Raw genomic sequence first — 56,497 nt, 5'->3', positions numbered from 1 at the left:
CTCGCCGACGCCACCGACGCCGACCTGTTCGCGGTCGCCGAGGACGAGCTCGAAGCGGCCGTGCAGATCTTCCACGTACGCGGCGGCCGGGTCCGCGGCCAGCGCGGCTGGGTCACCGACAAGGTGGAGGCCGTGGACACGGCCGGGCTCGTCGAGCACGCCCTGCAGCAGCTGTACGGCGAGGAGAAGGGCGAGTCCGTCCCCAAGGAGGTGCTGGTCCCGGCGCTCCCCGAGGACACCCCGGCGCTCTCCGAGTGGCTGGCCGAGCGGCGCGGCGCCCAGGTCAGCCTGCGCATCCCGCAGCGCGGGGACAAGAAAGCGCTGATGGAGACCGTCCACCGCAACGCCCAGCAGTCCCTGGCCCTGCACAAGACCAAGCGCGCCGCCGACTTCACCACCCGCTCGCGGGCCCTGGAGGAGCTCGCCGAGGCCCTGGAGCTGGACGGGGCGCCGCTGCGCATCGAGTGCTTCGACATCTCGCACCTGCAGGGCGACGACGTGGTGGCCTCGATGGTCGTCTTCGAGGACGGGCTGGCGCGCAAGAGCGAGTACCGCAGGTTCCAGATCAAATCGTTCGAGGGGCAGGACGACGTCCGCTCCATGCACGAGGTGGTCTCCCGGCGCTTCCGCCGCTACCTCCAGGAGAAGCTGAAGACGGGGGAGTGGTCCCCCGGGGACGGCCCGGAAGGCGGGGACGCCGACGGGGCCGACGGGTTCGAGGTGGACGCGGCCGCGGACGACGGCCGGCCCAAGCGCTTCGCGTACCCGCCCCAGCTCGTCGTGGTCGACGGCGGGCAGCCGCAGGTGGCCGCCGCCCAGCGGGCCCTGGAGGAGCTCGGGATCGACGACGTCGCCGTGTGCGGCCTGGCCAAGCGGCTGGAGGAGGTCTGGCTGCCCGGCGAGGACGACCCGGTGGTGCTGCCCCGGACCAGCGAGGGCCTCTACCTGCTCCAGCGGGTCCGTGACGAAGCCCACCGGTTCGCCATCCAGTACCAGCGCAACAAGCGCGCCAAGCGGCTGAAGTCCGGCCCCCTGGACGAGGTCCCCGGACTGGGCGAGAGTCGCAAACTGGCCCTGGTGAAGCATTTCGGTTCGGTGAAAAAGCTCCGGCAGGCGACAATCGACCAGATCTGCGAGGTCCCGGGCATAGGCCGCAAGACGGCCGAGACCGTGGCCGCGGCCCTCGCCCAGGCGGTTCCCGCTGGTCCCGCGGTTAACACGGCGACCGGCGAGATCATCGAGGATGAGACCTCCGCGACCGCGGGAGCCACATCCGAACGGGGGACCGAGCAATGACCGAGCACGAAACCCACAACGAAACCCACAACGAAACCCAGCACGAGACCGACCGAGACCGAGACGGAGCACAGGTGAGTACGGGCACGACAGTGGAGCCCGGAGATACCGCCGAGGCGGCCATCCCCGAGCTGGTGATCATCTCCGGAATGTCCGGGGCCGGCCGCAGTACGGCGGCCAAGTGCCTGGAGGACCTCGGCTGGTTCGTGGTCGACAACCTCCCGCCGGCGCTGATCCCCACCATGGTGGAACTCGGCGCCCGCTCGCAGGGCAACGTGGCACGCATCGCCGTCGTCGTCGACGTCCGCGGCCGGCAGTTCTTCGACGCCCTGCGCGAGTCCCTCGCCGACCTGGAGGCCCGCGGGGTCACCCGGCGGATCGTGTTCCTGGAGTCCTCGGACGACGCCCTCGTACGCCGCTTCGAGTCGGTCCGCCGCCCGCACCCGCTCCAGGGCGACGGCCGCATCGTCGACGGCATCGCCGCCGAGCGCGATCTGCTGCGCGAGCTGCGCGGCGACGCCGACCTGGTCATCGACACCTCCAGCCTGAACGTGCACGAACTGCGCGCCAAGATGGACGCCCAGTTCGCGGGCGACGAGGAGCCCGAGCTGCGGGCCACCGTCATGTCCTTCGGCTTCAAGTACGGCCTGCCCGTCGACGCCGACCTGGTCGTCGACTGCCGCTTCATCCCGAACCCGCACTGGGTTCCGGAGCTGCGCCCCTTCACCGGGCTCAACGAGGAGGTGTCGGCGTACGTCTTCAGCCAGCCCGGCGCCAAGGAGTTCCTCGACCGCTACACCGAGCTGCTCCAGCTCATCGCCACCGGCTACCGCCGCGAGGGCAAGCGCTACGTGACCATCGCCGTCGGCTGTACCGGCGGCAAGCACCGCAGCGTCGCCATGTCGGAGAAGCTCGCCGCCCGCCTCGCCTCCGAAGGAGTCGAGACCGTCGTCGTCCACAGGGACATGGGGCGCGAGTGACCGGACGTACCCTGCGGCTGCGCCGCCTTCGCCGGCTTGCCTCCGGCAAGGGCGAGGTCGGCGCGGCCCGCACCGGGCTTCGCCGCGGCGAAGCCCCCGAGGCGGTCTCTCCCAAGGTCGTGGCCCTCGGCGGCGGCATGGGCCTCTCGGCCTCGCTGACCGCCCTGCGCCGGATCACGGGCGAGCTGACCGCCGTGGTCACCGTCGCCGACGACGGAGGCTCCAGCGGCCGCCTGCGCGAGGAGCTCGGCGTCCTGCCGCCCGGCGACCTGCGCAAGGCGCTGGCCGCGCTGTGCGGGGACGACGACTGGGGCCAGACCTGGTCGCGGGTCATCCAGCACCGCTTCCAGTCCAAGGGCGACCTGCACGAGCACGCGGTCGGCAACCTGCTGATCGTCGCCCTGTGGGAACAGCTCGGCGATCCCGTCCAGGCCCTGGACCTCGTCGGCAAGCTGCTCGGTGCCCAGGGCCGGGTGCTGCCGATGTCGGCGGTCCCGCTGGAGCTCCAGGCCCTGGTCAAGGGCCACGATCCGGCGCGCCCCGAGGACGTGGACACCGTACGGGGGCAGGCCACCGTGGCCCTGACCCCCGGCGAGGTGCTCTCCGTGCAGGTCGTGCCGGCCGACCCGCCGGCCGTGCCGGAAGCGGTCGCCGCGGTGCTCGACGCCGACTGGGTCGTACTCGGTCCGGGGTCCTGGTTCTCCTCCGTGATCCCGCACCTGCTGGTGCCCGAACTGCTCGACGCGCTGGTCGAGACGAAGGCCCGGCGGGTCCTCTCGCTGAACCTCGCACCGCAACCCGGCGAAACAGAGGGCTTCTCTCCGCAGCGTCATTTGGAGGTTTTGGCCCGACACGCCCCTAAACTCGCCCTGGACGTGGTGCTGGCCGATCAGGCTGCCGTGCCCGATCGCGAGTCCCTCGCCGATGCCGCAAAACGGTTCGGTGCCGCGGTCGAGCTGGCGCCGGTTGCCCGGCTGGACGGCTCTCCGAAGCATGATCCGGAGCTGCTGGCCGCCGCGTACGACCGTATTTTTCGGATGCATGGAAGGATCGGCCCATGGCGATGACGCCCGCGGTGAAGGATGAGATCGCCCGCCTGCCCGTCACCCGCACCTGCTGCAGGAAGGCGGAGGTCTCGGCGATCCTTCGGTTCGCGGGCGGGTTGCACCTGGTGAGCGGCCGGATCGTCATCGAGGCGGAACTGGACGCGGGGATCGCGGCCCGCCGCCTGCGCAAGGACATTCTGGAGATCTTCGGGCACTCCTCGGACCTGGTGATCATGGCTCCGGGCGGTCTGCGCCGCGGAAACCGGTACGTGGTCCGCGTGGTCGCCGGCGGCGACCAGCTGGCACGCCAGACCGGGCTCGTGGACGGCCGCGGACGCCCCATCCGGGGTCTTCCCCCGCAGGTGGTCTCCGGGGCCACCTGTGACGCCGAGGCGGCCTGGCGCGGGGCCTTCCTCGCCCACGGCTCGCTCACCGAGCCGGGACGCTCCTCCTCCCTGGAGGTCACCTGCCCCGGCCCGGAGGCCGCCCTGGCGCTGGTCGGCGCGGCCCGCCGGCTCTCCATCGCCGCCAAGGCCCGCGAGGTCCGCGGGGTGGACCGGGTCGTCGTACGGGACGGGGACGCCATCGGCGCCCTGCTGACCCGGCTCGGCGCCCACGATTCGGTGCTGGCCTGGGAGGAGCGGCGGATGCGGCGCGAGGTGCGCGCCACCGCCAACCGCCTCGCCAACTTCGACGACGCCAACCTGCGCCGCTCGGCGCGGGCCGCGGTGGCCGCCGGAGCCCGGGTGCAGCGCGCCCTGGAGATCCTCGCCGAGGAGGTCCCCGAGCACCTCGCCGCGGCCGGCCGGCTGCGCATGGAGCACAAGCAGGCCTCCCTGGAGGAGCTGGGCGCCCTCGCCGACCCGCCGCTGACCAAGGACGCGGTCGCGGGCCGGATCCGCCGCCTGCTGGCCATGGCCGACAAGCGGGCCCAGGACCTGGGGATCCCGGGCACCGAATCCAACCTCGACCTCAGCGACAGCGAGGAGCTGGCCGACAACATGGCCGGCTGAGGCACCCGTACCGGACTGCGTGACTCCACAAGGGGTCCGCACGACTCCGTAAGAGGTCCGCGCGATCACTCGTGCGGACCTCTTTCGGTATGCCCCATTGACATGAGCATGGGCTGATCGTGAGCCTGTCGTCCGAAGCTTTCGTGGCAGACGACGCCCAGGGGGGCACATGAGGCACCGCGCGAGATCGATCCTCGCCGCAAGCGCACTCGTCTTGGGAACCACACTGGCCGCACTACCCGCGGCGGCCAGCGCCCAGGCCCGGGCCGACGCCCAGGCAGCGGCGGACGAGGTACGGGTCTACGACGCCGACATCACGAAGGAACAGGTCCCGCTCGTCCAGGCCGCCGGCCAGGACGCGCAGGAGTTCTCCGGACGCCTCCCGGAGTCCGGGACCGCCAAGGTCGAGCTCTACCTCACCGGCGGCCAGGCCAAGGGGCTGGCCGCCCAAGGCGTCAAGCTCGCCGAACGCAAGGTCGCCTCCAAGGCCGCCGCGCGCTCCCTCACGGCCGCCGGCGACGGCGTGTTCCGTCCGTACAGCGGCAAGGGCGGGCTCCAGGAGGAGATCCTGCGCACCGCGCAGGAGAACCCCGGCCTGACCAAGGTCGTCTCCATCGGCAAGACCGTCCAGGGCAAGGACATCCTCGCCCTGAAGGTCACGAAGAACGCCAAGAAGTCCAAGGACGGCGACAAGCCGGCCGTGCTGTACATGTCCAACCAGCACGCCCGCGAGTGGATCACCCCCGAGATGACCCGGCGGCTGATGCACCAGACCATCGACAGCTACGGCAAGGACCCGCGGATCACCAAGCTGGTGGACTCCACGGAGATGTGGTTCCTGCTCTCCGCCAACCCGGACGGGTACGACTACACCTTCACGTCCGACAGCGCGCGCCTGTGGCGCAAGAACATGCGGGACAACAACGGCGACGGCAAGATCACCGCCGGCGACGGCGTCGACCCCAACCGCAACTTCGCCTACCGGTGGGGCTACGACAACGAGGGCTCCTCGCCCAACCCGTCGAGCGAGACCTACCGCGGCCCCAAGGCCTCCTCCGAGCCCGAGACCCAGGCCCTCGACTCGTTCGAGAAGCGCATCGGCTTCAAGTACGCCATCAACTACCACTCGGCCGCCGAGCTGCTGCTCTACGGCGTGGGCTGGCAGGTGGCCACCCCCACCCCCGACGACATCGCCTACAAGGCGCTCGCCGGAACCCCGGAGAACTCGGCCGTACCCGGCTACTACCCCCAGGTGTCCTCGGAGCTCTACACCACCAACGGCGAGGCCGACAGCCAGGCCGCCAACGCCAACGGCGTCATGATGTTCACGCCGGAGATGAGCACCTGCCAGACGGCCTCCGCCGTCGACCCGAACGACCGCTGGAAGCCCGAGGACTGCGCCTCCGTCTTCAACTTCCCGGACGACGAGAAGCTCATCCAGGCGGAGTTCGCCAAGAACGTCCCCTTCGCCCTCTCCGTGGCCGAGAGCGTCCAGCACCCGGACCAGCCGAAGTCCTCCGTGGGCCTGAGCGCCGCGGACTTCACCCTGGACCCCTTCACCACCTCCTACGTGGCCCGCGGCGAGGACCAGACGGTCGCCGTCACGGCCCGCAAGGCGCTGAAGGACAAGGAGGTCAACTTCAAGATCAACGGGGGCCGCACCCACGACGAGGACCTCAAGGCCTGGCAGGGCGGTGACGTCTACGGCGGCGACGACAACAACTACTTCGACGAGTACCGGGCCAAGGTCGACGGCGCCAAGCCCGGCGACAAGGTCGAGGTCTGGTTCACCGGCCGCGACCACGGCGGCAAGCAGGTCTCCAGCGAGCACTTCACGTACACGGTGGCCGAGCGGCCGCGCGCCGACGTCCTCGTGATCGCGGAGGAGGGCGCTCCGGCGCAGCACGCCCAGGAGTACGTGGACGCCCTGCGCGCCAACGGCAAGAGCGCGGCGGTCTGGGACGTGGCCACCCAGGGGGCCCCGCACCACCTCGGCGTGCTGTCCCACTTCCGCACGGCCGTCCACTACACGGGGGCCAAGTCCCCGGGCGGTCCCACCCAGCTGGCGGTGCGCGACTTCCTCAACGAGGGCGGCAAGCTGATCGAGGCCGGTGAGCTGGCGGGCGGCAACGCCCAGGTCGGCCGCGCCGTGACCGACGACTTCAGCCAGTACTACCTCGGTGCCTACGGGCGCGCGACCGTCAGCGGCCCGAGCGGCTTCAGCGGCGCGGGCTCCCTCTCCGGGGCCAAGGGCGGCCTCGGCAACGCCGCGGGCAACCCGCTCGACCGCCCCGGCTCCTACACGGTCACTTCCGACAGCCTGCCCGCGGCCCAGTTCCCGCAGTTCAAGAGCGCGCAGGCGGGCCAGTACGACGGGGTCGTCAACCCGTACGCCCCGTACGCCGGCACCGGGATGGCCTCGGCCACCCACACCGACGACGACTGGAAGCGGCTCACCCGCACCATCGACCTCACCGGGGTCACCGCGGCAGACCAGCCGAAGCTCAAGATGGCGCTCAACTGGAACACCGAGGAGGGCTACGACCACGCGGTCCTGGAGTCCCACACCGTCGGCGGCGACGACTGGACCACGCTGCCCGAGGCGAGCGGCCTGAGCAGCACCACGGTTCCCGCGGAGTGCGAGGCCGGGTTCTTCGTCAACGACCACCCGTTCCTGCGCCGCTACCTCACGCTGGACTCCGCCGGCTGCGCCCCGCAGGGCACCAGCGGCCAGTGGAACAGCTTCACCGGAGCCTCCAACGGGTGGAAGCAGGTCTCCTTCGACCTGAGCGCGTACGCGGGCAAGACCGTCGAGGTCTCGCTCTCCTACATCACCGACCCGGGCTCGGGCGGCCGCGGGGTCTTCGCCGACGAGGCGCGGGTCTCGGTCGGCGGCACGGACCAGGCGGTCGAAGGATTCGAGACCTCGCTCGGGTCCTGGACCGCTCAAGGCGCGCCTGCCGGAAGTCCCGATGTTGCGGGCGATTGGTCCCGGTCCGGCGAGCTGTTCAAGTCATATGCCGCGGTCACTACGCGTAACACGGTGCTGCTGGGCTTCGGCCTGGAGCACGTGCCGGCGGCGGCCGACCGTGCCGTACTCGTCGGTAAGGCGCTCCGCTCGCTGAACCGCTGATCGGATGCCCCCGTTGCCCTCACTTTGAGTGACGGGGCACAAGGTCCCCGGGGTCCCGTACTCGTCCTGGAGTGCGGGGCCCCGGGGCGTGTCACACGATGGTCGATGTCACCTGGAAGCTCACGGAGAGGTAGGGTCGTAAGCGGTCGGGGACATCCCATACAGCTCGCCGGCGGACAGGCCGGCGCACCAACGAGGAGATCGGTTCGTGACGATCCGCGTAGGCATCAACGGTTTTGGCCGAATTGGCCGCAACTACTTCCGTGCGCTCCTGGAGCAGGGAGCGGACATCGAGATCGTCGGTGTCAACGACCTGACTGACAATGCCACCCTGGTGCACCTTCTCAAGTACGACACCATCCTGGGCCGCCTCAAGGCCGAGGTCAGCCACACCGACGACACGATCACCGTCGGCGGCAACACCTTCAAGACCTTCGCCGAGCGCGACCCCGCGAACCTGCCTTGGGGCGAGCTGGGCGCCGACATCGTCATCGAGTCGACCGGCATCTTCACGAAGAAGGCCGACGCCGCCAAGCACATCGCGGCCGGCGCGAAGAAGGTCCTCATCTCGGCTCCGGCCAAGGACGAGGACATCACGATCGTGATGGGCGTCAACCAGGAGAAGTACGACGCGGCCAACCACCACGTCATCTCCAACGCCTCCTGCACCACCAACTGCGTGGCGCCGATGGCCAAGGTTCTCCTCGAGAACTTCGGCATCGTCAAGGGCATGATGACGACGGTCCACGCGTACACGAACGACCAGCGCATCCTGGACTTCCCGCACTCGGACCTGCGTCGCGCCCGCGCCGCCGCCGAGAACATCATCCCGACCACCACGGGTGCCGCCAAGGCCACCGCGCTGGTCATCCCGGAGCTGGCGGGCAAGCTCGACGGCATCGCGATGCGCGTCCCGGTCCCCACCGGTTCCGTGACCGACCTCGTCATCGAGCTCGAGCGCGAAGTCACCAAGGACGAGGTCAACTCGGCCTTCCAGAAGGCTTCTCAGGGCCAGCTCAAGGGCATCCTGGACTACACCGAGGACGCGATCGTCTCTTCCGACATCGTGAACTGGCCGTACTCCTGCACCTTCGACTCCTCCCTGACCATGGTCCAGGGCAAGAGCGTCAAGGTCATCGGCTGGTACGACAACGAGTGGGGCTACTCCAACCGCCTCGTCGACCTGACCGTGTTCGTCGGCGGCCAGCTCTAAGCACCAAGGCAGCAGGCACCACAATGTGAGCACCGGGGCTCGGGCAGCGCGACGAAGCGCTGTGCGGGCCCTGTTGCTTGCCTTGTACCTCTCACCTCGCACGGACACAGGATCCGGCCGGGGAAAAGGAGTAGTAACAGCAATGAAGACGATCGACGAACTTCTCGCCGAGGGCGTTTCCGGTAAGCGGGTCTTCGTCCGCGCCGACCTCAACGTGCCGCTGGCCAATGGCGAGATCACCGACGACGGCCGCATCCGCGCCGTGCAGCCGACCATCGCGAAGCTCGCCGAGGCCGGCGCCCGCGTGGTCGTGGCCTCGCACCTGGGCCGCCCCAAGGGCGCCCCGGACCCGGCCTTCTCGCTGGCCCCCGCCGCGATCCGCCTCGGTGAGCTGCTCGGTACGGACGTCGCGTTCGCCACCGACACCGTCGGCGCCTCCGCCAAGGAGACCGTCGCCGCCCTCGCCGACGGCCAGGTCGCCGTCATCGAGAACCTCCGCTTCAACGCCGGTGAGACCGCGAAGGACGACGCCGAGCGCGGCGCCTTCGCGGACCAGCTGGCCGAGCTGGCCGACATCTACGTCGGTGACGGCTTCGGCGCTGTCCACCGCAAGCACGCTTCGGTCTTCGACCTCCCCGCGCGCCTCCCGCACGCGGCCGGCTACCTCATCGCCACCGAGGTCGGCGTCCTGAAGAAGCTGACCGCCGAGGTCAAGCGCCCGTACGTGGTCATCCTCGGCGGCGCCAAGGTCTCCGACAAGCTCGCCGTCATCGACCAGCTGCTCGGCAAGGCCGACCGGATCCTCATCGGCGGCGGCATGGCGTACACCTTCCTGTACGCCAAGGGCTACGAGGTCGGCATCTCCCTGCTCCAGAAGGACCAGGTGGAGGTCGTCAAGGAGTACATGGCGCGCGCCGAGGCCAACGGCGTCGAGCTGGTCCTCCCGGTCGACATCCTGGCCTCCAAGGACTTCCCGGACCTGAAGACCAAGGCCCCGGCCGAGTTCATCACGGTCGACGCGGACAAGATCCCCGCCGACCAGGAGGGTCTGGACATCGGTCCCAGGACCCGCGAGCTGTACGCCTCGAAGATCGCCGACGCCGAGACCGTGTTCTGGAACGGTCCCGTGGGCGTCTTCGAGCACCCCGACTATGCGAACGGCACCAAGGCCATCGCGCAGGCGCTCCTCGACAGCAGCGCCTTCACGGTCGTCGGCGGTGGCGACAGCGCCGCCGCGGTCCGCATCCTCGGCTTCGACGAGAACGCTTTCGGCCACATTTCGACCGGTGGCGGCGCCTCCCTCGAGTACCTCGAGGGCAAGACGCTCCCCGGCCTCGCCGCACTGGAGGTCTGAACCGCATGACCACGCGTACCCCGCTGATGGCGGGCAACTGGAAGATGAACCTCAACCACCTCGAGGCCATCGCGCACGTCCAGAAGCTCGCCTTCGCCCTGGCCGACAAGGACTACGACGCCGTCGAGGTCGCGGTACTGCCGCCCTTCGTCGACCTCCGCTCGGTCCAGACCCTGGTCGACGGCGACAAGCTGAAGATCAAGTACGGCGCCCAGGACATCTCGGCGCACGACTCCGGTGCCTACACCGGCGAGATCTCCGGCCCGATGCTCTCGAAGCTGAAGTGCTCCTTCGTGGCCGTCGGCCACAGCGAGCGCCGCCAGTACCACGCCGAGAGCGACGAGATCTGCAACGCCAAGGTCAAGGCCGCCTACAAGCACGGGATCACCCCGATCCTGTGCGTCGGCGAGGGCCTGGACATCCGCAAGGCCGGCCAGCAGGTCCCGTACACGCTGAGCCAGCTCGACGGCGGCCTCAAGGACGTCCCGGCCGAGCAGGTCGAGTCCATCGTGATCGCGTACGAACCCGTCTGGGCGATCGGAACCGGCGAGGTCGCCACCCCCGAGGACGCCCAGGAGGTCTGCGGAGCGATCCGCGCGCGCCTCGCGGAGCTGTACTCGCAGGAGCTGGCCGACAAGGTCCGCATCCAGTACGGCGGCTCGGTCAAGTCCGGCAACATCGCCGCGATCATGGCCCAGCCCGATGTCGACGGCGCCCTGATCGGCGGCGCGGCGCTGGACGCGGACGAGTTCGTCAAGATCGTCCGGTTCCGCGACCAGTGAGTATGCGGTAGGGCGGATCCGTCGTACCCTTGCGGGGGCCAGCAGGCTGAAATCATCAGCCACTGGCCCCCGCGCACGTAATCGGCAATGCGGGAACGCCGGAATGCCAGTAAGCCAGAAGGTAGGAATCAGCCGTGATTATGGGGTTCTCGATCGCCCTGGTCGTCTTCAGCGCCCTGCTGATGCTGCTCGTGCTGATGCACAAGGGCAAGGGCGGCGGCCTTTCCGACATGTTCGGCGGCGGCATGCAGTCGTCGGTCGGCGGCTCCTCGGTCGCGGAGCGCAACCTGGACCGCATCACCGTGGTGATCGGCCTGCTGTGGTTCGCGTGCATCGTCGCGCTCGGCCTGCTCATGAAGTCCGGCAGCTGACCCGTTCTGGCCGTTCCGGCAGTCCGGTCGGCTCTCCCCGGCCTATCATGAGGTCCGGCGTTCACGTCTGGAATGGGTAACTCCAGTCACTGGACGCGCGTTGGGCCTTACGTAGACTTGGGCGCCCGCGGACGGAATCCACTCACGCTTCGCGGCACCATCACGCAGGGAGTTACGACCGTGGCAAGTGGCAACGCGATCCGTGGTAGTCGGGTCGGAGCGGGGCCGATGGGCGAGGCCGAGCGCGGCGAGTCCGCGCCCCGCCTGCGCATCTCCTTCTGGTGCTCGAACGGGCATGAGACGCAGCCGAGCTTCGCCAGCGACGCGCAGGTGCCGGACACCTGGGACTGCCCGCGCTGCGGGTTCCCGGCCGGTCAGGACCGGGACAACCCTCCGGCGCCGCCGCGCACCGAACCGTACAAGACGCACCTGGCATACGTACGGGAACGGCGTACGGACGCCGACGGCGAGGCGATCCTCGCCGAGGCGCTCGCCAAGCTGCGCGGCGAGATCTGACGCTTCCCCGGCAAAAGAACTGATGTGACATCGGGCCCGGCCCGCAGGAGTCTTCCTCTCCCGCGGGCCGGGCCGCTTTGTGTCGGTTGTGCCCCTTCCCATCCCTTAGGTTGGAGAACGGCGGGGCACGACAGGACGGAAGAAGTGGTGATGTCCGAGATGAACGCAGACAGTCGTACGAAGCTCAACCGGATGCCCGAGTGGCTGGCGCTCACCAAGCACCGGGAAGAGCTGGGGCAGACGCATCTGCGGGAGCTGTTCGAGGCGGATCCGGGCCGGGGCGCCGGATACACCCTGCGGGCCGGGGACCTGCACATCGACTACTCGAAGCACCTCGTCACCGACGAGACGCTGACGCTGCTGCGCGAACTGGCGAAGGCCACGGGCGTGGCGGAACTCCGCGAGGCGATGTTCCGCGGAGAGAAGATCAACACGACCGAGGACCGGGCGGTCCTGCACACCGCGCTGCGCGCCCCGAGGGACGCGGTCGTCGAGGTGGACGGGGAGGACGTCGTACCCGGCGTGCACGCCGTCCTCGACAAGATGGCGGCCTTCGCCGACCAGGTCCGCTCGGGCGCGTGGACCGGCTTCACCGGCAAGCGCATCAAGAACGTCGTCAACATCGGCATCGGCGGCTCCGACCTGGGCCCGGCGATGGCGTACGAGGCGCTGCGCGCCTTCTCCGACCGGGGACTGACCCTGCGCTTCGTGTCCAACGTGGACGGCGCGGACCTGCACGAGGCCGTGCGGGACCTGGACCCGGAGCAGACGCTCTTCATCATCGCCTCGAAGACCTTCACGACCATCGAGACCATCACCAACGCCACCTCGGCGCGCGAATGGCTCCTCGCGGGCGTCGGCGGTGACCAGGCGGCCGTGGCGCGGCACTTCGTGGCACTGTCGACCAACGCCGAGAAGGTGACCGCGTTCGGCATCGATCCGGCCAACATGTTCGAATTCTGGGACTGGGTCGGCGGGCGCTACTCCTTCGACTCCGCGATCGGCCTCTCGCTGATGGTCGCGATCGGCCCGGACGCCTTCCGTGAACTGCTGGGCGGGTTCCGGGAGATGGACGAGCACTTCCGCACGGCGCCGCCGGAGGAGAACGCGCCGCTGCTGATGGGCCTGCTGGGGGTCTGGTACGGGGCGTTCTTCGACGCCCAGTCGCACGCGGTACTGCCCTACAGTCACTACCTGTCCCGCTTCACCGCGTACTTGCAGCAGCTGGACATGGAGTCCAACGGCAAGTCCGTGGACCGCGAGGGCAATCCGGTGGAATGGCAGACCGGACCGGTGGTGTGGGGCACGCCCGGCACCAACGGCCAGCACGCGTACTACCAGTTGATCCACCAGGGCACGCGGGTGATCCCCGCGGACTTCATCGGCTTCGCCCGGCCGGTGGCCGAGCTGCGGCCCTCGCTGGCGGCCCAGCACGACCTGCTGATGGCGAACTTCTTCGCGCAGACGCAGGCGCTGGCCTTCGGCAAGACGGCGGACGAGGTCCGATCGGAAGGGGCCCGGGAGCCGCTGGTCCCGCACAAGACCTTCGCGGGCAACCACCCGACGACGACGATCCTGGCGGCCGACCTGACTCCGGCGGTGCTGGGCCAGCTGATCGCCCTGTACGAGCACAAGGTGTTCGTCCAGGGAGCGGTGTGGAACATCGACTCCTTCGACCAGTGGGGCGTGGAGCTCGGCAAGGTCCTGGCGAAGCGCATCGAGCCGGCGCTGGTGGAGGGCGCCGAGGTGGCCGGCCTCGACCCGTCGACCCGGGCGCTGGTGGCGACGTACCGGTCCCTGCGGGGCCGCTGACCCGGGGACGCACGAGGAAGGGCCCGCTCTCCCTGGGGAGGGCGGGCCCTTGCGCGTCCTACGCGGTCAGGAGGAGGCCGGGGGGTACAGGCCCGTCGGGAGCTTCGCGGCCGCAGCGCGGTCGAGGAGCCACAGGGTCCGGGAGCGGCCGTACGCCGCCGCGGCCGGGGCCTGGACCTCGCCGGCCCCGCCCAGCGCGATCGCCACCGCGCCGGCCTTGTCCTCGCCCGCGGCCAGCAGCCACACCTCGCGCGCGGCCCGGATCGCCGGGAGGGTCAGCGAGATCCGGGTGGGCGGCGGCTTCGGGGCCCCGTGGACGCCGACCACCGTGCGCTCGGTCTCCCGCGAGGCCGGGTGCTCCGGGAACAGCGAGGCCACGTGCGTGTCCGGGCCGACGCCCAGCATCAGGACGTCGAAGCGGGGGACCGGCCCGTGGTCCTCGGGGCCGGAGGCCTTGGCCAGCTCCGCCGCGTAGGAGGCGGCCGCCGCGTCCACGTCGACCCCGTAGGGGCCGTCGGAGGCGGGCATGACGTGGACCCGCGCGGGGTCCACCGGGACGGCGTCCAGCAGGGCCTCGCGGGCCTGGACGTGGTTGCGCTCGGGGTCGTCGGCGGGCAGGTACCGCTCGTCGCCCCACCACAGGTCCAGCCGGGCCCAGTCGATGGCGTCCCGGGCCGGGGCCGCGGCCATCGCGGCCAGCAGGCCGTTGCCGTTGCGGCCGCCGGTGAGGACCACCGACGCGCTGCCGCGGGCCGCCTGCGCGTCCACGATCTTCGTGATCAGCCGGGCCGCCGCGGCCTGGGCCATCAGCTCCTTGTCCCGGTGGACGACGACCTGGGGAGTCGTCATACCCATGTGCTGCCGCCTTGTCGGTAGTTCGGAGTGCGGGTGCGTATATGCCGCTGCGCGGGGCTCCCCCGGGGTGGGAGAGCCCCGCGCAGCGGTCGCGTTACTTGGCCGCGGCCTTCTTGGCCGGCTTCGCCGGAGCCGGCTTCGTGGCCGGAGCCTCGGCTTCGGGCTTCGGCTCCGCCGGAGCCTTGGCCGGGGCCGGAGCCTCGGAGTGGGCCGCCAGCTTCGCCACGCCGAACTTCAGCGAGGCCTCGTACGTGTTGTCCGGGTCCAGCCGGCGCAGTTCCTCCGCCAGCAGCTCGGCCGTGTCGCGGCGCTTGAGCGCCACCGCACGGTCGGGCTGTCCCGGCATGCAGAGCGTGGCCAGCGCGCCGTCCGCCCGGTCCAGGACGATCTCGCCGCCCTTGGTCTCCAGGCGGACCGCGGTGAGCCCGGGGCCCGCCGAGGAGGTGCGCTTGACGGGGACCTGGAGCCGGTCCGAGAGCCACATGGCCAGCAGCTCGCAGCTCGGGTTCTCGGTCTCGCCCTCGACGGTCGCGGAGGACACCGAGTGGGTCTGCTGGTCCAGCGCGGCCGCCAGCATGGAACGCCACGGGGTGATCCGGGTCCAGGACAGGTCCGTGTCCCCGGGGGCGTACGCGACCGCCCGCGTACCGAGGGCCTTGATGGGGTCCTCGGTGGCGTAGGTGTCCGTGATCCGGCGCTGGGCGAGCGAACCCAGCGGGTCGCCCGCCAGGTCCTGCGGAGCGCCGTCGGGCCACCAGACGACGACGGGCGCGTCCGGGAGGAGCAGCGGGAGAACCACCGACTGGGCATGGTCGACCAGTTCGCCGTGCAGGCGGAGCACAACCGTTTCCCCGGTACCGGAGTCCGTCCCGACGCGGACTTCCGCGTCGAGGCGGGCACCCTGGCGGCTGCGGGGCGAGCGGCTGGCCCGCTTGATGACGACGATGATCCGCGAGGGGTGTTCGCGGGACGCGTCGTTCGCCGATTTGAGCGCGTCGTACGCGTTCTCCTCGTCGGTCACGATCACCAGCGTGAGCACCATGCCGATGGCGGGCGTGCCGATGTCCCGGCGCGCCTGCACCAGCGCGGCGTTGATCTTGCTGGAGTTGGTCTCCGTGAGGTCGATCTTCATGGCCGGCGCCAGCTCCGTCCGTCTCGTGCGAGCATCTCGTCCGCCTCGACCGGTCCCCAGGTACCCGCCGGGTACTGCGCGGGCTTGCCGTGCTTGTCCCAGTACTGCTCGATCGGGTCGAGGATGTTCCAGGAGAGCTCGACCTCCTGGTGGCGCGGGAAGAGGTTCGCGTCACCCAGCAGGACGTCGAGGATGAGGCGCTCGTAGGCCTCGGGGCTCGACTCCGTGAAGGACTCGCCGTAGGCGAAGTCCATCGTGACGTCCCGGACCTCCATGGAGGTGCCCGGAACCTTGGAGCCGAAGCGCACCGTGACGCCCTCGTCCGGCTGGACCCGGATGACCAGGGCGTTCTGCCCCAGTTCCTCGGTCGCGCCCGATTCGAACGGCAGGTACGGGGCCCGCTTGAAGACGACCGCGATCTCGGTCACCCGGCGGCCCAGGCGCTTGCCGGTCCGCAGGTAGAACGGGACGCCCGCCCAGCGGCGGTTGTTGATCTCCAGGCGGATGGCCGCGTAGGTGTCGGTCTTCGACTTGGGGTCGATGCCGTCCTCTTCGAGGTACCCGACGACCTTCTCGCCGCCCTGCCAGGCCGCCGAGTACTGGCCGCGCACGGTGTGCTTGCCCAGGTCCTCGGGCAGCTCGACCGCGGTCAGCACCTTGAGCTTCTCGGCCACCAGCGCCTTGGGGTGGAAGGAGCCGGGCTCCTCCATCGCCGTGAGCGCGAGCAGCTGGAGCAGGTGGTTCTGGATGACGTCGCGGGCCGCGCCGATGCCGTCGTAGTAGCCGGCCCGGCCGCCGATCCCGATGTCCTCGGCCATGGTGATCTGCACGTGGTCCACGTAGGACCGGTTCCAGATCGGCTCGAACATCGTGTTGGCGAAGCGGAGCGCCAGGATGTTCTGGACGGTCTCCTTGCCCAGGTAGTGGTCGATCCGGAAGACCTCGTTGGGCGGGAAGACGTCGTGCACGAGCTGGTTGAGCTCCTGTGCACTGGTCAGGTCGTGCCCGAAGGGCTTCTCGATGACCGCGCGCCGCCAGGAGCCCTCCTTCTGGTCCGCCAACCCGTGCTTCTTGAGCTGGGCGACGACCTTGGGGAAGAACTTCGGCGGGACGGACAGGTAGAAGGCGAAGTTGCCGCCGGTGCCCTGAGCCTTGTCCAGCTCCTCGATCGTCGACTTCAGCGTCTCGAACGCCTGGTCGTCGTCGAAGTCGCCCTGGACGAAGCGGCAGCCCTGGACGAGCTGCTGCCAGACCTCCTCGCGGAAGGGCGTGCGGGAGTGCTGCTTGACCGCGTCGTGGACCTCCTGCGCGAAGTCCTCGTCCTGCCACTCGCGACGGGCGAACCCGATCAGGGAGAAGCCCGGGGGAAGGAGGCCGCGGTTGGCGAGGTCGTAGACGGCAGGCATCAGCTTCTTGCGTGACAGGTCACCCGTAACGCCGAAAATGACCAGGCCGGACGGCCCCGCGATGCGCGGGAGCCGCCGGTCCTGTGCGTCACGAAGCGGGTTCGCTCCGTTTACAGACAAAGTGTTCAGGCCTCCGTGGGGGCGAGGCGCTCGAGCTCCGCCTCGGTGGACTTCAGCAGGTCGTTCCAGGACACCGCGAACTTCTCGACGCCCTCGTCTTCGAGCAGCTGCACCACATCGTCGTACGAAATGCCCAGCTTCGCGACCGCTTCGAGCTCTTCGCGCGACTGGTCGTAGGTGCCGCGGATGGTGTCACCGGAGACCACGCCGTGGTCGGCGGTGGCTTCCAGGGTGCCTTCCGGCATGGTGTTGACCGTGCCGGGGGCGACCAGGTCCACCACGTACAGGGTGTCCTTGTACGCCGGGTCCTTGACGCCGGTCGAGGCCCACAGAGGACGCTGCTTGTTGGCGTGCGCCTTGTCGAGGGCGGCCCAGCGCTCGGTGGAGAACACCTCTTCGTACGCCTCGTAGGCCAGACGGGCGTTGGCGAGCGCCGCCTTGCCCTTGAGGGCCTTGGCCTCGTCGGTGCCGATGGCGTCGAGGCGCTTGTCGATCTCGGAGTCCACGCGGGACACGAAGAAGGAGGCGACGGAGTGGATCTTGGAGAGGTCCAGGCCCGCGGCCTTCGCCTTCTCCAGGCCCGCCACGTACGCGTCCATGACCTCGCGGTAGCGCTCCAGCGAGAAGATCAGCGTGACGTTGACGCTGATGCCCTTGCCGATGACCTCGGTGATCGCCGGCAGGCCGGCCTTGGTCGCCGGGATCTTGATCAGCGTGTTCGGGCGGTCCACCAGCCAGGCGAGCTGCTTGGCCTCGGCCACGGTCGCCGTGGTGTTGTGGGCCAGCCGGGGGTCGACCTCGATCGAGACCCGGCCGTCCTGGCCCTCGGTCGAGTCGTAGACCGGGCGCAGGATGTCGGCGGCGTCGCGGACGTCCGCCGTGGTGATCATGCGGATCGCCTCTTCGACGGTGACCTTGCGGGCCGCCAGGTCGGCGAGCTGCTGGCCGTACCCCTCGCCGCCGCTGATCGCCTTCTGGAAGATCGCCGGGTTGGTGGTGACACCGACCACGTGCTGCTGGTCGATGAGCTCGGCCAGGTTTCCGGACGTGATCCGCTTGCGGGACAGGTCGTCCAGCCAGATCGCGACGCCCTCGTCGGAAAGGCGCTTCAGTGCGTCTGTCATGGGAATTGCATCTCCTACTGGTCTGGGTACGGTCGTCAGCGCGCGGCGGCGGCGAGCGACTCGCGGGCGGCGGCGGTCACGGCCTCGGCGGTCAGGCCGAACTCGCGGTACAGCACGGCACCGTCGGCCGAGGCACCGAAGTGCTCCAGCGAGACGATCCGGCCGGCGTCGCCGACGTAGCGGTGCCAGGTCAGGCCGATGCCGGCCTCGACGGCGACACGCGCCTTGACCGAGGGCGGCAGGACGCTGTCCTTGTACTCCTGGGACTGCTCCTCGAACCACTCGACGGACGGCATCGAGACCACGCGGGCCGGGACGCCCTCGGCCTGCAGCGCCTCGCGCGCGGCGACGGCGAGCTGGACCTCGGAGCCGGTGCCGATGAGGACGACCTGTGCGTCGCCACCCTCGGCCTCGAAGAGCACGTACCCGCCCTTGGCGGCGTCCTCGTTGCGCTCGTAGGTCGGCACGCCCTGGCGGGTCAGCGCCAGACCGTGCGGGGCGCCCTTGCCGAACACCTTGGTGTGGCGGCGCAGGATCTCGCGCCAGGCGATGGCGGTCTCGTTCGCGTCGGCCGGACGGACCACGTTCAGGCCCGGGATGGCGCGCAGCGAGGCGACGTGCTCGACCGGCTGGTGGGTCGGGCCGTCCTCGCCGAGGCCGATGGAGTCGTGCGTCCACACGTAGGTGACCGGCACGTGCATCAGGGCGGAGAGGCGCACGGCGTTGCGCATGTAGTCGGAGAACACCAGGAAGGTGCCGCCGTAGATGCGGGTGTGGCCGTGCAGCGCGATGCCGTTCATGGCCGCGGCCATGGCGTGCTCGCGGATGCCGAAGTGGATGGTGCGGCCGTACGGGTCGGCCTCCGGCAGCGGGTTGCCCACCGGCAGGAACGAGGAGTTCTTGTCGATGGTGGTGTTGTTGGAGCCGGCCAGGTCGGCCGAGCCGCCCCACAGCTCCGGGATGATCGCGCCGAGCGCTTCGAGGACCTTGCCGGAGGCGGCGCGGGTGGCGACGCCCTTGCCGGTCTCGAAGACGGGGAGCTCGTCCTCCCAGCCGGCGGGCAGCTCGTTGGCGTTGATGCGGTCGAACTCGGCCGCGCGCTGCGGGTTGGCGGTGCGCCAGGCGGAGAACTCCTTCTCCCAGGCGGCCTTGGCCTCGCGGCCCCGGTCCAGCGCCTTGCGGGTGTGCGCGATGACCGCGTCGGAGACCTCGAAGGTCTGCTCCGGGTCGAAGCCGAGCACGCGCTTGGTGGCGGCGACCTCGTCGTTGCCGAGGGCCGAGCCGTGGGAGGCCTCGGTGCCCTGGGCGTGCGGGGCCGGCCAGGCGATGATCGAGCGCGCGGCGATGAAGGAGGGGCGCTCCGTCTCGGCCTTGGCGGCCTGGAAGGCCTCGAACAGGCCCTTCGGGTCGAGGTCGCCGTTGGCCTGCGGGGCCACGCGCTGGACGTGCCAGCCGTACGCCTCGTAGCGCTTGAGAGTGTCCTCGGAGACGGCCGTCTCCGTGTCGCCCTCGATGGAGATGTGGTTGTCGTCCCACAGGAGCACCAGGTTGCCGAGCTTCTGGTGGCCCGCCAGGGCGGACGCCTCGTGGGAGATGCCCTCCTGGAGGCAGCCGTCGCCCGCGATCGCGTAGATCATGTGGTCGAACGGGGAGGCGCCCTGGGCGGCCTCCGGGTCGAACAGGCCGCGCTCGTAGCGGGCGGCCATGGCCATGCCCACCGCGTTGGCGATGCCCTGGCCGAGGGGGCCCGTGGTGGTCTCCACGCCCGCGGTGTGGCCGTACTCCGGGTGGCCGGGGGTCTTGGAACCCCAGGTGCGGAAGGCCTTCAGGTCATCCAGCTCAAGGCCGAAACCGGCCAGGTACAGCTGGGTGTAGAGAGTCAGGGACGAGTGCCCCGCGGAGAGCACGAAACGGTCGCGACCGACCCACTCCGGGTCCGCCGGGTCGTGTCGCATCACCTTCTGGAAGAGGGTGTATGCGACGGGGGCCAGGCTCATCGCCGTACCCGGGTGGCCGTTACCGACCTTCTGGACCGCGTCGGCGGCCAGGATCCGGGCGGTGTCGACAGCACGCTGGTCCAGATCGGTCCAGTCGAGCTCTGTGGTCGTCGGCTTGGTGCTCACCGTTGGTCAGGGCTCCTCTCCACATGTCTAAGTCCCGGTGACGAACGGCGCACCGGCTCGATTCCGAGCCTACCCCCGCCACGGCGTGCAGCTATTCGAGTACCCACTGTCCGGTCATTGCATCTGAGCGCCGATCGGACCAACACGAGGTGACCCCCGCGCAGGGCGAGGTAAGAGCAACGTCTAGAGTGGCTTGGTACGCGCAAGCCTTTACCGGACCTTCATGTTTGAAGGGACCGAGTCGGATGCTTGCTGGATTCTCTGTCAGGGGTGTGCGTGACGGCCGTCGAATCCCGTCCAGCGGGGGTGCTCGGGACGAGCCCCGGTCACCGGCCGTTCGGGGCCCGGGTCATGGCTTTCGTGGCGCTGACCAAGCCGCGGATCATCGAGCTTCTGCTCATCACGACCGTGCCGGTGATGTTCCTTGCCGAGCAGGGCGTTCCTCAGCTGTGGCTGGTTCTCGCAACCTGCTTCGGCGGCTACCTGTCCGCGGGCGGCGCCAACGCGCTCAACATGTACATCGACCGCGACATCGACGCGTTGATGGACCGGACCGCCGGCCGCCCGCTGGTGACCGGCATGGTCAGCCCCCGCGAATGCCTGGCCTTCGGCATCGGCCTCGGCGTGGTCTCCACGCTCTTCTTCGGCCTGCTGATCAACTGGCTGTCGGCCGCGCTCTCGCTCGGCGCGCTCCTCTTCTACGTCGTCGTCTACACGATGCTGCTGAAGCGGCGCACCTCCCAGAACATCGTCTGGGGCGGGATCGCCGGTTGCATGCCGGTTCTCATCGGATGGTCGGCGGTCAAGAACGAGGTCTCCTGGGCCGCGGTCATCCTCTTCCTCGTCATCTTCTTCTGGACGCCGCCGCACTACTGGCCGCTGTCGATGAAGGTGAAGGACGACTACGCGCGGGTCGGCGTGCCGATGCTGCCGGTCGTGGCGGGCAACAAGGCCGTGGCGAAGCAGATCGTCCTCTACAGCTGGGTGATGGTGGCGGTCTCGCTGCTGCTGACCCCGCTCGGCTACACCGGCTGGTTCTACACCTCGGTGGCGCTGCTGGCCGGCGGCTGGTGGCTGTGGGAGGCGCACGCGCTCAACGCGCGGGCCAAGGCCGGGCTGGCGGGCGCGAAGCTCAAGGAGATGCGGCTCTTCCACTGGTCGATCACCTACGTGTCGCTGCTCTTCGTCGCCGTCGCCGTGGATCCCTTCCTCCGCTGACGCTTCCGCTGTTCGTGCTTCCTCTCTTCATTACCTGCCGGTAGCATGCTTTCCGTGGCAGACACCGAGGAGACCGCGAACACGGCGGACAAGAAGCAGGACCGCAGGGCCGCGAAGCTGGCCAAGCAGATCGGCGCGTTCGCCAAGCAGCACGGCGGCGCCGAAGGCCAGCTCGCGCACATCGGCCAGGCGGGCACCCGGATCGTCCTCGTCGGCACGGACGGCGGCTGGGGCGACCTGGTGGCCCCGGAGTACGACACCGCGAAGCTCGCGGCCGAAAAGGCCGGGCTGACCCTCCACGAGGAGTTCGACGGCGAGTTCGCCGCGCGCGTGAAGACCGGTCCGTACGAGTGGTCCCGCATGGCGGGCATGCAGCTGGGCGGAACGCCGAACCCGGTGTCCTAGGCCGTCTCAAACCTGACGGTTTGTAGGGAATGGCCTATTCCGCCAGGAATTTTGGCTTGAAGATCGCGGTCGCGGCCGACTCCGGCCGCGTCACCCTCTCGGTCAACAGCGCGAGCAACACCTCACACCCCGCTCACCCGTTAGGACGTGTGGAAGCCCCTTCCTCACGTCCGCAACGGGATGCCCGGATGATCGAAACGCCGCCCCTGGTGGACCAGTACTGCCAGGGAGTGCTCCGCACGGAGCTCGGCCTCGCCACCTTCGAGGCCCAGCTGATCCCCTCGGCCGGCCCGCCCGCCGCCGGCACCACCTTCTTCGACACCCAGACCGGCTTCGCCCTGCGCCGCTGGTGCCCGCCGCTGCTCGGGCTGGAACCGCACTGCACCCCGGCCCGCTACCTCGCCCGGCGGCGCGAACTGGGCGCCGCCGAGTCGGCCCGCAGACTGCTGCGAGGCTCCGGGGTCGGCGCCCGGCTGGTCGACACCGGGGTGCCCGGGGACCTCACCGGCCCCAAGGAGCTGGCCCTGGCCGGCGAGGCCGAGACCTTCGAACTGGTCCGGCTGGAACTGCTGGCCGAACAGGCCGCCGACACCTCCGGGACCGCCGGAGCCTTCCTGGTCAACCTCGCCGAGGCCGTCCACCACGCCGCAGCCGTGGCCGTGGCCTTCACCTGCGGACCCGGGGCCGGATACCCGGCCGCCCTCGCGGGCTCGCCCGAGCCGCCCGGTCCGGGCGAGGTGCGCGGGGCAGCCGGGCGGTGGCTGGCCGGACGGGCCAGGGGCGGCGCGGTACGGGACCCCGTACTCCTGCGGCACCTGCTGTGGAGCGCGGTGGCCTCCGGGCTGCCGCTCCAACTGCACGTGGGCGGGGGAGCGGGGGAACCGGAGCCGCTGACGGAGTTCGTACGGGCGACCGCGGGGCTGGGGACGCGGCTGGTCCTGCTCGGGGGATACCCGTACCACCGGCAGGCCGCGCGGCTGGCGGCGGCCTTCCCGCACGTCCACGCCGAACTGGGAACGGCCCTGGGACAATCGGGGGCGCGTGCGGCCGCAGTGCTCGCCGAGTCCCTGGAGAGCGCCCCCTTCGGCAAGCTGATGTACGCCGGAGGCGGGGGGCAGCTGGCCGAACTGCACGCGGTGGGCGCGCTGGTCTTCCGGGAGGCGCTGGGTCGGGTCCTGGGCGGCTGGGTCGCCGAGGGGTCCTGGTCCTGGCGGGACGCGGAGCGCGTGGCGGCGATGGTCGCGGCGGGCAATGCCCGCCGCGTCTACCGGCTGGACGAACGGAACTGACGGATCGGACCGCGGCCAGGGGCCCGGCCGCGGTGAGGCGGACCGGACCCGGTGGGCGGATCAGACCGGACCGGTCGGGCGGATCAGACCGTGGCGAGGCGGGCGTCGCCCTGGGCCGGGATCCCGGCCTGCTCGGACGGGCGCTCGCGCAGGCTCAGCGCGACCCGGAGCACCGAGATCCACACCAGGCAGGAGCCGAACATGTGGGCGGCGACCAGGGCCTCGGGGACCTTGGTGAAGTACTGGACGTAGCCGATGCCGCCCTGGGCGAGCAGCACGATCAGCAGGTCCCGGGCGCGCGCCCGGGTGTCGGTGGGGGCGTCGACCACGCGCAGCACCAGCCACATCGCGACGGCGAGCGCACACACCAGCCAGGCGGAGACCGCGTGGACGTGGGCGGTGGCCGACCAGTCGAACGGCATCCGCTTGATCTCGCTGCTGTCGCCGGCGTGCGGTCCGGACCCGGTGACCACGGTGCCCGCCGCGACCAGGACGACGGTGGCCGCGACCAGGGCCCACGACAGCTTGCGCACGGGGGAGGGGACGCGCGGCCGGGCGGGGCCGTCGCCCTCGCGGGTGCGCTGCCAGGTGATCGTCGTCACGGTGATCAGCGAGGTGGCGAGCATGAAGTGCCCGGCCACGCTGTAGGGGTTGAGCCCCGTCAGGACGGTGATGCCGCCGAGTACCGCGTTGCCCATCACGATGGCGAACTGGAGCCAGCCCAGCCGGGTCAGCGAGCGGCGCCACGGCTTGGCGCAGCGGGCCGCGGTGATCGCCCAGCCAACGGCCGCGCAGAGCACGTAGGTCAGCATGCGGTTGCCGAATTCGATGGCTCCGTGGAAGCCCTGCGCCTGGGTGACGATCAGGCTGTCGCTCGTGCACTTGGGCCAGGTGTCGCAGCCGAGACCGGATCCGGTCAGCCGTACCGCGCCGCCCGTGACGACGATGACGATGCTCATGAGCACCGCCGCGAAGGCGGCCCGCTGGATGGTTTGGGGTGACGGGGTCCAGCGGCGGGCGAGGTATGCGAGTGGGGTCAACACGGCCCTTATCGTACGCGGACCCTTGTGCAAAGTTTCACGAGGGGGTGGCGGCTGGTGCGTCGGGGCCGAACACCCGCCGGAACCGGGCGCCGGCGGGGTCGCCCTCCGCGTGCCACCACACGCGGATCCGCCAATGCGCCCCGTCGCCCGGGTAGTCGGACGAGGCCACGAAGCGACGTACCAATTCGTCCGCTACGTCCTCTGCTGTCCTGTTTCTTACTTCTGCCCCGCTGCGCCAGGGATGTGACATGACGTTCCACAGTCCGTCGGAACCGCGGACCTCGATGCGCCACACCGCGACCCAGGGGGTCACCTCCAGCATCGTGCGGACCTGATCGACCTCCAGGCCCAGCCGGACGGCGATCTCCGGCTCCTCGATCCCCTGGATCCGGGCGGCCACCACGGCCCGGGGCAGCAGCCGTTCGGGCAGCAGGCCCCGCGTGCGCAGATTCACCAGGGAGGCGAACGTCAGGAACCGCAGCCGCAGTTCGAGCTGGCGGCCGATGTGGTCCAGGGCCTCCTCGGCCTCCTGGGACTCCTCCGGCCCGGGATCGGCGAGCAGCAGCCGCCGGAAGGAACCTTCCGCGTCCACCGCCCAGGCCACCGAATCCTCCGCCATGCCCAGCTCCGAGAGCCGGTCGCCGAGGAAGACCTTCGCCTGGGCCAGGCCCCGCTGATTGACCGGATCCTCCTGGTCCAGCCCCGCCCACACCTCCACGGCGCCGCGCGTCAGGTCCCGGGCCCGCTCGCCGGCGGCGCGCTCCATGGCGCTCGGCCCGCTCTCGGCCCCCGGCCCCAGGGGATGCAGCGGCAGCCGCTCCCCGTCGCTGAGCGGCCAGGACAGCCAGACCCCCTGGTTGATCAGGCCCCGGGCGTACCAGCGGGCGTACTCCGGGGCGTGCCCGGCGGCCTGCTGCGAGAACCGCAGGCCCTCCTCGATGGCGGCCAGCGCTCCGCCCCGGTCCCCGCCGGCGAAGCGGCGGGCCGCCAGATCGCTCAGGCGCAGACCCAGCCGGGCCGCGCACTCGGCGTCCCCGCGGGCCGGCTCGCGCAGCGCGCCGATCAGCTCGGCCAGCAGGGCATCCGCCTCCGCGGGCTCCGCCTGCGCGGCCCCCGACCTGATCCGTGCCCACTGTTCGTCCAGCCGCAGAACGGCCTCCCGCTGCGCCATGCCCGCCCCCCGGCGTCTGTGGTGCGTGTCGTGTGGAGGCGCTCATCCTCCTGCCCCGACAACGCTCAGGGGAAGGGATTCACTCCCAGCGGAACCATCGCGCCGCGGCGCCCAGGCCGAGTACGGCCCATGCGGCCAGGATCGCCGCGTCGCCCCAGGGCAGCGCGGCCCCGTGCTGGAGCACCTCGCGCAGTCCGTCGGAGAGCGCGGAGATCGGCAGCAGCCCGAGAGCCGACTGGACGGCGCCGGGGAACTTCTCCAGCGGCACGATCACCCCGCCGCCGACCAGCAGCAGCAGGAAGACCAGGTTGGCCGCGGCCAGGGTGGCCTCCGCCTTGAGCGTGCCCGCCATCAGCAGGCCCAGCCCCGAGAACGCGGCGGTGCCCAGCAGGATCAGCAGGGCCACGGAGAGCGGGTTCCCGTGCGGGGACCAGCCCAGCGCGAAGGCGATCACGGTCAGCAGCGCGATCTGGAGCACCTCGGTGACCAGCACGGACAGCGTCTTGGCGGCCATCAGCGCCCAGCGCGGCAGCGGGGAGGCCCCCAGCCGCTTGAGGACCCCGTAGCGGCGGTCGAAGCCGGTGGCGATGGCCTGGCCGGTGAAGGCGGTGGACATCACGGCCAGCGCCAGGATGCCGGGGGCCAGGAAGTCCACCGACTTGCCCGGGCCCACGTCGATGATGTCGACCGCCGAGAACAGCACCAGCAGCAGCGACGGGATGATCACCGTCAGCAGCAGCTGCTCGCCGTTGCGCAGCAGCATCCGCGTCTCCAGCGCGGTCTGCGCGAGGATCATGCGGGACACGGGCGCGGCCCCCGGGTTCGGGGTGAACGTACCGGCGCTCATGCGCGCAGCTCCTTACCGGTCAGCTCCAGAAAAACGTCTTCGAGGGTGTGGCGCTCCACCGAGAGGCTGTCCGGCATCACCCCGTGCTGCGCGCACCAGGAGGCGACGGTGGCGAGCAGCTGGGGGTGGACCTCGCCGGTGACCCGGTAGACGCCGGGGGTGAGCTCGGCGGCCTGGGTGCCGTCCGGCAGCGCCTTCAGCAGCGAGGCCAGGTCGAGGGCGGGGCGGCCGGTGAAGCGCAGGGTGTTCTCGGCGCCGCCGCGGCACAGCTGCTCGGGGCTGCCGTGGGCGATGACCTTGCCGGCGTCGACGACGGCCACCTCGTCAGCGAGCTGCTCGGCCTCGTCCATGTGGTGGGTGGTGAGCACCACGGACACGCCGTCGGCGCGCAGCTCCCGTACGAGGTCCCAGGTCGCGCGGCGGGCCTGCGGGTCGAGGCCCGCGGTCGGCTCGTCCAGGAAGACCAGCTCGGGGCGGCCGACGACGGCCATGGCCAGGGCCAGGCGCTGCTGCTGGCCGCCGGAGAGCCGGCGGTAGGCGGTGCGGCCGCAGCCGCCGAGGCCGAGGCGTTCCACCAGGGCGTCCACGTCCAGGGGGTCGGCGTAGAGCTTGGCCATGTGGCCGAGCATCTCGACGGCGCGGGCGCCGGAGTAGACGCCGCCGGACTGGAGCATCACGCCGATGCGGGGGCGCAGGGCGTCGGCCTGGGTGACGGGGTCGTAGCCGAGGACGCGGACGGATCCGGCGTCGGGGCGGCGGTAGCCCTCGCAGGTTTCCACAGTGGTCGTTTTGCCCGCGCCGTTGGGACCAAGGACTGCGGTGACCGAGGCCCTGCGGACGGTGAGGTCCAAGCCGTCCACCGCTGTTTTGGGGCCGTACCGCTTCACCAGTCCGCGGATTTCCACGGCGGGGTCGTTGCTCATGGGGCTTGAGTCTACGGAGCCGGGGGAGGCGGCCGGGGCGGGGTCGTAGGTCCTGTCTCCGAAGGGTCGTGGACCTGCGCATTCATGACTTTTACGGCTGCTCGGGGGAGGGGTGGGGCCCTAACGTCGAATGGTGAACAGCATCGCTCAGAACGTCGAAGCCACCTCGGGGCAGGCCGAGCACAAGGCGCATGACCTCGGGTCTCCGCCGCGCTACTTCGTATCGGCCATGCTCGCGGGCGCCTACATCGGCATCGGGGAGGTGCTGCTCCTCGTCGCGATCTCGCCGTTCGTGGCCAAGGGCTCGGCGGCCGTGAAGCTGCTGGAGGGCGCGGTCTTCCCCGTAGCCCTGACGATCGTGATGTTCGCCGGCGCCCAGCTCTTCACCAGCAATGTGATGGTCATGCTGGTCGGCGCCCTGTCGGGGCGGACCGGGCCCAAGGACCTGGTCATGTCCTGGGTGCTCTCGCTGGCCGGCAACCTGGCCGGGGCCTTCGCCTTCGGCGCCATGGTGCACGCCTCCGGGGTGACCTCCTCGCCCTCCGCGCGGGCCATGCTGACGGAGATGGTGCACGGGAAGATGGCGCTCAGCGGGGGACAGCTCTTCTGGCGCGCGGTGCTCTGCAACATGCTCGTCTGCCTGGCCATCTGGATGTTCACCCGGGCCCGTGGCGATGCCGCCAAGATTTTCGTCCTGTGGCTGCCGGTGGCGGTATTCGTGGCCGTCGGATTCGAACACTGTGTAGCGAACATGGCTCTTTTCAGCCTCGCGATCCTGGATGGCTCAGCCGGATTCGGTGATCTTTTCCGCAATCTGATGTTCACCGTGCCGGGGAACATCGTGGGCGGGGGATTGCTGGTGGGAGCCGTGTACTGGTTCACCGGCGGGGCCCTGCGCGAGGGCGGAGCATCCACTTCCGTTTAACGCTCCGTGGATAAATAAGGTAACCCTTAGTGATGGAGGCCACCAGGAGTGGCCTCCATCGCCGCTTGTCGCGCGCCGGTTAATTACGCAACAATGGCGTTGTGAAATACGGCGAACGGATGAGCGAGGCCCACCAGGGCGAACTCGCGACCGGGGAGCGGTCAACCCGCAACCGGGTCGCGCGGTCGATCCTGGACCACGGTCCCTCCACCGTCGCCGACCTCGCCCAGCGCCTCGGCCTCACCCAGGCCGCCGTCCGCCGCCACCTCGACACGCTCGTCGCCGACGACGTGGTCGAACCCCGTGAGCAGCGTGTGTACGGCGCGCGCACCCGGGGTCGGCCCGCCAAGGTCTTCGCGCTGACCGCCTGCGGACGCGATGCCTTCGACCAGTCCTACGACTCGCTCGCCGCGGACGCCATGCACTGGATCGCGCAGGCCGCCGGCGGGGGCGAGCAGGGGGCGGCGGCGATCGCCGCCTTCGCCAAGGCGAGGCTGGCCGCACAGGCGGAGACCTACCGCGAGTCGGTGGAAGCGGCCGACCCCGAGGACCGGACCGAGGCCCTTGCCAGGGCGTTGACCGGAGACGGGTACGCTGCTACGGCGAAGAGCGCTCCCGGTCCGCACAGCGGTGAACAGCTCTGCCAGCACCACTGCCCGGTGGCACACGTCGCCGAGCAGTTCCCGCAGCTCTGCGAGGCGGAGACGGAGATCTTCTCCCGCTTGCTCGGGACGCATGTGCAGCGTCTCGCCACGATCGCCCACGGCGACGGGGTGTGCACGACGTTCATTCCGCGCAGCGGAAGCGGCGCCGGTGCCACAGGCGCCACACAGACCAACACCTCAGTATCTGCAAGTACGGCCGGGAGGAACCCCGCATGACCACGGAGACTGCTCACCCTGAGCTCGATGGCCTGGGCACCTACGAATACGGATGGGTCGACTCCGACGCGGCCGGTTCGGTCGCCAAGCGGGGCCTGTCCGAAGAGGTCGTCCGCGACATCTCGGCGAAGAAGTCCGAGCCGGAGTGGATGCTGAACCTCCGCCTCAAGGGCCTCAAGCTGTTCGGCAAGAAGCCCATGCCCAACTGGGGTTCCGACCTCTCGGGCATCGACTTCGACAACATCAAGTACTTCGTGCGCTCCACCGAGAAGCAGGCCGCTTCCTGGGAGGACCTGCCGGAGGACATCAAGAACACGTACGACAGGCTCGGCATCCCCGAGGCGGAGAAGCAGCGCCTCGTAGCCGGTGTCGCGGCCCAGTACGAGTCCGAGGTCGTCTACCACCAGATCCGTGAGGACCTGGAGGAGCAGGGCGTCATCTTCCTCGACACGGACACCGCGCTCAAGGAGCACCCGGAGCTCTTCCAGGAGTACTTCGGCACGGTCATCCCGGTCGGCGACAACAAGTTCGCCTCGCTGAACACCGCCGTGTGGTCGGGCGGCTCGTTCATCTACGTCCCCAAGGGCGTCAAGGTCGACATCCCGCTCCAGGCCTACTTCCGTATCAACACGGAGAACATGGGCCAGTTCGAGCGGACGCTGATCATCGTGGACGAGGACGCCTACGTCCACTACGTCGAGGGCTGCACCGCCCCGATCTACTCCTCGGACTCGCTGCACAGCGCCGTGGTCGAGATCATCGTGAAGAAGGGCGGCCGCTGCCGCTACACGACGATCCAGAACTGGTCGAACAACGTCTACAACCTGGTCACCAAGCGCGCCGTGGCGTACGAGGGCGCGACCATGGAGTGGATCGACGGCAACATCGGTTCCAAGGTCACCATGAAGTACCCGGCCGTCTACCTGATGGGCGAGCACGCCAAGGGCGAGACCCTCTCCATCGCCTTCGCGGGCGAGGGCCAGCACCAGGACGCCGGCTCCAAGATGGTCCACATGGCGCCGAACACCTCCTCCAACATCGTCTCCAAGTCGGTGGCGCGAGGCGGCGGCCGTACCTCCTACCGAGGCCTGGTCGAGATCGGCGAGGGCGCCCACGGCTCCAAGTCGAACGTGCTCTGTGACGCGCTCCTGGTCGACACCATCTCCCGCTCGGACACGTACCCCTACGTGGACGTCCGCGAGGACGACGTGTCCATGGGCCACGAGGCCACCGTCTCCAAGGTCTCCGACGACCAGCTCTTCTACCTGATGAGCCGCGGTCTGACGGAGTTCGAGGCCATGGCGATGATCGTGCGCGGCTTCGTCGAGCCGATCGCCCGTGAGCTCCCGATGGAGTACGCGCTGGAGCTGAACCGGCTGATCGAGCTGCAGATGGAGGGCTCGGTCGGTTAATCCCGGCCCGCCCCCAGCAGCTCTGCGGTCCGTTTCCCCTGCGGGCCGAGGATCGTAATAAGGAAGAGAGCAACACGACAGCCATGGCTGAGGCTCAGAACATTCCGGCGGGTTCGACCACCGCCGGCGCGATCGCGGTGGCCGCCGAGTCCACCGTCGCCACCCGGATGAGTGCACCCCCGTCCTTCGACGTGGCGGACTTCCCCGTGCCCCACGGCCGCGAGGAGGAGTGGCGCTTCACGCCGCTCGCCCGCCTCAAGGGCCTGCACGACGGCACCGCGGTCGCCAACGGCACCATGAAGGCCCAGATCGACGCGCCCGAGGGCGTCACGGTCGAGTCGGTGGAGCGCGGCGACGCGCGCATCGGCAAGGCCGGCACCCCGGTGGACCGGATCGCCGCCCAGGCGTTCTCGTCCTTCGCCAAGGCCACGGTCGTCACCGTGCCCAAGGAGGCCGTCCTGACCGAGCCCGTGCGCGTCTCGCTGCACGGCGAGGGCGGCACGACCTTCGGCCACACCGTCTTCGACGTCCAGGCCTTCGCCGAGGCCGTCATCGTCATCGACCACACCGGTGACGGCGTGCGCGCCGCCAACGTCGACTTCCTCGTCGGCGACGGAGCCAAGCTCACCGTCGTGTCCGTGCAGGACTGGGACGACACCGCCGTCCACTGCTCCCAGCACAACGCGCTGGTCGGCCGGGACGCGACCTTCAAGTCGATCATCGTCACCTTCGGCGGCGACGTCGTCCGCCTGCACCCGCGCGTGAACTACGCGGGCCCCGGCGGCGAGGCCGAGCTCCTCGGCCTGTACTTCACGGACGCCGGTCAGCACCAGGAGCACCGCCTCCTGGTCGACCACAAGGCCCCGCACTGCAAGTCGCACGTGGTCTACAAGGGTGCGCTGCAGGGCGAAGGCGCCCACGCGGTCTGGATCGGTGACGTCCTCATCGAGAAGACCGCCGAGGGCACCGACACCTACGAGATGAACCGCAACCTCGTCCTCACGGACGGCGCGCGGGTCGACTCGGTGCCGAACCTGGAGATCGAGACCGGCGAGATCGTCGGCGCCGGCCACGCCTCCGCGACCGGCCGCTTCGACGACGAGCAGCTCTTCTACCTCCAGTCGAGGGGCATCCCGGCCGACGAGGCCCGCCGCCTGGTCGTGCGCGGCTTCTTCGCCGAGCTCGTCCAGCAGATCGGTGTCGACGACATCGAGGAGCGCCTGCTCGCGAAGATCGAGAACGAGCTCCAGGGTTCCGTCTGATGACGTACCTCAAGGCTTGTGCGCTGAGCGAGCTCGAAGAGAACACCCCCAAGCGGGTGGAGCTCGACGGCACCGCGGTGTCCATCGTCTCCACCGAGGGGGAGGTGTTCGCGATCAACGACATCTGCTCGCACGCGAACGTCTCGCTCTCGGAGGGCGAGGTCGAGGACTGCCAGATCGAGTGCTGGCTGCACGGGTCGGCCTTCGACCTGCGCACCGGCAAGCCCTCGGGTCTGCCCGCGACGCGCCCCGTACCCGTATACCCCGTAAAGATCGAAGGGGGCGACGTGCTCGTCTCCCTCACCCAGGAGTCCTGAGGTATCCATGGCAACGCTTGAAATCCACGACCTGCACGTCTCCGTCGAGGCCGAGAACGGCGCCCGCGAGATCCTCAAGGGTGTCGATCTCACGGTCAAGGCCGGCGAGACGCACGCCATCATGGGTCCGAACGGCTCCGGCAAGTCCACCCTGGCCTACTCCCTCGCGGGCCACCCGAAGTACACGATCACCGGCGGCACGGTGACCCTCGACGGCGAAGACGTCCTGGAGATGTCCGTCGACGAGCGCGCCCGCGCCGGTGTCTTCCTCGCCATGCAGTACCCGGTCGAGGTCCCCGGTGTTTCGGTCTCCAACTTCCTGCGTACGTCGGCCACCGCCATCCGCGGCGAGGCGCCGAAGCTGCGTACCTGGGTGAAGGAGGTCAAGTCCGCGATGGAGCAGCTCCAGATGGACCCGGCCTTCGCCGAGCGCAACGTCAACGAGGGCTTCTCCGGCGGTGAGAAGAAGCGCCACGAGATCCTGCAGCTGGAGCTCCTGAAGCCGAAGATCGCGATCCTCGACGAGACCGACTCCGGCCTCGACGTCGACGCCCTGCGCCAGGTCTCCGAGGGCGTCAACCGCGTCCACGCGACCGGTGAGGTCGGCACCCTGCTGATCACGCACTACACGCGGATCCTGCGCTACATCAAGCCCGACTTCGTCCACGTCTTCTCCGAGGGCCGCATCGTCGAGTCCGGCGGCGCCGAGCTCGCCGACAAGCTGGAGGCCGAAGGCTACGAGTCGTACAGCACGAAGGGTGGCGCGACCGCGTGACACAGCTGCCTGGCCTCCTCGACATCGAGGCGATCCGCAAGGACTTCCCCCTTCTGGATCGTGTGGTCCACGACGGGAAGAAGATCGTTTACCTGGACAATGCTGCGACCTCGCAGAAGCCGCGCCAGGTGCTCGACGCGCTGAACGAGTACTACGAGCAGCACAACGCCAACGTCCACCGCGGCGTGCACGTGCTCGCCGAGGAGGCCACGGCGCTGTACGAGGGTGCTCGCGACAAGGTCGCGGCCTTCATCAACGCACCGAGCCGCAACGAGGTGATCTTCACCAAGAACGCCTCGGAGTCGCTCAACCTGGTCGCGAACATGCTCGGCTGGGCGGACGAGCCCTACCGGGTCGACCGCGAGACCGAGATCGCCATCACGGAGATGGAGCACCACTCCAACATCGTCCCGTGGCAGCTGCTCTCGCAGCGCACCGGCGCGAAGCTGAAGTGGTTCGGCCTGACCGACGACGGCCGGCTCGACCTGTCCAACATCGAAGAGGTCATCACGGAGAAGACGAAGATCGTCTCCTTCACGCTGGTCTCCAACATCATGGGCACGGTCAACCCGACCGAGGCGATCGTCCGGCGCGCGCAGGAGGTCGGCGCGCTGGTGCTGATCGACGCCTCGCAGGCCGCTCCGCACATGCCGCTGGACGTCCAGGCGCTCGGCGCGGACTTCGTGGCCTTCACCGGCCACAAGATGTGCGGTCCGACCGGCATCGGCGTCCTGTGGGGCCGCCAGGAGCTGCTCGAGGACCTGCCGCCCTTCCTGGGCGGCGGCGAGATGATCGAAACCGTCTCGATGCACTCCTCGACGTACGCCCCGGCGCCCCACAAGTTCGAGGCGGGTACGCCCCCGATCGCCCAGGCCGTCGGCCTCGGTGCGGCCGTGGACTACCTGACCGCGATCGGCATGGACAAGATCGCAGCGCACGAGCACGCGATCACGGAGTACGCGATCAAGCGGCTCGCGGAAGTCCCCGACCTGCGCATCATCGGCCCGACCACGGCCGAGGACCGCGGCGCGGCGATCTCCTTCGTGCTCGGTGACATCCACCCGCACGACGTCGGCCAGGTACTGGACGAGCAGGGCATCGCGGTCCGCGTGGGTCACCACTGCGCCCGCCCGGTCTGCCTCCGGTACGGAATTCCGGCGACGACGCGAGCGTCTTTCTATCTGTACTCCTCTCCGGCCGAAGTCGACGCACTGGTCGACGGGCTGGAGCACGTACGGAACTTCTTCGGCTGAGTCGGCCGGTGAAGAGGGTGGCGACGAAGGCGACGAGGGCGCAGTGAAGCTGGAATCCATGTACCAGGAACTGATCCTGGACCACTACAAGCACCCGCGCGGCCGTGGCCTGCGCGACGGCGACGCCGAGGTGCACCACGTCAATCCGACGTGCGGCGACGAGATCACGCTGCGCGTGAAGTACGACGGCGAGACGCTCACCGACATCTCGTACGAGGGCCAGGGCTGCTCCATCAGCCAGGCCGGCGCGTCGATACTGAACGAGCTGCTCGTCGGCAAGGAGCTGGCCGAGGCGCAGAAGATCCAGGCGACGTTCCTGGAGCTGATGCAGTCCAAGGGCAAGATCGAGCCCGACGAGGCCATGGAGGAGGTGCTGGAGGACGCGGTCGCGTTCGCCGGCGTCTCCAAGTATCCGGCGCGGGTGAAGTGTGCTCTGCTGAGCTGGATGGCGTGGAAGGACGCGACCGCCCAGGCACTGGGCGACGCCGAGAGGAAGACGGCATGACCGAGAACGCGACGCCCGAGGCGTCCATCAAGCCGGCCACCGAGGAAGAGGTCCGCGAGGCCCTCTACGACGTGGTCGACCCCGAGCTGGGCATCGACGTCGTCAACCTGGGCCTGATCTACGGCATCCACGTCGACGACGCGAACATCGCCACCCTCGACATGACCCTCACCTCGGCGGCCTGCCCGCTGACGGACGTCATCGAGGACCAGGCGAAGTCGGCGACGGACGGCATCGTCAGCGAGCTGCGGATCAACTGGGTCTGGATGCCGCCGTGGGGCCCGGACAAGATCACGGACGACGGCCGCGAGCAGCTGCGCGCGCTCGGTTTCAACGTCTGAGACGACCGGTTGGCGCAGGCCGACCGCTGAGTGAACAGATGACCCCCGGCACGGGTGTGCCGGGGGTCCGCTGTTTTCCCGGCGGACCGGTCGTGTGCACCGGGAGTTGGCCACGGTGGCGGAATCTTCTCGACGGCCGTCAGAACACGACGGCGCACACGAGAGGACCTTGCCTTGACCGTTCGCGTTTCACCGGCGCACCGCAGGGGTGCCGTGGGAGCTGCCGGGGCCGCAGCCCTGCTCGTCGCCGGGCTGGCCGTGCCCGCGTACGCCGCGCAGGAAGCCGCCGCCGTACCGACCATCGTGCTCTCCGCAGGACACCTGACCGGGGCCGTCGACGCGATCGGTGACCCCAAGATCGCCGTGGACCTCGCACAGGACGGGACACCCGCAGCCTTCCTCAAGGTCGAGGTGGTCTCCTCCAGCAACCCGGCGGTCGCCCGGCCGGACGACGTGACCCTGCGCCGCACCGGCCACGGCGGCGGCCGCGAGCTGACCGTCCACCCGCGCGGTCGGGGCTACACCGACCTGACGCTCCGGGTGACGGGCCGCGGCGGCAGGACGGCCACCGCCACCCTGTCCTACGCGGCTTCGGCGCGCGTGGGCACCGGGGTCCTCGGCACCCGCTACCTCACCGGCTCCTCCGACTCCTCGGCGGCCGTGGACGTCGGCGGCGGTTACGTACTGGTCGCCGACGACGAGACCAACGTGCTGCGCCTGTACGACCGTTCCCGTTCGGGTGCCCCGGTCAAGACCTGGGACCTCGGCGCCGAGCTCGGCGCCAAGAAGGAAGTCGACATCGAGGCCGCGGCCCGGGTCGGCGACACCGTCTACTGGACGGGTTCGCTCGGCAACAACAAGGACGGCAAGTACAAGGCCGACCGCAACACCGTCTTCACCACCCGGCTCACCGGTACGGGCGCGGGCACCGAGGTCGTCCTCGGCTCCGCCTACAAGGGCCTGCGCGAGGACCTGATCGCCTGGGACACGGCGAACGGGAACCGCTACGGCTTCGCCGCCGGTACGGCGGCCGGCCGGATCCCCAAGAGCATCGACGGGTTCAACGTGGAGGGCCTGGAGTTCGCCCCGGGCTCCACGACCACCGCCTACCTCGGCTTCCGCGCCCCGCTGGCGCCCGCGGTACCCGGCGGCAAGGCGCTGATCGTCCCCGTCACCAACATCGACCAGGTCGTGGCCGGAGCGGCCAAGCCGGTCTTCGGCGCGGCCATCGAGCTCGACCTCGGCGGCCTGGCGATCCGTGACATCCGCAAGAACGCGGCCGACCAGTACCTGATCCTGGCCGGCTCCTGGGCCGCGGACGACAACTCCGACCCCTACGCGCTCTACCAGTGGGACGGCATCCCCGGTCATGCCCCCATCAAGCGGGCCGACCTGCCGACCACCGACCCCGGCGGCTGGGAAGCCGTGGTCGCCGTACCCGACCTGCGGGTGCCCGGCGCCCGCGTCCAGCTGATCACCGACAGCGGCTCCGCCGATCTGTACGGAGACGGCACAGAGGCCAAGGACCTCACCTTCCCCGAGTGGAAGAAGTCCCGGTCCGCATGGTTCACGCTCGGCCCGATTCGTGGAGGACACCGATGAAGAAGAAGCAGCTCGCCGTCGCCGGTATCGCGGCGATGATGCTCGCCGCCGGCATGCCCCTCGTGTCCGCGCAGGCCGCGAGCTACGGCACGCCGACCATCTCCCTGTCCGCCTCCTACCTCTCCGGCGCCGTCGGCGCGGTCGGTGACCCGACGGTGAACGTGACCGTGGCGCAGAGCGGCGCGGACGTCTCCGCGCTCACTGTCAGCGCCTCGGCCTCCAGCAAGACCTCGGTCGCCGGGACGGGCGACGTGACCGTCACCGGGGCCGGCGCCGTCCGGCAGCTGGCCGTCACCGCGCGCGGCCGCGGCTACACCAACCTCACCGTCAAGGTGACCGGGCTGGGCGGCCTGACCGCCACCAAGACCCTGTACTACGCGGCCTCGCCCGCCGTGCAGAACCCGGCCGATGCACGCTACTTCACCGGCGCCTCCGACTCCTCGGCCGCCGTGGACGTCGGCGGCGGCTACACGGTGGTCGCCGACGACGAGAACAACGTGCTGCGCCTGTACGACCGTTCCCGCTCGGCCGCCCCGGTCAAGACCTGGGACTTCAGCTCGCAGCTCGGTGTCACCAAGGAGGTGGACATCGAGGGGGCGACCCTGATCGGCAACACCATCTACTGGACGGGCTCGCTCGGCAACAACAAGGACGGCGTGTACAAGGCGCCCCGCAACACGGTGTTCACCACCACCGTGAGCGGCTCCGGCTCGAGCACGCAGCTCGCGTACGGGCGCTCGTACAAGAAGCTCCGTGACGACCTGGTGGCCTGGGACACGGCCAACGGGAACCGCTACGGCTTCGCGGCCGGTACGGCCGACGGTCAGGCGCCCAAGCAGATCGACGGGTTCAACGTGGAGGGCCTGGAGTTCGCCCCGGGCTCCACGACCACCGCCTACCTCGGCTTCCGCGCCCCGCTGGCCCCTGCCGTGATGGGCGGCAAGGCGCTGATCGTGCCGGTGACCAACTTCGACAAGGTGCTCTCCAGCGGCGCCAAGGCCACCTTCGGCGCGGGCATCGAGCTGGACCTCGGCGGCCTGGCGATCCGCGACATCCGCAAGAACGCGGCCGACCAGTACCTGATCCTGGCCGGCTCGTGGGCGGCGGACGACAACTCCGACCCCTACGCGCTCTACCAGTGGGACGGCGTCGCGGGCCACGCCCCCGTCAAGCGGACCGACCTGCCGACCACCGACCCGGGCGGCTGGGAAGCCATCGTGGACGTCCCGGACCTGACGGTCGCGGGCGCGCGGGTGCAGCTCGTCACCGACAGCGGCTCCGCCGACCTGTACGGGGACGGGGTCGAGGCCAAGGACCTCACCCACCCGGAGTGGAAGAAGGCGCGCGCGGCCTGGTTCACCCTGAACTGAACCGGGCTCAACCCTCCGCGGGGGCCTGGTCGGCCTCGGACTCCCTGGTGAGTTCGGCCGCCAGGCCCTCGCGGCGTATCCGCCGGTCCACGTAGACCAGACCCGCGGCGAGCTGCGGGAAGGACAGCAGCAGGGTCTGCGCGACCATCCCGCCGAGTGCGGCGAGGGTCGCGTGGGCCAGGCCGCCGTCGATCGCCGGGACCAGGCTGAGCGCGCCGGCGAAGGCGAACGGCAGCTGGACCGCGTACGCCGCACCGGTCGCGATCACGGCGGCCAGGGCGGTGACGGCGAAGGTGCGCCACCAGGCCCCGCGCACCAGCCCTGCCGAACGGCGCAGGGCGGCGACCGGGCCGAGGCCCTCGTAGGCGGCGGCCGTGGGCGCGAGGACGAACAGGACCCCGAGTCCGAGCGCGACCGGGAGGGTGGCCGCCGCGAACAGCGGCGGGAGCCCGGCGGCCAGCGCGACGGCGCCGGGTCCGGCGAGGGCGGCCAGGACCAGGAGCTGGGTGCCGAGGACCGCCGCGAGGCGGGGGCGGGCGGCGCGCAGCAGCGTACGGACGGCGGCGGGCCGGCCGAGCACGGCCTCGCGGAGTACGGCCGCGGTCAGGGTGGCGGCCAGGGCGCAGGTCGCCAGCGTGGCCAGGGCCGCGGCCGGGACCAGGACGGTGATGGGCCGCACCCCCAGCGCGAGGGCGCCGGCGGCGGCCGCGGCGAGGAGCAGCAGGGCGCCGAGCTGACCGGGGAGCATGGCGGCGACGAGCCGGGAGCCGTAGCGGCCCAGGGCAGCGAAGGCACCGCCGAGTATGTCCCCGGACTTCAGGGGCCGCAGGGATATCACCCCCGGTTTGGGCGGCTGCGGGGGCAGCCAGCCGCCGCCCCAGTGGGTCCACTGCTCGGCCATGCGGATCTCCCGTCCCCCGGTTGCGCGGACACCGTAGCGGCCGCGGTCGGGGAAGTCCCGTAGGCGCGCAGATGTGTACACCTGTACCCAACGATGCGTACAGTCGTACGCATGCCCTACGTACTGCTTGCCGCCGCGATAGCCGCCGAGGTCGCCGGGACCACCGCCATGAAGTTCAGCGAGGGCTTCACGAAGCTGTGGCCCTCGCTGATCACCCTCGCCGGATACGTCATCGCCTTCTCGCTGCTCGCGCAGACGCTGAAGTCGATGTCCGTCGGCACGGCGTACGCGATCTGGGCGGGCGTCGGCACGGCGGCGATCGCCGCCATCGGCATGGTCTTCATGGGGGAGGCCGCGACGGCCGCGAAGATCGGCGGGATCGTCCTCGTGATCGCCGGGGTCGTCCTGCTCAACCTCGGCGGGGCGAGCCACTGATGGCCCGCCGGTACGACCCCGGGCGCAGGCAGCGCATCATCGACGCGGCGATCCGCGTCGTCGGCGCCAAGGGCATCGCCGGGCTGAGCCACCGGAGCGTGGCGGCGGAGGCGGACGTCCCGCTCGGGTCGACCACGTACCACTTCGCGACCCTGGACGACCTGCTGGTCGCGGCGCTGCGGCAGGCCAACGAGGCCTTCACTCCGCAGCTGCCCCCAGGGGTGGACCTGGCCGCTTCGCTGGCGCGGCTGCTCGGCGAGCTGCTGTCCGGGGACCGGGCGCGGGCGGAGCTGGAGTACGAGCTCTACCTGGCCGCCCTGCGCCGCCCTGCGCTGCGGCCGGTGGCGGTCGAGTGGTGCGACGCCGTGGCCGGCGCCCTCGCGGACCGCCGGGTCGATCCGGCCACGGCGCGGGCGGTGGTGGCGGTGATGGACGGCATCAGCCTCCAGGTCCTCCTGACGGGCACGGAGTACGACGAGGCATACGCCTGCGAGATCCTGGGGCGGGTCCTGGGTCCCGCCTAGCCAAATCCAGCCCGTCCGGTGTTTGAGGACCGGGTCCGGGCAGAGCCCGGGGAACGGAGGAAGGGCGGGGCGGGGACGGCCCCGCGCAGCGGCCCCCTACGCGGCGGCCCCCCCTACGCGCCGCGGACCGCCGCCAGCGCCGCGGCCACGCTCGCGTCGATGTCCTGGATGGGGTAGATCACCTCGCGGACCGTCCGGTCCCGGTCCACGACCAGCGTCAGTCGCTTCAGCCGGCTGACACCCCCCGCCCGGAACGTCGGCAACCGCAGCGCCGCCACCAGCCCGAGCTCCGCGTCCGAAAGCAGCGGGAAGCGCAGCGCTTCCGCTTCCGCGAACTCCCGCTGCTCGTCCGGCCGCTGCGTGGACACCCCGTGCACCGTCGCACCCGCCGCCGTGAACTCTGCGAGCTGGTCCCGGTAGGTGCACGACTCCAGGGTGCATCCCCGGGCGCCGGGGATCCCGCCCCACCCCGGCGGGTAGGCGTCGGCCCGTGCGTACGCGCCCGGGAAGCAGTACAGGACGGTGAACGGGGTGTCCGCCACCGGATCGCGGAGCTCGCCGAAACGGTCCGGCAGCAGCAGCTCCGGCAGTCGGGTGCCGCGCAGCGCGTGGACCCGCGCCGCCTCCCGCGAGGCTTCTTGCGTGGTGGCCGTCATCTCTCCCTCTCCCAGGATCCAGGTGTCTCCCCAGTCCTGGAGGGCGACCAGGACCGGCAGCAGCGCGCGCCCGCGCGGGGACAGCCGGTACTCGTGCCGAACGGGGCGCTCCTGGTACGGCTCGCGGGTCAGTACCCCCGCGTCGACCAGCAGTTTCAGCCGCTCCGTCAACACCTTCCGGGACATGTCCAGTTCGCGCTGGAACTCGTCGAAGCGGGCGACGCCGCGCGCGGCGTCCCGAACGATCAGCAGCGTCCACCAGTCGCCCACGACGTCGAGGGCCTGGGCGATGGAGCAGTCCGCGTCGTCGAGCTGCGTGCGCTGGGCCATGGCACTCCTTTGTCCGTTGACCCGAGGCTGCCATGCTGACATGGTTAGTTCCCAAAGGGAACTCACTCGGGGGCGGAACTGTGCTGCGAAGTTTCAAGGGCGTACCGAGGGCGGTCTGGCTGCTTTCGGCGGGCGGGTTCGTCAACGCCGTGTCCAGCTTCACCTTCATCTTCGTCTTCGTGTACCTGACCGGCCCGCGCGGACTCGGCATCGCCGAGGCGGGTCTGATCACCGGCGTCGGCGGAATCGGCGTGGTGGCGGGCAACTTCACCGGCGGCTGGTACGGAGACCGCTACGGCCACCGCCAGGTGCTGCTCACCGCTTCGGTCCTCGGCGGCGGCGCCCTCACGGTCCTGCCGCTGCTGCCCACGCCCACCCTGTACGCCGCCCTGCCGCTGGCCCAGTACGCACTGGGCACCGTCCGCGCCGCCAACTCAGCACTGGTCGCGGTCATCGTCCCCGAGGGGGCGCGCCGCCAGGCCTTCGCCGTCGTCCGCTGCGCCGCCAACGGCGGCTTCACCCTCGGACCGCCGCTCGGCGCGCTGATCGCGACCGGCCTCTCCTACGACTGGCTCTTCCTCGTCGACGGAGTCGGCACCCTGTGCTTCGCCCTGTGGACCGCCCGCGTCGTTCCGGCGCGCGGCGCCGCACACACCCGCTCCGCGGCCCCGGACGGGGGTCTGGGCCGCGGAGTGTGGGGCGAACTGAGGGCCCGGCCCGCCGTCCTGGTACTGCTCGGCGCGATCCTGGTCGTCGACGTCGTCTACCGGCAGCAGTACACGACCTTCCCGGTCTTCCTCGCCGACCACGGCCTCGACACCAGCGCCTACGGGCTGATCATCGCTCTCAACGGCGCCGTCATCCTGGTCCTGGAACTGCCGACCGCCGTGGCCCTGCGCGCCCGCCCGCCGCTGCGCGTCATCGGCAGCGGACTGGTCCTCGTCGGCGCGGGGTACGCGGTGCTGCTGCTCGGGAGCGGGGTCACGGCCGCCGTCGCGATGATGGTGCTGCTGAGCCTCGGCGAGATCCTCTACAAGACCACCGCAACCGCGTACATCGCCGACGAGGCGCCCGCGCATGCCATCGGCCGCTTCCAGAGCCTGTACGCCGGGGTGTCGGCCAGCGGCGTCGTCCTCGGCGCGCCGCTCGGCGGAGCGCTGTACTCCGCGGCGCCCGGGTTGCTGTGGCCGGTGTGCGCGGTGCTGGCGGCGGGGGCGGGGGTCGCGGTCCTGCGGATGTCGGCGCGCCCCGTCCGGGAACCGGCCCAGGACCCGGCCGCGGACCCGACCCGGGACCCGGCCGCGGACCCGACCCAGGACCCGGCGCGACACGCGGTGCGCCCGGCACATGAGACCGGTTCGCAACCGCGGGCCGTCGCCGGTTAGGTTTCGGACATGACTGCTACGCGTACCACCGGCGCCGTCGCCGCCGGACTTGCCACCATCACCGCCGACGGCACCGTCCTCGACACCTGGTTCCCCGCCCCCCAGCTGGTCGCCGAGCCCGGCCCGGCCGGCACCGAGCGCCTCACCGCCGAACAGGCCGTGGAGCTGCTCGGAGCCACCGCGCCGAAGGCGATCCGCCAGGACGCGGTCCGCGGCGTCGAGGTCGTAGCCGTCCGCACCGTGATCTCCTCCCTCGAGGACAAGCCGCTGGACGCGCACGACGCGTACCTGCGCCTGCACCTGCTCAGCCACCGCCTGGTCAAGCCGCACGGCCAGAACCTGGACGGCGTCTTCGGCCTGCTGGCCAACGTCGCCTGGACCTCGCTGGGCCCGGTCGCGATCGACCAGGTCGAGACGGTCCGCCTGAACGCGCGCGCCGAGGGCCTGCACCTCCAGGTGACCTCGATCGACAAGTTCCCGCGGATGACGGACTACGTCGCCCCCAAGGGCGTGCGCATCGCCGACGCGGACCGGGTCCGCCTGGGCGCGCACCTCGCCGAGGGCACCACCGTCATGCACGAGGGCTTCGTCAACTTCAACGCCGGCACCCTGGGCACCTCCATGGTCGAGGGCCGCATCTCCGCGGGCGTCGTGGTCGGCGACGGCTCCGACATCGGCGGCGGCGCGTCCACGATGGGCACCCTGTCGGGCGGCGGAAAGCAGATCATCTCGATCGGCGAGCGCACCCTGATCGGCGCCGAGGCGGGCGTGGGCATCGCGCTGGGCGACGAGTGCGTCGTCGAGGCCGGCCTCTACGTCACCGCGGGCACCCGCGTCACCCTGCCGGACGGCCAGATCGTCAAGGCCCTGGAGCTCTCGGGCGCCAACAACATCCTCTTCCGCCGCAACTCGGTCACCGGCGCCGTCGAGGCCCGCCCGTACAAGGCGGCCTGGGGCGGCCTGAACGAGGTTCTCCACAGCCACAACTGACCCTTCCCGGTCAGCCTGCGCCGACGCCCTCCCACCCCGACGGGGGTGGGAGGGCGTTCGCCTGTGCGCCGGCAGTCCCTCCCCACCCGAGCGGGGGAGGGCGTTCGCGCACGCGGGCCCGGTGGTCCGGGGGGTGGGGCTGGGTCAGTGCAGGGGGATCGTGCGGACCAGGCCGGCGAAGGCCTGCTGCTCGGCCTCGGTCAGTTCCACCGACTCCAGCGGGTGCGCGGAGGTGCCGCGCTGGGCCGGGATGACCGAGAGGCCTTCGAAGGCGTCCGGCTGGGGGTGGTGGAAGCGGCTGTCCCACAGCATGTGGCCCAGGCCGATGACCCAGACGAGAGCTGCCACGAGCAGGACGGCGATGCCGATTTCCTGGGCGAGGGAGATGGAGGGGAACACGCGGTCCTCCCAAAGGAGTGCGGTACAAGATCGGGCGTGGGGACACTCAACACCAGAACCGCCCGAATGGGTAGGGATGTGCTGAGCGTCACGCCAGGGCCAAAGGTCCCTATGTCGCACCATGTCGCACGCGGGCGGCCCTAGGCCAGCGGGAGCTTGAAGCCCTCGTGGCTCCGGGCGAAGCCCAGCCGTTCGTAGAAGCGGTGGGCGGCGGTGCGGTGCTTGTTGCTGGTCAGCTGCATCAGGCCGCAGCCGCGCCCGCGGGCCCGCTCGGCGGCCCGTTCCATCAGCTCGGCCCCCAGGCCCCGGCCCCGCAGGTCCGCGCGGATCCGTACCGCCTCCACGAGCGCCCGCTCCCGCCCGCCCTGGCCGAGGCCCGGGATGTACGTCAGCTGCAGGCAGCCCAGGACGGTGCCGTCCTCCACCAGGACCAGCAGCTCGTTGCGCGCGTCCGCCTCGATGGCGGCGAAGGCCCGCTCGTGGGCCTCCGTGACCTCACCGGCCCCCGGAGCGGCCTCCGTGTCGTCGGACTGGGCCAGCAGGGCGAGTACGGCGGGCAGGTCCTGGCGCGTCGCGGTGCGGAAGATCATGTCCCGAGTGTGCCAAAGGGGCCGGGCGGCGGTGCTGCCCGGCCCCCGCACACCACCCGCTACGGGCGGAAGCGCACGACCTGCGGGTCGTGGTCGCTGTTCTGGGCGGAGAACTCCGCGTTGATGTGCACGCTGTCGTAACTGAAGTGCTTGACCGCCGGGCTCGTCAGGATCTGGTCCAGCACCTGCGCGTTGCCCTGGTAGACGTAGGAGTACCGCTCGGCCTTCGGCAGGGACTTGACCGCCGAGTACAGCGCTCCGCCGTCCTCCAGCGCCTTCGTCGTGCCCGAGAACTCGAAGTCGTTGATGTCGCCGACCGCGAGGACCACGGCCTTCTTGTCGACCGCCAGGAGGCTCTTGACGAAGCCGTTGACCGCCTGCGCCTGGAGCAGCCGCTTGGCCTCCGAGGAACGGACCGGAGGCTGGTGCGAGGAGGTCAGGCCCTCGTCGCCGCCCTTCGAGGCGAAGTGGTTGGCGATCACGAAGACCGTCTTGCCGCGGAAGACGAACTCGCCGGCCAGCGGCTTGCGGCTGTCCACCCACGCCGGGTTCGCCGGGTCGATGCGGCCGGGCGAGTGGGTCAGGGCGGCCTTGCCCTTCTCCGTCTTCGTCACCGCGGTCGCCGTCACCGAGTCGCCCGGGGCGCGCTCGGTGAAGGAGACCCGCGCCGGGTTGAAGAGGAACACCTGGCGGATGTTGCCGCCGGGCTCGCCGCCGTCCTTGTTGTTCTCCGGGTTGACGTAGCGCCACTGGTACGCCGGGCCGCCCGCGGCCGCGATCGCCGTCGTGAACTTCGTCAGGGTGGCCTCGGCCGAGACGGTGCCGTCGTTCTTGGCGCCGTTGTCGTCCTGGATCTCCTCCAGGGCCACGATGTCGGGGGAGGCCAGGTTCTCGACCACGGCCTTGGCCAGGTTGTCGAACTTGGTCTGCGGGTCGCTCGGGTCGAGGTTCTCGACGTTGTACGTGGCCACCGCGAGCTCGGTCTTGGCCTGCGCCTTGGTCTTCTCGGGGGCGAGGGTGCCCGCCGTGACCGTACCGAGGGTGCGGGCCACCAGGGTGTAGCCGCCGAACTGGTTGAAGTCCAGCGGGCCTTCGGTGGTGCCGACCAGCTTGTCGCCGACGTTGGCCACCGGGAACGGCTGCTGCGCGAGGGGTGCGAGCTGCTGGATCTGGAGCCGGCCGGTGTTCTGGGACTCGTAGGAACCGTAGAGCGTGCCGCCGCGCTTGACGTTGTTCTCCCGGCTCTTCACCGTGACCCACAGCTCCGAGTACGGGTCGGTGGCGCCGACCACGCGGGAGGTGCCGATCTTGACGTTCATGCCCTCCAGCGACTCGTAGTAGTCCAGGGCGTAGCGCGAGGGGTCCAGGGTCAGGCCGTTGATGCTGCCGCCGGCGGCCGGGTCGCCGGCCGGGGCGTACTGGCACGGGACCGAGTGCTCGTCGACGACGGTGGCCTCGGGCAGCGCGTTGCCCGAAGAGACCACGGTCACCGCAGGCTTGGAGATCTGGGTGACCGACTGGTTGCCGGAGGAGACGCCGCCGGGGATGTACTCGCCGACCGTGCCGTTGACCTTGACGGCGTCGCCGACGGCGACGGTCGGGGCCGAGCTGGTGAAGACGAAGATGCCTTCGCTGGTGGCGTCGTTGTCGTCGGCCTTCGGGTCCTGGATCCAGAAGCCCTTCGAACCGTACGTACGGACGCCCGTGACGATGCCCTCGACATCGGTGACCTGCTTGCCGACGAGCGGGGACGTCCGCGTGGTGCCCTGGATGTCGTGGATGCGTATCGGATCGGCGGACGCGGCGCCTTCGGCCGCGTCGGCGGTCCCCGCCAGGAGGCCGGTGGCCAGAGCGGAGGCGACGAGGGCCGCGACGGCGGCGGAACGGGGATGCGAAGAGCGCATGGGCAGGAACTCCGGTGTGAGGAGGGAGGAGGAGATATCTACGCGCGTCAATTTCCTTCTTGGCCAGCAAAGTTGTCAAGCCCTCCAGGGAATACGGCGGCTGACTGTGGGATGAACCAAAGGGGATGGCCCGCCGGGCGCGCCCGAAATGCGTCTACGCTGGGGCGCCGTACGACCCGAACCACCAGCACCAGCCGAGCCGCTCGGTCCACCCGAGCCGCTCGAACCACCCGAACCACCAGAGCCACCCGTGCCCGCGAGGAGAACCGCCCCCATGTCCGCAGACTCGCACCCCACGCTGCCGCCGGTACGGCTGCTCCCCGACGCGGAACTGGCCCGGGACGCCCTCGGCGCCCCGCTGTTCGCCCGCGCCGTACGCCTCGCCCGCTGGGCCGGACCGGACACCCGTGTGGACATCGGCGGCGAACTCGTCGCCGCGCAGCTGCCCGAGGCCGTCGACGTACTCGGCCTCGACACCGCCGACGAGGACTCCACCGCGTACGCGAGCCAGGCCTGGCGGGTGGCCGTCGACACCGGCCTGGTCGACGTCACCGAGCCGGAGGAGGACGGTCCCGCCGCCGGGGAACCGGGCGGGGAGCACGCGGAGTTCGGTACCGCCGTGCCCGGCGAGGACCTGGCCCTGGTGACCGGCGGAGCCCCCGGCGACGTGCTCGACCTGTGGCTGGCCGCCCTGGACACCGTCCTGGCCGACGCGGCGGTGCCCGCACTGGACGACCTGGTGGACGCCCTCGACGCGGGCGGCGAGATCGACTTCGACCAGCTCGACTGGAACCCGCGCCGCGAGGCCGACTTCCTCGACGGGGTCCTCGCCAACCTCTACCTCCTGTCCGTCGCCGAAGGCGGTGCGGCCGACGCCCCGGTGCCGCTGCCGGTACTGGCCGCCTCGATGGTGGTGCCGCACGACATGGGCGATCCGACCGACGCCGTGCTGGAGCAGGTCTCGGACGCGATGATGCGCCTCGACGACCAGTTCCGGCAGCTGGAGCCGATCGGGCTGGTGGAGTTCCGCCCCGTCGACGAGGACCTGATGGCGGAGGCCGACGACGAGGAGCTCGCCGCGGGCGCGGCCACGGGTACGGGTCGCGGCCAGGTGACCGAGGACGAGGACGTCTCCCGCTACGGGATGGTCCGCCTGACCCCGCTCGGCCTGTACGGGATCCGCGCCCGCATGCTGGAGGCCGGAGTCGAGGCCCCGGCCGTCGGCGAACTGTCCGACAAGGGCGCCGACGTACTGCTCGACACGGTCTCCCACTACTCCGAGGGCGCCGCTCAGGCCGAGATCGACGAATGGCTGGCCGGGCGCCCCGTGCTCCCCGCCGCCGAGGAACTGCTCGCCGGGGCCCGCGGCGCCGACGAGGGCGGACCGCTGCGCCGGCTGCGCTGCCAGCAGGCCCTCGCCCGGACGGGCGCGGAGGCCGAGCCCGCGGTCCGCGCGGTGCTGGACGATCCGGAGCTCGGCGGGCTCGCCCGGGTCTGGCTGGCCGAGCGCGGGGCGGTCGGCGTACCGGCTCCGGGCGAGGCGATGGTGTTCTGGCTGACCATCGACACGATCGCGGCGCAGCTCGCGGCGGACGGCGGGGACCAGACCTCGGAACTGTCGCTCCTCATCGAGTCGCTGACCGCGCACCACACCGGATTCTTCGACCAGGCGTGGCGGGTGGAGCACCCGGCGACGGCCCCCGTGCTGGAGGCGATGGGGCGGCTGCACCCGGACAAGAAGGCGGCGAAGGAGGCCCGGAAGGCCGCGTTCAAGGCCCGGTCCCGCAACGCCTGAGGCGCCGGTAACAAGCCGTTCCCGAAGAGGAGTCGGCCAACACGGCCACCGGGAAGGGGTCGGTTCGTTTTCCCGGGTAGTTCAGCCGGCGTTCACGTGCGGGCGGGAGCGTGTGCGCCGACGACCGTACGACAGCGCAGCCCTCCCCACCCCTGGAGACCCGATGCCGCTCAGCCGTAGAGACTTCACCGCCCGCACCGTACTCGCCGGTGCGGGAGTCGCCCTCACGGGAACGGTCGGCGCACTCGCCACCGCCCCGGGGGCGCTGGCTGCCGACGACGGCGCCCTGGCCGACGGCGCCCTGGCCGACGGGCATGGCCACGGCCACGGGCACGGCCCCGGATACGGCCCGCTCCTCCCCGACCCGGCCGGAATCCTGGCCCTCCCGGCCGGATTCACCTACCGGGTGATCACCCACAGCGGGGTCACGAAGCTGGACTCCGGCGAGATCACCCCGTCCAACCACGACGGAACCGCCGCCTTCGAGGGACACCGGGGAGTCACCCTCCTCGTCAACAACCACGAGCTGAAGGGCCCGCGCGCGAACTGGGCGCACCCCGTCCCGCTCACCGAGGGCCTGGTCTACGACCCGGCCGCGGCCGGCGGCTGCACGGTCGTCGAGGTCCGCCACGGCGGCGAGGTCGCCGAATGGGTCGGCGTCGCCGGTACCTCGACCAACTGCGCGGGCGGCTCGACCCCCTGGGACACCTGGCTGACCTGCGAGGAGACCGAGGACCTGGCCGGCAAGAACGGGATGACCAAGGACCACGGCTACGTGTTCGAGGTGGACCCGAACGACCGCCGCGCCAACCGCGACCCGAAGCCGGTCAAGGCCTTCGGCCGGTACGCGCACGAGGCCGTGGTCATCGACCCGAGGCAGGGCCACGCCTACCTGACCGAGGACGCCTCCGGCCCCAACGGGCTGCTCTACCGCTGGACCCCGCCGAGCGGCTTCCGCCACGGGCGCGGCCGGCTCCGTACGCTCGCCGCCGACGCCGGGGTGCTGGCCGCGGCCAAGTGCTTCGACAGCGCCGGGCGGTTCGTCGACGACCTCTCGCGGGCGACGCAGATCGGCACCACCTACGGGGTGGACTGGGTGCCGGTCGTGGACCGTGACGCGCGCACCACGCCGGTGCGCAAGCAGTTCGGGGAGTCGGCCGTGACCCGTGCGCGCAAGCTGGAGGGCATGTGGTGGGCCGACGGCGGGGCGTACTTCGTCTCCTCCTACGCCCGCGCGGAGAGCCCGGGCGCCGCGCACGACGGCCAGGTGTGGTTCTACGACGCGAAGCGGCGCACGATGCGGCTGCTGGTCCTGCTCGGGGTGAACGCCGACCCGGCGGCGGACGGCTCCCTCGACGGACCCGACAACATCACGGTCTCCCCGTACGGCGGTCTGATCATCGCGGAGGACGGCTCGGGCCTGCAGCACCTCTTCGGCGCGACGGAGTCGGGGCGCACGTACCCGCTGGCCCGCAACGAGATGAACATGGGGACGCCCGAGGCGCCGGAGTACTCGGAGTTCACGGGCGTCTGCTTCTCGCCGGACGAGCGGACCCTGTTCGCGAACATCCAGGACCCGGGCATCATGCTGGCCATCACCGGCCCGTGGCGGCGTACGCGCTGATCCGGCGGGCGCGAGGCACCTCGCGCACATGCAGAGAGCCGCCGGGCCCAGGGGCCCGGCGGCTCTCTTGTCTTGTGCGCTCTTCGTATTTTCTTCGTACGGGTGGATGTCGAGCTAGAAGCAGTCTTCGGCGCGGCTGGCCGCGGCCCATTCCTCAAGGAGGAACTCGTACGCCTCGGAGGGCCACTCGCCGTCCACCCGGCTCTCGACAAGGTGCCGGATCGCGTCGTTCGCCTCGGAGGCGGACGGGCGCGCGGGACCCGCGGGCTGGAGTGTCTGGTGCATGGGTTCAAGGCTACGGGCGGGCACTGACAGCCACCTCCGCTTTAAGGGTGGAATCGATCACCTGGAGCGCCACGGAACGCAGCGCGGTCGCTCCATGTGCCCGCCCACCTGCTCAGAGTGCCTGCGCGGCCGGTTTGACCATGCCCCGCACTGTGCGCGACTTCACAAACTCGCCCATGGCCGTCATCTCCCATTCGCCGGAGAACTGCTTGATCAGCTTCGCCATCATGACCCCGGTCTGCGGCTCGGCACCGGTGAGGTCGAAGCGGACCAGTTCCTCGCCGGTCGCGGCGTCGATCAGGCGGCAGTAGGCCTTGGCGACCTCGGTGAACTTCTGGCCGGAGAAAGAGTTGACCGTGAAGACCAGACCCGTCGCGTCGGCGGGGAGCCGTCCGAGGTCCACGACGATCACCTCGTCGTCGCCCGCGCCCTCGCCGGTGAGGTTGTCACCGGAGTGCTTGACGGAGCCGCCGAGGATGGACAGCTTGCCGAAGTAGCAGCTGTCGATGTGGTTGCGCTGCGGGCCGTACGCGATGACGGAGGCGTCGAGGTCGATGTCCCGGCCGCCGAACGCGGGCTCCCAGCCGAGGCCCATCTTGACCTGGGAGAGCAGCGGGCGGCCGTTCTTGACGAGGGAGACCGTCTGGTTCTTCTGGAGGCTGACCCGGCCCTTGTCGAGGTTGACCTTCCCGGCCCCGGGGGCGGGCGCGGCGGGCGCGGGTGCCGCCACGGGGGCCGGGGGAGCCGCCGCGGGGGTCGCGGCGCCGAGCCAGGGGGAGGGCGGGTACGCGGCCGGCGCGGGGGGAGCCGGGGGAGCCGGGGGCATGGGCGGGGCCACCGGCGCCGCGGCTGCCGCCGGAGCCGGCTCGTCCTCCACCGAGACACCGAAGTCGGTCGCGATGCCGGCGAGGCCGTTCGCGTAACCCTGGCCGACCGCGCGGACCTTCCACACGCCGCCGCGCTGGTACACCTCGACGACCACCAGGGCGGTCTCCGTGCCGAGCTGCGGCGGGGTGAAGGTGGCGATCACCGCTCCGCTCGCCGCGTCCCGCACGGTGGCGGTGGGCTCGATGCCCTGGAAGGTCTGTCCCGCCGCGTCCGGACTGGCGGTGATCACGATCCGCTCGATCCCCGGCGGCACCGAGCCGGTGTCCACGGTGATCGAGTCCGGTGTCGTACCGCCGCCGGACCGGTACGCGACACCGGGGCCGGCCGGCTGGTTGAAGAAGATGAAATCGGCGTCGGAACGCACCTTGCCGTCGGCGGCGAGGAGCAGCCCGGACACGTCGAGCCGCACCGGGGCAGCCACGTCGACCGTCACGCGGACGGTGTTGAGCGGCAGGTTGGAACCAGGGGTCATAGCGGTCATGCCGGGAGAACGACCGGGGTCCCTTTGCCGTTCCCTTACTCTCCGGCGAGATTTCGCCGGGTCCCGTGGCCGGTCAGCCCTTGTTCCGGGGGTGGTTCTTGGCCATCCGCTCGTTCCCGAACTTGTAGGCGCCGGTCCAGCGGGCCATCACCAGCTGCGCGTCACCGGCTTCGACCTCGGCGAGGAACTTGTCGGCCCGGCTGCCCCGCAGGGTGGTCGCGGACCGGCCCTGGTGGGTGATGGCGACCGTGTGGTCGCCCAACTGTTCGTACGAGAATCCGTGTGGTCTGGGCATGGGCGCAGCCTGCCGCCCCCGGGTCGGGGGCGGCAACGCATTAAGCGGGGGCGGCGACGCATCAGGTGGGTGCGGCGACGCATTGAGCGGGGCGGCGACGCACTAAGCCGGCAGGTCGCCCGTGACCCGGCGCGGCAGCCCCAGCGGGTTGGCCTCCCGCAGCTCCGGCGGGAGCAGGGCGTCCGGCACCGACTGGTAGGCCACCGGCCGCAGCCAGCGCTCGATGGCGGTGCCGCCGACCGAGGTGGAGTGGGAGGTCGCCGCCGGGTAGGGGCCGCCGTGGTGCTGGGCGGGGGCCACCGCGACACCGGTCGGCCAGCCGTTGACCACGATCCGCCCGGCCAGCGCCGTGGCCCGGGCGATCAGCTCCGCCGCGGGTCCCGGGCCGCCGGCCGCCTCGGCCGCCGACAGCTGGAGGGTCGCGGTGAGGTTCCCGGGAAGCCGGCCGAGCAGGGTCTGCGCCTCGCCCTGGTCCGCGTACCGGACGAGCACGGTGACGGGGCCGAAGCACTCCTCCAGGAGCACCTCGTAGGGCCCGCCCTCCAGCAGGGTCCGCGCCGGCAGGCTCAGGTAGCCCGCGCCGACGGTGTGCTCGCCGCCGGAGCCGGGGGCGACGGGCGCCTCGACCCCGGGCAGGGCGGCGCGCTCGCGGACCCCGGCGATGAAGTTCTCCCGCATCCGGTGGTCGAGCAGGACCCCGGGTCCGCTCTCGCCGAGCGATTTGCCGAGCGCCCCGGCGAGCCGGTCGCCGTCCGCGCCCTCGGGTACGAGGACCAGCCCGGGCTTGACGCAGAACTGGCCGACTCCGAGGGTGACCGAGCCCGCCAGCCCGGCGCCGATCTCCTCCGCGCGCTCGGCGGCGGCCGCCGGGGTGACCACGACGGGGTTCAGGGAGCCCAGTTCCCCGTGGAAGGGGATCGGTACGGGCCGCGCGGCGGCCGCGTCGAACAGGGCCCGCCCGCCCCGGATGGAACCCGTGAACCCGGCGGCGGTGACCAGCGGGTGCCGGATCAGCTCCAGGCCCGCGTCGAACCCGTGCACCACGGCGACCACTTCGGGCGGCAGCCCGGCGGCGACGGCCGCCCGGCGCAGCAGCGAGGCGCACAGCTCGGAGGTGGCCGGATGGTCGGGGTGCGCCTTGACCACGACCGGGCAGCCCGCGGCCAGCGCGCTGGCGGTGTCCCCGCCGGGGACGGAGAAGGCGAGCGGGAAGTTCGAGGCGGCGTACACCGCGACCACGCCCAGCGGCACCTTGTAGCGGCGCAGCTCCGGGCGGGGCGGGGCGGTGGTGGGGTCGGCGCGGTCGATGCGGATGTCGAGGTGGGAGCCCTCGTCCACGGCGTCGGCGAAGGCGCGCAGCTGCCCGGTGGTGCGGGCGAGCTCGCCGGTGAGCCGGCCGGGGCCGAGCGCGGTCTCGGCGTCGGCGGCCCGGGCGACGTGTTCGACGGCCCCGTCGAGGAGGTCGGCGGCGGCGCGCAGGAAGGCGGCGCGGGCGACGGCGTCGCCGAGCGCGCCGCGGGCGGCGTGGGCCGCGCGCACGGCTTCGTCCACCTCCTGGGGTGTGGCCTCCACCGCAACCTGCTCGCGCTGCTTCCCGGTGCGGGGGTCCACACTCCAGACTGGTGTTGCTGCCATGACGAACTGCCTCCTGGATCTACGCTGACCCGTGCGGATGCGTTCAGTATTCTGAACGCTGTTCCGGTGGATGAATGATCACATCCACCGTGGACTCTATTTCCGCGCCTTCCGGGTTGACAAGACGAGAGCCGGAGCCAGGCACAGCGACAGAGGGGCACGAAGGCGAATGACGACAGCTGAGTCGGGGGGCTCGGGCGCGCCGGCGGCCGTCAAGTCGGCGGTACGCACGGTCCAGTTGCTGGAACACTTCGCGGCGCGACCGGGGCTGCACAGCCTGGCCGACATCCAGAACGACCTCTCCCTGCCCAAGTCCAGCCTCTACATGCTGCTGCGCACCCTGGTGAACCTGGGCTGGGTGGAGACGGACGCGACGGGAACGCGGTACGGCATCGGTGTACGGGCGCTGCTCGTCGGCAGTTCGTACATCGACGGGGACGAGGTCGTCGCGGCGGCCCGGCCGACGCTGGACCGGCTCTCCGACGACACGACGGAGACCATCCACCTGGCCCGGATGGACGGGACGAGCGTGGTCTACCTCGCGACCCGCCAGTCCCAGCACTATCTGCGGCCCTTCACCCGGGTCGGCCGGCGGCTGCCCGTGCACTCGACGGCGCTCGGCAAGGCACTGCTGGCCACGCACACCGACGAAGAGGTACGGGGACTCCTGCCGCGGAAGCTGGAACCGGTCACCGAGCACACCATCACCGACCGGGACCGGCTCATCGACGAGCTGGCCCTGGTGCGGGAGCAGGGGTACGCGGTGGACCGGGAGGAGAACACCCTCGGACTGCGCTGCTTCGGGGTGGCGGTGCCGTACCGGACGCCGGCCCGCGACGCGGTGAGCTGCTCGGTGCCGGTGGCGCGGCTGACGCCGGGGCACGAACAGGTCATCAAGGGGGCGCTGTTCGAGGCGCGGGACCGGCTGTCGGTGGTGACGCGGCGGATGTAGCGGCGCCCGGCGGCTCCGGCGGCTCCGGCGGCTCCCGCGGCCCCCGCGGGCGGCTGAGGGCACACGCAGGCTCGCAGGTGGTGCGGTGGAGGGGGTGGTTCCTCCCCCGGGCGAGGGAGACGGTTCCCCTTCACGGGGGAGGTGGCGGGGGCGCGGACACGGGACCGTTGAGTCATGACCACACGAGCCGTTCCCACGAAGCGACCGCAGGGTCCGCCGTTTGACGAAGCCCGGCCACCGGCCACCCGGCCGGGCGCCGGGCGGAGGTTCCTGCGGGCGGCCGCCATCGCCGCCACCGTGCCCTATCTGACGCTGAAGACCGCCTGGCTGGCCGGGAGCCACATCGGGATACCGGACGGCAGCGTGCTCCTGGAGCCGGGCAGCGTGTTCTTCACCGCGCTCAACGGCCTGTCACTGCTCATGGACTCCAGCGTGGTCCTGCTGGTCCTCGTGCTCACCCGGCCCTGGGGGATGCGCGTCCCGTCCTGGCTGCTCCTCCTCCCCGTCTTCATCGCCACCGGACTGCTGACACCGATCGTCCTCGGCTTTCCCGGCCAACTCCTCCTGCGCGCCATGGGGCTGGGGCCGGACGAGGCCGCGCGAGCGGCCGAGGCGCCCTTCCTCGAACCGTGGGTCTTCAACCTCGTCTACCCCGGCTTCATCATCCAGGCCGTGGCCCTGGCCGGGCTGTTCGTGCCCTATGCGCGAGAGCGCTGGGGTCGGCGCTGGCAGGGCGTCCTCGGTCCGCGGGTCCCCCCGGGCGGAGCCCGGGGGAAGCTCCCGTCACCCACGGGGGTGGTGGCGGGAGCCGCGGCGGCGGTGGCCGCGGTGGTGGCGGCGACCCACCTGTACTGGGCCTTCGGAGGCACGGCCGGGCACGATCCGGCCCAGATCGCGCAGTACTCCTCCGATACGGCCATGGTCTCCGCCGTCCACGCGATATGCGCGCTGACCGCGGCGGCGGGGGCGCTGCTGCTCGCCAAGGGCGGGGACCGGCAGGCGTGGTGGCCACTGGCCGTGGCGTGGACAGGCTCGGCGGCGACCTCGTGCTGGGGGATGTGGATGATGGTCGCGGTGGTGGGCGGGGACCCCGGTCCGGGCGAACGGACGACTGCCGCGACCTACCTGATCTACGCTGGCCAGATGATCATCGGACTGCTCGCGGTCACCGTCATGGCGCGCTTCCTCGCCACACGCCGAGCAGCCTGAGGGAGGCGGCGTGGAGAGGCCGTTCGGGGCGCGGGCCCGGCTGCGCTGGATCCATCTCATACTCGGCGGCGCCCTGCTGATGCCGTACTTCCTGCTGACGCAGGTGGTGGTCGGCGCCGCCGGAGGCGGGGTCAACGCGCTCAACTCGCTGCCGCTCAGCTTCGCCGCCTACGGCGCCGCCCTGCCGCTCGTCGCCGTGACCGGGCTGTTCGGGCTGGTCCGGCCGATGTCGGTGGCCGCCGTCCGGGCCCTGGGCGGGGTGCCGGGGGAGCGGCTCGCGCAGGGGCCGGCCCGGACCTGGGCGGCCCGGGGGCGGACCTCGGCCTGGTGGACCCTGCACCTGGGGGTCGGGGCGCTGGTCAGCGGGATCACCCTGGCGGTGCCGCCCGCGGCGGTGATGCTGATCGCCCTGCCGTTCGTGAGCAGGCTGTGGGAGCCGGCGGTCGGGTTCGGCTGGTTCGGCGTACTGGCCGAGCCCTGGCTGGCCCCGGTGCTCGGGATCGCGCTGTTGGCCGGGGTCGTGCTGTGCGCCGCCGGGGCCGGGGCGCTGCTGGCCCGGCTGGCGCCGGTGCTGCTCGGGCCGACGGCGGCGGACCGGCTGGCGGCGGCCGAGGAGCGGGCCGCCGACCTGGCGGTGCGCAACCGGCTGGCCCGGGAGCTGCACGACGCCGTCGGGCACGCCCTCAGCGCGGTCACCCTCCAGGCGAGCGCCGCCCGTCGGGTGCTCGACAGCGACCCCGGCTTCGTACGGGAGGCGCTGGCCGCGATCGAGGACACCACCCGGCGCACGGTGGGGGAGCTGGACGCGGTGCTGGGCCTGCTGCGCGAGGGCGACGGCGTGGCGGCCGGGGACGCCGATGGCGCCGGGGGCGCCGGGATCGCGCCGACGCTGGCCGCCGACCTCGACGGGCTGCTGGACCGGAGCCGGGCCTCCGGGACACCGATCACCGCCCGCCAGGACCCGGGACCGGCGGGGGACTGGGAGCGGATCCCGGCGATCGCCTCCCGCGAGGCGTACCGGATCGTGCAGGAGGGGCTGAGCAACGCGCTGCGGCACGGAGCCGGACCGGTCGATCTGCGGATCCTCGCACGGGTGCGCGGAGGGAACGAAGAAGAGGAACTGGAGATCACCATGACGAACGATCCGGGCGCCGCTGCGCAGGACCGCACCACCGGGGGCCGCGGGCTGCGCGGGGCCGCCGAGCGGGCCGCGCTGCTCGGCGGGCACGTCGAGGCGGGGCCGCACGGGGGCCGGTGGCGGCTGCGGGCCGTCCTTCCGCTCGGCGGGGGCCCGCGATGACCCCGCCGCCGCGCCCGCCGCTGCGCGTGGTCCTGGCCGACGACGAGCGGATGGTCCGCACCGCCCTGCGGGTCATCCTCGACGCCGAGCCCGATCTGGAGGTC

Annotated in this window: 53 protein-coding genes (2 of these 53 only partly in view); 35 read left to right on the top strand and 18 right to left on the bottom strand. The window is 71.1% G+C overall.

Features of this window, described 5'->3' with window-relative positions; all coding sequences use genetic code 11:
- From uvrC to pgi, 11 genes are all read left to right on the top strand, one after another.
- On the top strand, window positions 1–1,296 hold the 3' portion of the coding sequence (uvrC, locus tag OG490_RS09280; protein ID WP_330295795.1) for an excinuclease ABC subunit UvrC. Its footprint begins 750 nt before the window's first position; the window shows 1,296 of its 2,046 coding nt (coding positions 751–2,046); the start codon falls outside the window, past its left edge; the stop codon is at window positions 1,294–1,296.
- Window positions 1,293–2,276 (top strand): RNase adapter RapZ, encoded by a 984-nt coding sequence (gene rapZ, locus OG490_RS09275; RefSeq protein ID WP_330295794.1) that lies wholly within the window; start codon window positions 1,293–1,295, stop codon window positions 2,274–2,276. Before uvrC ends, rapZ begins: the two co-directional genes overlap by 4 nt.
- Entirely contained in the window at window positions 2,273–3,343 is a 1,071-nt protein-coding gene (locus OG490_RS09270) for a gluconeogenesis factor YvcK family protein (protein ID WP_330295793.1), read from the top strand. Before rapZ ends, OG490_RS09270 begins: the two co-directional genes overlap by 4 nt.
- On the top strand, window positions 3,334–4,335 hold the full coding sequence (whiA, locus tag OG490_RS09265; RefSeq protein ID WP_112449750.1) for a DNA-binding protein WhiA: 1,002 nt from the start codon (window positions 3,334–3,336) through the stop codon (window positions 4,333–4,335). The genes OG490_RS09270 and whiA overlap by 10 nt, the downstream gene beginning before the upstream one ends.
- Before the next feature lie 169 nt (window positions 4,336–4,504).
- Window positions 4,505–7,468, top strand: a complete 2,964-nt coding sequence (locus tag OG490_RS09260; RefSeq protein WP_330295792.1) for a M14 family metallopeptidase — start codon at window positions 4,505–4,507, stop codon at window positions 7,466–7,468.
- Window positions 7,469–7,676: 208 nt separating this feature from the next.
- Window positions 7,677–8,681, top strand: a complete 1,005-nt coding sequence (gene gap, locus OG490_RS09255) for a type I glyceraldehyde-3-phosphate dehydrogenase (RefSeq protein WP_243338363.1) — start codon at window positions 7,677–7,679, stop codon at window positions 8,679–8,681.
- Between the two features lie 142 nt (window positions 8,682–8,823).
- Complete coding sequence (locus OG490_RS09250) at window positions 8,824–10,035, top strand: phosphoglycerate kinase (RefSeq protein ID WP_330295791.1); 1,212 nt, start codon at window positions 8,824–8,826, stop codon at window positions 10,033–10,035.
- 5 nt (window positions 10,036–10,040) lie between these two features.
- A complete protein-coding gene (gene tpiA, locus OG490_RS09245) occupies window positions 10,041–10,817 on the top strand; it encodes a triose-phosphate isomerase (protein ID WP_330295790.1) in 777 nt (258 codons plus the stop codon).
- A 140-nt stretch (window positions 10,818–10,957) separates the two neighbouring features.
- Window positions 10,958–11,188: a preprotein translocase subunit SecG gene (secG, locus tag OG490_RS09240; RefSeq protein ID WP_330300854.1), complete on the top strand. Its 231-nt coding sequence runs from the start codon at window positions 10,958–10,960 to the stop codon at window positions 11,186–11,188.
- 180 nt (window positions 11,189–11,368) lie between these two features.
- The gene (locus OG490_RS09235; RefSeq protein ID WP_007263454.1) at window positions 11,369–11,704 is read left to right on the top strand and encodes an RNA polymerase-binding protein RbpA; all 336 of its coding nucleotides are present in this window, start codon (window positions 11,369–11,371) and stop codon (window positions 11,702–11,704) included.
- A 159-nt stretch (window positions 11,705–11,863) separates the two neighbouring features.
- Window positions 11,864–13,516, top strand: coding sequence for a glucose-6-phosphate isomerase (gene pgi, locus OG490_RS09230; RefSeq protein ID WP_330300853.1), 1,653 nt, complete (start codon window positions 11,864–11,866; stop codon window positions 13,514–13,516).
- A 66-nt stretch (window positions 13,517–13,582) separates the two neighbouring features.
- Here pgi and pgl read toward each other — a convergent pair whose 3' ends face one another.
- The 5 genes from pgl to tkt all read right to left on the bottom strand — a co-directional run bounded on the left by pgl (window position 13,583) and on the right by tkt (window position 20,276).
- On the bottom strand, window positions 13,583–14,365 hold the full coding sequence (gene pgl / locus OG490_RS09225) for a 6-phosphogluconolactonase (protein WP_330295789.1): 783 nt from the start codon (window positions 14,363–14,365) through the stop codon (window positions 13,583–13,585).
- Between the two features lie 100 nt (window positions 14,366–14,465).
- Window positions 14,466–15,503 (bottom strand): glucose-6-phosphate dehydrogenase assembly protein OpcA, encoded by a 1,038-nt coding sequence (gene opcA / locus OG490_RS09220; RefSeq protein WP_330295788.1) that lies wholly within the window; start codon window positions 15,501–15,503, stop codon window positions 14,466–14,468.
- Window positions 15,500–17,029, bottom strand: a complete 1,530-nt coding sequence (zwf, locus tag OG490_RS09215) for a glucose-6-phosphate dehydrogenase (RefSeq protein WP_330295787.1) — start codon at window positions 17,027–17,029, stop codon at window positions 15,500–15,502. Before zwf ends, opcA begins: the two co-directional genes overlap by 4 nt.
- A 5-nt stretch (window positions 17,030–17,034) precedes the next feature.
- The gene (gene tal, locus OG490_RS09210) at window positions 17,035–18,153 is read right to left on the bottom strand and encodes a transaldolase (protein ID WP_330295786.1); all 1,119 of its coding nucleotides are present in this window, start codon (window positions 18,151–18,153) and stop codon (window positions 17,035–17,037) included.
- Window positions 18,154–18,188: 35 nt separating this feature from the next.
- Window positions 18,189–20,276 (bottom strand): transketolase, encoded by a 2,088-nt coding sequence (tkt, locus tag OG490_RS09205; RefSeq protein ID WP_330295785.1) that lies wholly within the window; start codon window positions 20,274–20,276, stop codon window positions 18,189–18,191.
- A 270-nt stretch (window positions 20,277–20,546) separates the two neighbouring features.
- Between tkt and OG490_RS09200 the strand changes: the two genes are divergently transcribed.
- From OG490_RS09200 to OG490_RS09190, 3 genes are all read left to right on the top strand, one after another.
- Entirely contained in the window at window positions 20,547–21,494 is a 948-nt protein-coding gene (locus OG490_RS09200; protein WP_330300852.1) for a heme o synthase, read from the top strand.
- Between the two features lie 45 nt (window positions 21,495–21,539).
- Window positions 21,540–21,899: a hypothetical protein gene (locus OG490_RS09195; RefSeq protein ID WP_330295784.1), complete on the top strand. Its 360-nt coding sequence runs from the start codon at window positions 21,540–21,542 to the stop codon at window positions 21,897–21,899.
- Between the two features lie 188 nt (window positions 21,900–22,087).
- Entirely contained in the window at window positions 22,088–23,188 is a 1,101-nt protein-coding gene (locus tag OG490_RS09190) for an amidohydrolase family protein (protein ID WP_330295783.1), read from the top strand.
- An 83-nt stretch (window positions 23,189–23,271) separates the two neighbouring features.
- Here the strand turns inward: OG490_RS09190 and OG490_RS09185 are convergent, their stop codons facing one another.
- The 4 genes from OG490_RS09185 to OG490_RS09170 form a co-directional block, all read right to left on the bottom strand.
- A complete protein-coding gene (locus tag OG490_RS09185) occupies window positions 23,272–24,261 on the bottom strand; it encodes a COX15/CtaA family protein (protein WP_443065775.1) in 990 nt (329 codons plus the stop codon).
- Between the two features lie 4 nt (window positions 24,262–24,265).
- Window positions 24,266–25,402: a hypothetical protein gene (locus OG490_RS09180; RefSeq protein ID WP_330295782.1), complete on the bottom strand. Its 1,137-nt coding sequence runs from the start codon at window positions 25,400–25,402 to the stop codon at window positions 24,266–24,268.
- 79 nt (window positions 25,403–25,481) lie between these two features.
- A complete protein-coding gene (locus OG490_RS09175) occupies window positions 25,482–26,249 on the bottom strand; it encodes an ABC transporter permease (protein ID WP_330295781.1) in 768 nt (255 codons plus the stop codon).
- Window positions 26,246–27,172 (bottom strand): ABC transporter ATP-binding protein, encoded by a 927-nt coding sequence (locus OG490_RS09170; protein ID WP_330295780.1) that lies wholly within the window; start codon window positions 27,170–27,172, stop codon window positions 26,246–26,248. Before OG490_RS09170 ends, OG490_RS09175 begins: the two co-directional genes overlap by 4 nt.
- 133 nt (window positions 27,173–27,305) lie before the next feature.
- Between OG490_RS09170 and OG490_RS09165 the strand changes: the two genes are divergently transcribed.
- The 11 genes from OG490_RS09165 (at window position 27,306) to OG490_RS09115 (ending at window position 37,815) form a co-directional block, all read left to right on the top strand.
- The gene (locus OG490_RS09165; RefSeq protein WP_330295779.1) at window positions 27,306–28,097 is read left to right on the top strand and encodes a formate/nitrite transporter family protein; all 792 of its coding nucleotides are present in this window, start codon (window positions 27,306–27,308) and stop codon (window positions 28,095–28,097) included.
- Window positions 28,098–28,198: 101 nt separating this feature from the next.
- Complete coding sequence (locus tag OG490_RS09160) at window positions 28,199–28,978, top strand: helix-turn-helix transcriptional regulator (RefSeq protein WP_443065774.1); 780 nt, start codon at window positions 28,199–28,201, stop codon at window positions 28,976–28,978.
- Window positions 28,975–30,390 (top strand): Fe-S cluster assembly protein SufB, encoded by a 1,416-nt coding sequence (gene sufB, locus OG490_RS09155; RefSeq protein WP_330295777.1) that lies wholly within the window; start codon window positions 28,975–28,977, stop codon window positions 30,388–30,390. The genes OG490_RS09160 and sufB overlap by 4 nt, the downstream gene beginning before the upstream one ends.
- Window positions 30,391–30,473: 83 nt before the next feature.
- Window positions 30,474–31,652 (top strand): Fe-S cluster assembly protein SufD, encoded by a 1,179-nt coding sequence (sufD, locus tag OG490_RS09150; RefSeq protein WP_330295776.1) that lies wholly within the window; start codon window positions 30,474–30,476, stop codon window positions 31,650–31,652.
- Entirely contained in the window at window positions 31,652–31,969 is a 318-nt protein-coding gene (locus OG490_RS09145; RefSeq protein WP_330295775.1) for a bifunctional 3-phenylpropionate/cinnamic acid dioxygenase ferredoxin subunit, read from the top strand. The genes sufD and OG490_RS09145 overlap by 1 nt, the downstream gene beginning before the upstream one ends.
- Window positions 31,970–31,976: 7 nt before the next feature.
- Window positions 31,977–32,744 carry a Fe-S cluster assembly ATPase SufC gene (sufC, locus tag OG490_RS09140; protein WP_330295774.1) on the top strand — a complete coding sequence of 256 codons (768 nt, stop codon included), beginning with the start codon at window positions 31,977–31,979 and terminating at the stop codon, window positions 32,742–32,744.
- Entirely contained in the window at window positions 32,741–33,997 is a 1,257-nt protein-coding gene (locus OG490_RS09135) for a cysteine desulfurase (protein WP_330295773.1), read from the top strand. Before sufC ends, OG490_RS09135 begins: the two co-directional genes overlap by 4 nt.
- Before the next feature lie 43 nt (window positions 33,998–34,040).
- Window positions 34,041–34,502, top strand: coding sequence for a Fe-S cluster assembly sulfur transfer protein SufU (gene sufU / locus OG490_RS09130; protein WP_330295772.1), 462 nt, complete (start codon window positions 34,041–34,043; stop codon window positions 34,500–34,502).
- Complete coding sequence (locus tag OG490_RS09125; RefSeq protein WP_073913993.1) at window positions 34,499–34,843, top strand: metal-sulfur cluster assembly factor; 345 nt, start codon at window positions 34,499–34,501, stop codon at window positions 34,841–34,843. The genes sufU and OG490_RS09125 overlap by 4 nt, the downstream gene beginning before the upstream one ends.
- Window positions 34,844–35,056: 213 nt before the next feature.
- On the top strand, window positions 35,057–36,445 hold the full coding sequence (locus OG490_RS09120; RefSeq protein WP_443065773.1) for a DUF3616 domain-containing protein: 1,389 nt from the start codon (window positions 35,057–35,059) through the stop codon (window positions 36,443–36,445).
- A gap of 35 nt (window positions 36,446–36,480) precedes the next feature.
- A complete protein-coding gene (locus tag OG490_RS09115) occupies window positions 36,481–37,815 on the top strand; it encodes a DUF3616 domain-containing protein (protein WP_443065941.1) in 1,335 nt (444 codons plus the stop codon).
- Window positions 37,816–37,822: 7 nt separating this feature from the next.
- Here OG490_RS09115 and OG490_RS09110 read toward each other — a convergent pair whose 3' ends face one another.
- A complete protein-coding gene (locus tag OG490_RS09110) occupies window positions 37,823–38,716 on the bottom strand; it encodes a hypothetical protein (RefSeq protein WP_330295770.1) in 894 nt (297 codons plus the stop codon).
- A gap of 111 nt (window positions 38,717–38,827) precedes the next feature.
- On the opposite strand from OG490_RS09110, the gene OG490_RS09105 reads away from it, so the two are divergent.
- Together OG490_RS09105 and OG490_RS09100 are read left to right on the top strand one after the other, a co-directional pair.
- On the top strand, window positions 38,828–39,151 hold the full coding sequence (locus OG490_RS09105; RefSeq protein WP_330295769.1) for a DMT family transporter: 324 nt from the start codon (window positions 38,828–38,830) through the stop codon (window positions 39,149–39,151).
- The gene (locus tag OG490_RS09100; RefSeq protein ID WP_330295768.1) at window positions 39,151–39,675 is read left to right on the top strand and encodes a TetR/AcrR family transcriptional regulator; all 525 of its coding nucleotides are present in this window, start codon (window positions 39,151–39,153) and stop codon (window positions 39,673–39,675) included. The genes OG490_RS09105 and OG490_RS09100 overlap by 1 nt, the downstream gene beginning before the upstream one ends.
- Window positions 39,676–39,788: 113 nt before the next feature.
- Here the strand turns inward: OG490_RS09100 and OG490_RS09095 are convergent, their stop codons facing one another.
- Window positions 39,789–40,661 carry a winged helix-turn-helix transcriptional regulator gene (locus tag OG490_RS09095; protein ID WP_330295767.1) on the bottom strand — a complete coding sequence of 291 codons (873 nt, stop codon included), beginning with the start codon at window positions 40,659–40,661 and terminating at the stop codon, window positions 39,789–39,791.
- An 83-nt stretch (window positions 40,662–40,744) separates the two neighbouring features.
- Here OG490_RS09095 and OG490_RS09090 point away from each other — a divergent pair, with 83 nt between their 5' ends.
- Both OG490_RS09090 and dapD read left to right on the top strand, forming a co-directional pair.
- Window positions 40,745–42,046, top strand: coding sequence for an MFS transporter (locus OG490_RS09090; RefSeq protein ID WP_330300849.1), 1,302 nt, complete (start codon window positions 40,745–40,747; stop codon window positions 42,044–42,046).
- Between the two features lie 9 nt (window positions 42,047–42,055).
- Window positions 42,056–43,036 carry a 2,3,4,5-tetrahydropyridine-2,6-dicarboxylate N-succinyltransferase gene (gene dapD, locus OG490_RS09085; RefSeq protein ID WP_330295766.1) on the top strand — a complete coding sequence of 327 codons (981 nt, stop codon included), beginning with the start codon at window positions 42,056–42,058 and terminating at the stop codon, window positions 43,034–43,036.
- A 144-nt stretch (window positions 43,037–43,180) separates the two neighbouring features.
- Here dapD and OG490_RS09080 read toward each other — a convergent pair whose 3' ends face one another.
- The 3 genes from OG490_RS09080 to OG490_RS09070 all read right to left on the bottom strand — a co-directional run bounded on the left by OG490_RS09080 (window position 43,181) and on the right by OG490_RS09070 (window position 45,929).
- On the bottom strand, window positions 43,181–43,435 hold the full coding sequence (locus tag OG490_RS09080) for a hypothetical protein (protein WP_330295765.1): 255 nt from the start codon (window positions 43,433–43,435) through the stop codon (window positions 43,181–43,183).
- Window positions 43,436–43,575: 140 nt separating this feature from the next.
- Window positions 43,576–44,025 carry a GNAT family N-acetyltransferase gene (locus tag OG490_RS09075; protein WP_330295764.1) on the bottom strand — a complete coding sequence of 150 codons (450 nt, stop codon included), beginning with the start codon at window positions 44,023–44,025 and terminating at the stop codon, window positions 43,576–43,578.
- A gap of 59 nt (window positions 44,026–44,084) precedes the next feature.
- Window positions 44,085–45,929, bottom strand: coding sequence for an endonuclease/exonuclease/phosphatase family protein (locus OG490_RS09070; protein WP_330300848.1), 1,845 nt, complete (start codon window positions 45,927–45,929; stop codon window positions 44,085–44,087).
- 274 nt (window positions 45,930–46,203) lie between these two features.
- On the opposite strand from OG490_RS09070, the gene OG490_RS09065 reads away from it, so the two are divergent.
- Window positions 46,204–47,724 carry a hypothetical protein gene (locus OG490_RS09065; RefSeq protein ID WP_330295763.1) on the top strand — a complete coding sequence of 507 codons (1,521 nt, stop codon included), beginning with the start codon at window positions 46,204–46,206 and terminating at the stop codon, window positions 47,722–47,724.
- 163 nt (window positions 47,725–47,887) lie between these two features.
- On the top strand, window positions 47,888–49,348 hold the full coding sequence (locus tag OG490_RS09060; protein ID WP_330295762.1) for an alkaline phosphatase PhoX: 1,461 nt from the start codon (window positions 47,888–47,890) through the stop codon (window positions 49,346–49,348).
- Window positions 49,349–49,462: 114 nt separating this feature from the next.
- On the opposite strand, the gene OG490_RS09055 is transcribed toward OG490_RS09060, so the two are convergent.
- The 4 genes from OG490_RS09055 to OG490_RS09040 form a co-directional block, all read right to left on the bottom strand.
- Window positions 49,463–49,633: a hypothetical protein gene (locus OG490_RS09055; protein ID WP_330295761.1), complete on the bottom strand. Its 171-nt coding sequence runs from the start codon at window positions 49,631–49,633 to the stop codon at window positions 49,463–49,465.
- A gap of 112 nt (window positions 49,634–49,745) precedes the next feature.
- A complete protein-coding gene (locus tag OG490_RS09050) occupies window positions 49,746–50,993 on the bottom strand; it encodes a TerD family protein (protein ID WP_330295760.1) in 1,248 nt (415 codons plus the stop codon).
- Window positions 50,994–51,075: 82 nt separating this feature from the next.
- Complete coding sequence (locus OG490_RS09045; protein ID WP_330295759.1) at window positions 51,076–51,297, bottom strand: hypothetical protein; 222 nt, start codon at window positions 51,295–51,297, stop codon at window positions 51,076–51,078.
- A gap of 102 nt (window positions 51,298–51,399) precedes the next feature.
- Window positions 51,400–52,932, bottom strand: a complete 1,533-nt coding sequence (locus OG490_RS09040; RefSeq protein WP_330295758.1) for an aldehyde dehydrogenase (NADP(+)) — start codon at window positions 52,930–52,932, stop codon at window positions 51,400–51,402.
- A gap of 169 nt (window positions 52,933–53,101) precedes the next feature.
- On the opposite strand from OG490_RS09040, the gene OG490_RS09035 reads away from it, so the two are divergent.
- The 4 genes from OG490_RS09035 to OG490_RS09020 form a co-directional block, all read left to right on the top strand.
- Window positions 53,102–53,884 carry an IclR family transcriptional regulator gene (locus tag OG490_RS09035; RefSeq protein WP_330295757.1) on the top strand — a complete coding sequence of 261 codons (783 nt, stop codon included), beginning with the start codon at window positions 53,102–53,104 and terminating at the stop codon, window positions 53,882–53,884.
- 174 nt (window positions 53,885–54,058) lie between these two features.
- On the top strand, window positions 54,059–55,093 hold the full coding sequence (locus OG490_RS09030) for a hypothetical protein (RefSeq protein WP_330295756.1): 1,035 nt from the start codon (window positions 54,059–54,061) through the stop codon (window positions 55,091–55,093).
- Between the two features lie 10 nt (window positions 55,094–55,103).
- Window positions 55,104–56,393, top strand: coding sequence for a sensor histidine kinase (locus tag OG490_RS09025; protein ID WP_330295755.1), 1,290 nt, complete (start codon window positions 55,104–55,106; stop codon window positions 56,391–56,393).
- A protein-coding gene (locus tag OG490_RS09020) for a response regulator transcription factor (RefSeq protein ID WP_330295754.1) crosses the window boundary here: on the top strand, window positions 56,390–56,497 show its beginning. The gene runs 570 nt beyond the window's last position; only the first 108 of its 678 coding nucleotides appear in the window; its start codon is at window positions 56,390–56,392; its stop codon lies off the right edge, out of view. Before OG490_RS09025 ends, OG490_RS09020 begins: the two co-directional genes overlap by 4 nt.

The sequence above is a fragment of the Streptomyces sp. NBC_00503 genome, from assembly GCF_036346895.1.
In the GTDB taxonomy this organism is placed as follows: Bacteria; Actinomycetota; Actinomycetes; order Streptomycetales; family Streptomycetaceae; genus Streptomyces.
Note: the sequence above shows the minus strand (reverse complement) of the source record. Positions and strands in the feature narration are given on the sequence as shown.

What these genes read in the sequence shown, in the direction of transcription:
- pgl (WP_330295789.1), bottom strand. Translation starts at nt 14,365, where the DNA reads ATGACGACTCCCCAGGTCGTCGTCCACCGGGACAAGGAGCTGATGGCC.
- whiA (WP_112449750.1), top strand. Translation starts at nt 3,334, where the DNA reads ATGGCGATGACGCCCGCGGTGAAGGATGAGATCGCCCGCCTGCCCGTC.
- OG490_RS09115 (WP_443065941.1), top strand. Translation starts at nt 36,481, where the DNA reads ATGATGCTCGCCGCCGGCATGCCCCTCGTGTCCGCGCAGGCCGCGAGC.
- secG (WP_330300854.1), top strand. Translation starts at nt 10,958, where the DNA reads ATGGGGTTCTCGATCGCCCTGGTCGTCTTCAGCGCCCTGCTGATGCTG.
- OG490_RS09030 (WP_330295756.1), top strand. Translation starts at nt 54,059, where the DNA reads ATGACCACACGAGCCGTTCCCACGAAGCGACCGCAGGGTCCGCCGTTT.
- OG490_RS09250 (WP_330295791.1), top strand. Translation starts at nt 8,824, where the DNA reads ATGAAGACGATCGACGAACTTCTCGCCGAGGGCGTTTCCGGTAAGCGG.
- OG490_RS09060 (WP_330295762.1), top strand. Translation starts at nt 47,888, where the DNA reads ATGCCGCTCAGCCGTAGAGACTTCACCGCCCGCACCGTACTCGCCGGT.
- OG490_RS09075 (WP_330295764.1), bottom strand. Translation starts at nt 44,025, where the DNA reads ATGATCTTCCGCACCGCGACGCGCCAGGACCTGCCCGCCGTACTCGCC.
- OG490_RS09195 (WP_330295784.1), top strand. Translation starts at nt 21,540, where the DNA reads ATGCTTTCCGTGGCAGACACCGAGGAGACCGCGAACACGGCGGACAAG.
- tpiA (WP_330295790.1), top strand. Translation starts at nt 10,041, where the DNA reads ATGACCACGCGTACCCCGCTGATGGCGGGCAACTGGAAGATGAACCTC.
- OG490_RS09095 (WP_330295767.1), bottom strand. Translation starts at nt 40,661, where the DNA reads ATGGCCCAGCGCACGCAGCTCGACGACGCGGACTGCTCCATCGCCCAG.
- dapD (WP_330295766.1), top strand. Translation starts at nt 42,056, where the DNA reads ATGACTGCTACGCGTACCACCGGCGCCGTCGCCGCCGGACTTGCCACC.
- OG490_RS09175 (WP_330295781.1), bottom strand. Translation starts at nt 26,249, where the DNA reads ATGAGCGCCGGTACGTTCACCCCGAACCCGGGGGCCGCGCCCGTGTCC.
- OG490_RS09065 (WP_330295763.1), top strand. Translation starts at nt 46,204, where the DNA reads ATGTCCGCAGACTCGCACCCCACGCTGCCGCCGGTACGGCTGCTCCCC.
- OG490_RS09105 (WP_330295769.1), top strand. Translation starts at nt 38,828, where the DNA reads ATGCCCTACGTACTGCTTGCCGCCGCGATAGCCGCCGAGGTCGCCGGG.
- opcA (WP_330295788.1), bottom strand. Translation starts at nt 15,503, where the DNA reads ATGAAGATCGACCTCACGGAGACCAACTCCAGCAAGATCAACGCCGCG.
- sufB (WP_330295777.1), top strand. Translation starts at nt 28,975, where the DNA reads ATGACCACGGAGACTGCTCACCCTGAGCTCGATGGCCTGGGCACCTAC.
- OG490_RS09190 (WP_330295783.1), top strand. Translation starts at nt 22,088, where the DNA reads ATGATCGAAACGCCGCCCCTGGTGGACCAGTACTGCCAGGGAGTGCTC.
- OG490_RS09180 (WP_330295782.1), bottom strand. Translation starts at nt 25,402, where the DNA reads ATGGCGCAGCGGGAGGCCGTTCTGCGGCTGGACGAACAGTGGGCACGG.
- OG490_RS09035 (WP_330295757.1), top strand. Translation starts at nt 53,102, where the DNA reads ATGACGACAGCTGAGTCGGGGGGCTCGGGCGCGCCGGCGGCCGTCAAG.
- OG490_RS09040 (WP_330295758.1), bottom strand. Translation starts at nt 52,932, where the DNA reads ATGGCAGCAACACCAGTCTGGAGTGTGGACCCCCGCACCGGGAAGCAG.
- OG490_RS09110 (WP_330295770.1), bottom strand. Translation starts at nt 38,716, where the DNA reads ATGGCCGAGCAGTGGACCCACTGGGGCGGCGGCTGGCTGCCCCCGCAG.
- OG490_RS09050 (WP_330295760.1), bottom strand. Translation starts at nt 50,993, where the DNA reads ATGACCCCTGGTTCCAACCTGCCGCTCAACACCGTCCGCGTGACGGTC.
- OG490_RS09170 (WP_330295780.1), bottom strand. Translation starts at nt 27,172, where the DNA reads ATGAGCAACGACCCCGCCGTGGAAATCCGCGGACTGGTGAAGCGGTAC.
- OG490_RS09045 (WP_330295759.1), bottom strand. Translation starts at nt 51,297, where the DNA reads ATGCCCAGACCACACGGATTCTCGTACGAACAGTTGGGCGACCACACG.
- OG490_RS09100 (WP_330295768.1), top strand. Translation starts at nt 39,151, where the DNA reads ATGGCCCGCCGGTACGACCCCGGGCGCAGGCAGCGCATCATCGACGCG.
- OG490_RS09055 (WP_330295761.1), bottom strand. Translation starts at nt 49,633, where the DNA reads ATGCACCAGACACTCCAGCCCGCGGGTCCCGCGCGCCCGTCCGCCTCC.
- rapZ (WP_330295794.1), top strand. Translation starts at nt 1,293, where the DNA reads ATGACCGAGCACGAAACCCACAACGAAACCCACAACGAAACCCAGCAC.
- tal (WP_330295786.1), bottom strand. Translation starts at nt 18,153, where the DNA reads ATGACAGACGCACTGAAGCGCCTTTCCGACGAGGGCGTCGCGATCTGG.
- OG490_RS09260 (WP_330295792.1), top strand. Translation starts at nt 4,505, where the DNA reads ATGAGGCACCGCGCGAGATCGATCCTCGCCGCAAGCGCACTCGTCTTG.
- pgi (WP_330300853.1), top strand. Translation starts at nt 11,864, where the DNA reads ATGAACGCAGACAGTCGTACGAAGCTCAACCGGATGCCCGAGTGGCTG.
- OG490_RS09070 (WP_330300848.1), bottom strand. Translation starts at nt 45,929, where the DNA reads ATGCGCTCTTCGCATCCCCGTTCCGCCGCCGTCGCGGCCCTCGTCGCC.
- OG490_RS09145 (WP_330295775.1), top strand. Translation starts at nt 31,652, where the DNA reads ATGACGTACCTCAAGGCTTGTGCGCTGAGCGAGCTCGAAGAGAACACC.
- sufD (WP_330295776.1), top strand. Translation starts at nt 30,474, where the DNA reads ATGGCTGAGGCTCAGAACATTCCGGCGGGTTCGACCACCGCCGGCGCG.
- sufC (WP_330295774.1), top strand. Translation starts at nt 31,977, where the DNA reads ATGGCAACGCTTGAAATCCACGACCTGCACGTCTCCGTCGAGGCCGAG.
- OG490_RS09125 (WP_073913993.1), top strand. Translation starts at nt 34,499, where the DNA reads ATGACCGAGAACGCGACGCCCGAGGCGTCCATCAAGCCGGCCACCGAG.